Below are 57,671 nucleotides of genomic sequence, written 5' to 3'. Positions count from 1 at the left end.
TCCTGTAAAGACTGGCTTGATAATCCATCGCCGACGCAGCTCGACAGTGAAACGGTTTTCAAAGATCTGAACGCGGCTGACAAGGCCGTTTTGGGAGCATACGCATCCTCCTTCCACCAGGAACTGTTTTATAACCTGGCAGCAAATTCGGACGAGACGATCTCCACTGAGAACAATAACAGCAAAACACGGCTCGCGAATTTCGACTATGTTCCTATAGAGAGCCCTTCGGGCCTATATACCACTGCTTACCAAACCATCGAGTACGCAAACAACGTTCTGAAAAAGCTACCGTTGTACGAAGCAGCAAACGCAGCGGAGGAAAAGAAGAAAAATATGCTTCTCGGCGAATCTTATACGCTGCGGGCTATGAGCTACCTGAATGTGGTGCGCTTCTTTGGCGATATGCCCTATACGGATATCCCCTTAGAAGACGCCCAGTCATTTGCAGCAGGCCGCACGGACCGGGACGTTATCTACGACCATTGTATAAGCGACCTTCAGAAAGCTGTAGAATTGCTGCCCTGGTATGAAGAAGGAATGATCCCGACTCCTGAACGTATTTCGAAAAACGCCGCTTATGGGATCCTGGCCCGGACAGCACTGTATGCAGCGGGCTACTCCCTGCGCTGGGACCTGAATACCTATTCGGCTTCATCACTCAGGCTGGCTCAAAGAGCAGATCAGGCCCGTGTACGTGAATTGTATTCCATTGCTGCGGATGCATGTGCAGCTGTTGTAAACAGAGGATACAATCAATTGCTGCCAAAATATGAAGATGTTTTCCGTGACCTGGTCAACGGGCGGTATAACAAAGAGTCCATGCTGGAATTCGGCCAATGGGGCACCAATGTCAATTCGACAGGTATCGGATATTCCAACGGCATAGCCGTTTTGAGAGGAAATACCCTGTTCGGCAGATCGTTCCCTGTACAGGGCGCTATGCCGACTTTCTGGTTTGACTTCGATGTAAACGATACCCGCAGAGGGGTTACCATCGCCAACTACGGGCTAAACGAAAAAAGCGAACGTTTAATGAATCCTTATTCTATGCATGGTATCGGAAAGTTCCGCGTAGTGTGGAAAAACGACAAAGGTGTTGCCGATAATAAACGTAATATTAACTGGATTCAGCTAAGGTATTCGGACGTTCTGCTCATGTATGCAGAATCGCTGAATGAGTTGCATAACGGACCTACTGCTGATGCGGTCAAAGCAATCAGAGACGTCAGAAAGAGGGCTTTAGGCGGCAATGAAAGTAAGATCGGGACCATCCCGACAGATTACCAGGGATTCAAAGATGCCATCATTGAAGAACGCAAGTTAGAGCTGGCGTTTGAAGGCTGGCGCAAAACAGATTTGATCAGATGGGGAATCAGTTTCGAAAAGCTGACTGAAACCAAAGCAAATCTGATTGCACTGGCAAGACGGGAAGGTAAATATGCTAATGTACCGCGGTTTGCGGCTTACAAGATACAGGTAGCTACCTTCAGCGACCCGCTTGTTCAGATAGATCCCTCCTACACTTATATGACCGAACCTGATGCAACCGAAAAGGCCAGGTTAACAGCCGGAGGATACAAGCTGGTCAACATGGATGGGGATGTAGTGAATTCCGGAGCAACACGATTCGACTTCATTGACAGGAGCAACAATCAGCTTGCTGCCTGGGTAAGTAACCTGTTCAGCGGAATGCAAAAGAACAAATCAGAACTATTACCTTTAGGATCAGGAAAAATAGATCTGAATCCCGGATTCGCCGGGCAGGAACTACCTGGATATTAATATAGGCCACTTAAAAGAACATCCCTCAGTAGCTCAGGATGTTCTTTTTGAGCATCTATCGTTCTTAATAAGTTTACACCTTTCTATTACCAACAAATTGAAAAAACTAACGATTATATTCATCTCGCTGCTTTTGTTCGGCTGTAAAACCAGGCAAACCGGCAGGATTGACCGGCAGGCGCTGGTAGAAAGAAACAATCCTCATGTAACGAAATTCGACAACCTGAGTTCGCTTTCTGTGGGAAACGGGAATTTTGCTTTCACAGCAGACGCAACGGGCTTGCAGACTTTTCCCGAGCTTTATGCGAAGGGGGTTCCCCTGGGGACTCAATCACAATGGGGCTGGCATAGCTTTCCAAATCCCAACGGATATACACCGGAGGAAGCTTTGAAAGAATACGATTTCAGGGGTAAAAAGGAATTGTACTCCGTGCAGTTCAGCGAAAAAGGGCGGCAGCACGATGCCGCAAACTGGCTTCGTGCCAATCCTCACCGCCTGCATTTGGGAAACATCGGATTTGAACTCACTAAAAAAGATGGCTCCCTGGTTCAGCCTGGTGAAATTGAAGCGGTTGATCAGTATCTGGACCTGTGGACCGGGACGATAAGGAGCAGCTTTAAAGTGAATGGTGAACTGGTCACAGTCAGAACAGCCGTTCACCCGTCAAAAGACCGTGTTGCGGTGGATGTCTCATCCCCCCTTATTAAACAAGGACTGTTGAAGATCAACTTACGTTTCTCCTATCCTACCGGCAATCATACAGACGATGCCTGTGACAGGACAGTACCAGAGAAACACCGTACAGAGATCGTTTCACAAAACCAGAACGGATATGTGATCAAGCGAACCCTCGACGGGACTTCTTACTATGTCAGCCTGAAAGTAAGCGAAAAAGCAACATTGAATGAAAAAGATAAGCACTACCTGGTGCTGGCTCCGGAAAGCGATCATTTTTCTTTTACATGTGAATTTACTGACTCGGCTGCTGCCACTCTGAACGATAAGCCTGCAACCGCATTCGCCGAGTCGTCCGGCTACTGGCAAAACTTTTGGAAACGCGGCGGAGCAGCAGATTTTTCCAGGGCTACCGATCCCCGGGCGAAAGAACTTGAAAGAAGGGTGATCCTTTCACAATACCTGATGGCCATTCAGTCTTCAGGAATGTATCCTCCACAGGAAACCGGGCTTACTTACAATAGCTGGTTTGGGAAATTCCATCTCGAAATGCACTGGTGGCACGCTGTACACTTTGCACTATGGAACCGCATTGATCTGCTGGAACGCAGTATGGACTGGTACGCAAAAGCCTACCCTGTAGCAAAATCCATTGCCGGAAGACAAGGCTTCGATGGTGCCCGCTGGATGAAAATGACGGATCCTTCCGGAGCCGAAGCTCCTTCAAGCGTTGGATCTTTCCTCATCTGGCAGCAACCACACTTCATCTATATGGCCGAATTAATCTACAGGGATCACCCAACGGATGAAGTGATCAAAAAATATGGGTTCCTGGTAGAAGAAACAGCTAAATTTATGGCATCCTTTACGACTTATGATCAGCAAAAAGACCGGTATTCGTTAAAAGGCATCATTGCTGCCCAGGAAACACACCGCGCTTCGGAAACCATCAACCCGCCGTTCGAGATCTCCTACTGGCACTATGCCATGAGCATCGCCCAGAAATGGAGGGAAAGAGCGGGGCAAAAACGGAATGCGGAATGGGACCGGATTATCGCTAAACTTCCTCCTCTTGCATCAAAAGACGGACTTTACCTGGCTTCCGAAAATGCGACAGATACATACGAAGATATCCGGTTTACGTCTGATCACCCGGCCGTATTAGGTGCGGTGGGGATATTGCCGCAAAATAAACTCATCAGAAGTGACTACATGTCGAACACCCTCAACTGGATTGTTAAAAACTGGAACTGGGAAGAAACATGGGGCTGGGATTACCCGATGCTGGCGATGTGCGCGGCCCGTTTAAATGAACCGGCGAAAGCTGTCGATGGCCTGCTTATGGATAAACGAACCAACACCTATCTCCTGAACGGCCATAATTACCAGGACGCAAGATTAAGGGTTTATTTACCGGGAAATGGCGGCCTGCTGACAGCAGTTGCCATGATGTGCGCAGGCTGGGATGGAAATGAAGCTCAAACGCCGGGATTCCCAAAAGACGGAACATGGAACGTAGTCTGGGAAGATCTGAAACCAATGCCCTGATACTGATTGGAAAAGGATATCCAGAAATGATTACTTGAAACAATATAAAATGAAGAAAATAGTATTATTCCTGCTCGTTTGCATACACCTGGCTCTGGGACTTGAAGCTAAAGAGCTCTTCCCGGACGGCACGCCTGTCCCCGATTGGTTCCGCCAAAATAAAGCGGTTGATATTAAAACACTTGGCAAGGCCTACCGGATCACCGATTACGGCGTCGTAAACGACAGTACCATCCTCCAAACAGAAAAAATCCAGTCGATTATAGACCAGGCTTCGGCAGCCGGAGGAGGAGTGGTCCTTATTCCAAAGGGAACATTTTTGAGCGGTGCCCTCTTCTTCAAAGCTAAAACGCATCTATTTATCGAAAAAGATGCCGTATTGAAAGGAAGCGATGACATCAGCAATTTCCCAATCCTTCCAACCCGGATTGAGGGCCAGAGCATTAATTATTTTGCAGCGCTTGTCAACGCTGACAGCCTTGACGGGTTTACGGTTTCGGGAGAGGGAACGATTGACGGAAATGGTTTACGATATTGGAAATCATTCTGGCTTCGAAGGAAGGTAAACCCTAATTGCACTAATATAGAAGAACTTCGCCCCCGTTTGGTTTACATCTCCAACAGTAAGAATGTACAGCTCTCCGGGGTTAAACTGGTAAACTCGCCGTTCTGGACCACCCATTTGTATAAATGCGAAAATGTAAAAGTGTCGGATCTCTATATTTTTTCTCCCCATCAACCGGTTAAGGCGCCCAGTACCGATGCCATAGATATCGACGCCTGCACCAATGTGCATATCAGGAACTGCTACTTTTCTGTAAATGATGATGCCATTGCTCTAAAAGGAGGAAAAGGGCCTTCAGCCGACCAGGATAAAAATAATGGAGGAAACCGGAATATCATTATCGAAGACTGTACCTATGGCTTCTGTCACAGTGCACTGACCTGCGGCAGTGAGGCGATCCACAACCGTAACATTGTTCTGCGCCGCTGCACCCTGAATAATGCCAAACGACTGCTCTGGCTGAAAATGCGTCCTGACACTCCTCAGAACTACGAATACATTTTGGTAGAGGATATTAAAGGAGATGCGCAGAGTTTTCTGTATGTGAAACCATGGACCCAGTTTTTCGATATGAAAGGACAAACAAGAAAGGCTCCTTCCTCCTCCATGAATGTCACGATGCGGAACATCGCATTGAAATGCGATGTTTTTTTCGATGTCGTTCAATCAGACCAGTATCAGCTTTCCGACTTTACTTTTGAAAACCTGGATATCCAGGCGACAGCAGGCACAGAGATCCCTGCTGGTTATATATCAAACTTAACACTGAAAAAGGTGCAGGTAAACGGAAAGAAGCTGAAATAACTCTGACAGATACCGTTTTAAAACTCTTCAATCAGGAAACCCGGTTGATTTGCCGGGGAAGTACAGGACAGTATTTCCCCGGTTTTTTTTTATTCTTGAGCCCTGAGCAAAAATTATAGACTATTTATTTTTCTATAAGCAACCAGTTAACCAGGATACGTGAGGATGAAATACTTGTATAGAATATGGGTACTCTTAGTACTGTTACTGACTGGCTGGCAGACGGTTTCAGCTTCCTGGCCTGAACCCAAGTTTTCCCACTATTCTACCGAAGACGGACTCTCTCATGATGGTGTTCTATGTATTACCCAAGACCGGGAAGGATTTATCTGGTTGGGTACATGGGATGGGATCAACCGGTTTGACGGGAATAATTTTACCGCTTACAAATCCGAACCAGGCGACAGGTCGGTACTTAAAAATAATAAAGTCAAAGATATAACGGAAGATCCGGCGGGATATTTATGGGTGCTGACCTACGATAAAAAGGCCTACCGGTTCGACAAAAAGACAGAACAGTTCTCAGCCATCACCCATTCCGTATCGGGAGAAAACTTAAGCAACGTCACGATCGAAAGAATTATTCCTTTATCGAACGGAGATACCTGGATGATCACCTCAGAAAGGGATGCCCTGTGCATTTCAAACAGTCATGAAGACAAATTGCAGGTGATTCATTTCAACCAGGACAGGGATCTCAAAAAGATTAATTTTATTTATGAAGACCAGCAGCGAAGAGTTTGGCTGGGAACCGGGCAGGGACTCGTTTGCTTAGTTAAACGAAACGGAAAATATGTTTCGGGCTTATCCGGACATAAAAAATTATACTGTGCCGGTCTAAACATCACGTCGGTCTCGGAAAATTCAAGTGCTGTCATTTTCGGCAGTTCCGACGGCGTCCTGGTCGAATATCTATCCGAAAAAAAAACACTCATTTCCCACAAACTGGGAAATAATGAAATTCATGACATCTGCCTCTCGAGATCAGGCGATATCTATGTCACAGCCGGAAATCTGGGATTGGTTCTTTATAACAGGAAAAATGGTTCCTTTCACCAGGCTGGCAATGAAAAACGGCTTCACCTCTATTCTATTTTTGAGGACTCCAGGGGAAATGTCTGGCTGGAGGCCGAAAAAGAAGGAGTTTATAAATATTCACCGGATAAAGGGACTTTTAAATATTTCAATCACGCAAAGGAAGACGGATCGCCCTATGGGAGGCCTACCGACGGAACTTATAAGGTATTTGAAGATGTGAATGGTGTGGTTTGGATAAGTCTGAAAGGCGGAGGGTTTGGATACTATGACAGCGCACGCGATAATCTGGCGTATTTTTACAACAGACCCGGATCTCCTGACAAGTTATTCTCCAATAGTATCGTCTCTGCCTTTTCGGATAATAAGGGAGTTCTTTGGTTTAGCTCCCGGAACGGAGGACTCAACCGGGTCGTATTTCCTGCGGGAAACTTCAAACACCAGGTATTGGTGGAGGAATCGGACAATAAATTCGATAACGAAGTCCGCGCACTGTTGCAGGACCAGCATGGAAAAACCTGGATCACTACAAAAAAGGGGAAACTATACGTCTACCAGAACGGAAAGGAGATCAAAGATGTATTAACAGTACCCAATCAGAATTTAGGCAGTATCTATTGTATTACGGAAGGGCAAGACGGAACGATCTGGATAGGCACGAAAGGTCAGGGATTGATAAGACTAGACCCTGAAAACCAATCGCATACCCGTTATAGATTAACCCGGTACGTGAACAACCCCGCCGATCCGTCGAGTCTTAGCGGGAACAAGGTGTATTCAGTTCTGACAGATGATTCCGGACGGGTATGGATCGGAACTTTTGGCAGCGGCTTAAATCTCCTGGTTTCACAAGGAGGCAAAGTGAGCTTTAAAAACATTCATAATGATTTCAGGCATTATCCCAAACATACGTTCAATGTCATACGCCATATCATACAGGGGCCGGATAGGAATATATGGCTGGCAACAACCGATGGCCTGCTGCGTTTTGATCCTGACGAACATCCCGGCAAGCTTTCTTTCATGCAAACAACAAAAATCCCGGGAGATCCCTCCAGCCTGGGAAACAATGACCTGCTGTATCTTTACCCGGCCCGGAACGGCGATGTCTGGATCGGCACTTTTGGGGGCGGATTAAACAGGGTGTTATCGCACACTATACACAAAAAGAAGGCTCTAAAGTTCCAGGTATTTACAAAGGATCATGGCCTGCCGAATGATATTGTACTCAGTATGGTAGAGGACAATAAGGGAAATCTTTGGGTGGCTACTGAAAATGGGTTGTCTAAACTGGATATCAAACGGGAAAGCTTCAGGAATTATGACAGCTATGATGGACTGCCCGGAACGCGTTTTTCCGAGGCAGGGGCTTTCAGGGCTAAAAACGGGGAGATATTCTTCGGATGTGCCAATGGGTACATCTCTTTTTATCCTGACAAAATCAGGGACCAGAAATTTCGTTCGTCTCTGGTATTTACCGGCATTCAGCTTTACAATGAAGACATCAGGATCAAGAGTAAAGACTCTCCCCTACGGTATGCGATAAACTATACCCGCAACATGACGCTGAAGCACGATCAGAACGTGATCACTTTTGAATATGCTGTTTTAGATTTCCGGCTTTCGAAAAATATCTCTTACTCCTATATCCTCGAAGGCTACGACAAAGGATGGCATCATGTAAAAAACCTGAAAAAAGCGACCTATACAAAAATACCTCCGGGTGAATATACGTTTAGGGTAAAAACTACCGACAATTATCACTTTAACAACGTTCCCGAAAAGAGTATTTCTATTAAGATCCTTAAACCCTGGTGGCTGAGTAACGGAGCCATGTTCGCGTATTTTCTTGTGGCAGTTCTGGTTGCAGAAATGGTCAGAAGATTTGTTACCACCCTGATCGGGCTGAAAAACAAGGTCATCGTCGAGAAGAAGATGACGGAATTAAAGCTCCAGCTTTTTACAAATATTTCACATGAGCTAAGAACACCTTTAACCCTGATTGTGAATCCGTTGAACAAGATAAAAAACACGGAAGCATTGAGTGAAAATGGACGGGACTACCTGGATATTGCCGGTAAAAATGTTGACAGGATGATGCGCTTCGTCAATCAGCTTCTTGATTTCAGGAAGATTCAAAACCAGAGCCTGAAGTTAAACGTACAAAAGGTTGACCTGGGATCCCTGATGGAGCACACTGCTGCTTACTTTAAAGATATCTGTTTGGAAAAGAACATCAGGCTCAATATCCTGAAGCCAGGCAGCGAACCCCTGATATGGTGTGACGAGGAAAAAATTGAGATTGTATTCTTTAACCTCCTTTCAAACGCCATAAAGTTTACCCCCACGGGGAAAAGAATATCCATCAGCATTGAAAACAGCCATCGGGAGTATACAACAGTAAGCGTACGGGATGAAGGTGCCGGCTTACCGGAAAACAAACTGGAAGATATTTTCAGGCTTTATTACGAAGGAAATAACCAGCAGGACAAGGCCTTTAAGGGAACCGGCATCGGACTGGCTCTAAGCAGAGATATTGTCCGGCTTCATAAAGGGAAGATCTATGCACAGAGAAACGCAACGGAGGGACTCACCTTCCGGGTGGAACTCCTCAAAGGTCATACGCATTACGACAAAGCAGATCTGGAAAACGAAGAACCCGCTTCAGACATACAGGAACAAACCTTGCAGCCACAGACAGAACACAAGACTACGCGGCCAGACTTAAGTCTTGACGGCTGCCCTAAGCTTTTGATCGTGGAGGACAACAGGGATGTAAGAAAACTGATCGTGGATCAATTTGATCAGAACTACCAGGTACTCGAAGCTGAAAATGGATTGGATGGATATGAAAAAGCGGTCGGATTATTACCAGACGTCATCATCAGTGACGTTGTGATGCCGGTAATGGATGGCATACAAATGCTGGATAAGCTGAAAAACGAAATTACCACAAGCCACATTCCTGTAATCCTGTTAACAGCCAGATCTTCTGTAGAAGACCAGATAAAAGGTTTGTCCAGCGGTGCTGATTTTTATATTACCAAGCCCTTTCATTCCGAATACATCGAGCATTTAATACACAACCTGATTAATCAACGGCAAAGAATGGTTGCGAGTATTCTTGAACGGTCAAAACAAACAGACTCCCGGGTTCAGGATACTTACATGACCCCGCGTGACGGGAAATTCTTAAAAGATGTTGTACAGATTATAGAAGACGGGATGTCTGATGTGCATTTCAATATTGATGCCGTTGCTGTCGCTATCGGCATGGGCAGAACAACCTTCTATAAAAAGATCAAAAGCTTAACCGGTATGTCGCCGGTTGAGTTCGTCAGGGATATCCGTTTGAAAAAAGCCAGTGAGTTACTGGATGCCAGCGAGATGTCAATTTCTGAAGTAGCCTACATGGTAGGATTTAACAGTTCAGGATATTTTAGTACCTGCTTCAAAGAAAAATACAAAGTGTCGCCTTCTGACTATGTAAAGGACAGAAAAGAATGTAAACAAAGTGTATAGATCGTTCTAAAAAATCCTCATATTGGATGACTGATTTTTTGATTAGTTAATGGAAAAAATATTCGACTGGAACCGGATAATGTTTAATGATCTTCCTGCCGCATTTCTGCTGGAGGTTGTACTGCGATCGGTGGTCATGTTCATGGTCATCCTGATGACCTTACGGGCGTCGGGAAAGCGTGGGATCAGACAGTTATCCATATTTGAGCTGGTATTGATCATTGGTCTTGGTTCTGCCGCCGGTGACCCGATGTTTTATGAAGATGTAGGCATACTCCCGGCACTTACTGTTTTTCTGGTAATTATCCTCCTCTATATGGGCATTACGCGGCTGACCGACCGGTTCAGATGGTTCGAGCGTGTCATGGAAGGAGAACCTGTATACGTTGTTCAATCTGGAAAGATCCGGTTAGAAGAACTCAAACGTACGGGTCTGAGCCGTGAAGAACTCTTCTCTGAGCTGCGGCTGCAGAACGTTGAACATCTGGGACAAGTGCGGACGGTGCTGATTGAAACAACCGGAGAAGTAAGCGTTCTTTTCTTCCCGGACGAGGAAGTAAAACCGGGCCTTCCTATCTTTCCGGGCCAGCAAAAGAAAGTGCTGCCAACCGATCAGAACCGCTGTTGTGCCGAATGCGGAGAGCCCTACACAAATGCTGCATCCAACGGCTGCTGCACCTGTTGTGGCTGCGACGAATGGGTAGGTTCTATGACGACAAAAAGGATTGCCTGAGATCGGCCAGAAAAAATAATTATCTGAAAACCCGGCTTTCAGCCTGATAAAGCTGCCTGACCATACAGGCAGTTTTTATACTTAGCAGAGCACACTTCATATAATAAAGCTCACTTCCGGTACACCTGCCGGGAGCAATAATCCCCGAACTTCCTCCCCTTAACCTGCGGCAGTAGCTGCATAATAGCAACATAGTTATCATTTTTTTCAACGAGGTTGTTGTCTTCCTCAGGCTCATCCGTGATAAATTTGTTTCAGTAGCTATCCGTCATTTCCGTCAATCAACGATCAGTTTCGTTCCCGCAATGCGCTCAGGATTGCATTTCGCCCACCGATAGGCTGGATCTGCGATAACTATTAACAACCATAATTATTTATAAACCAATAACAAAAAATGATGAGTAAACTTAGATCTGGTTTAGCAGGTTTGATAAGGCATCTGATGTGTCTTATAACGGGCCTGTACTTACTTGCTGTGCAGGGATATGCACAGGAAAAGGTAAATGTATCAGGAAAGGTCCTCGATGAAAAGGGAGCAGCCATTATAGGCGCCACTATTATTGTCAAAGGATCGAAAGGAAATGGTGCCAGCACTGATGAAAGCGGCCGGTTCACACTGCCCGGTCTGGTCCCCGACGCCGTTCTGGTTGTCAGTTATCTTGGGTACCAAACCCGGGAGATCCCGCTTAAAGGGCGAAAATCACTTAGTATTTCCCTGGTAGAAGACTCGCGGCTACTGGAAGATGTGGTCATCATAGGATACGGCACTCAGAAAAAAGGGGATGTAACCAGTTCGGTGGCAAGTGTAAGGCCTGAAAATTTTGCACAGGGAGCGATCAAAGATGTCGGGCAGCTCATTCAGGGGAAAGTCGCCGGACTCGCTGTCAGCAATCCAAGCGGCGATCCTACATCAACAACCCAGTTCCGGCTAAGAGGCACCAACACCATTGGCGGAGCAAATACGGCTCCCCTGGTCCTTATTGACGGAGTTCCCGGAAGCATTAACACAGTTGCACCGGAAGATGTAGAAAGCGTTGATGTCTTGAAAGACGGTTCAGCTGCAGCTATCTATGGGACGAGAGGAACCAACGGAGTGATCTTCGTTACAACAAAAAAAAGCAAAGGAGGTGAGACCAACCAGGTAGATTATAATGGCTATATGAGCACCTCCCGCATACTTAAGAAGCCAGACCTGTTAAATGCAACGGAGTTCGCGGCGCTTTACCCGAATGAAGATCATGGAGCAAGCACCGAATGGCTGGATGAAATTATGCGAACGCCATTCACACAGGTACATAACTTATCTCTTCGCGGAGGAGCCTCATCCACAAACTACATTGTGAACCTCAACAGCAATTCATCGGAAGGAATTATGCTTAAATCCGCAAATGAGACATTTCAGGGCCGTACCGAGGTCACACACAAGATGTTCGACGATAAACTGCAGGTCAAGGTCGGTTTTCTGGGTAAAAAGAACAAGTTTGAATCAACGGCAAATTCAGGCAGCTTCAGTGGATATACTTACCGCCAGGCTTTATTGCGGAACCCTACAGACCCGGTAAAAAATGCCGATGGAAGCTGGTATGAGAACTTGAGCAAATTTGAGTATGAAAACCCCGTGGCAAGACTGGAGGAAAGCTATGGAGACGTAAAAAATACAGAAGTGCGGTTCAATGGCGGGCTCACGTTCAATCCAGTCAGGGATCTCACTCTTTCGGGCGTCATGTCGTATGTTGAACAAAAAAGGAACCACGGCTATTCAGAAACGCTCAACCACGCGTCTGCCAGAAGAGATGGTTTCGCCGGATGGTCATCGGTGGGGGCTTCAGCACGGTCAGAATCGCTGGTAGAACTCACAGCGCTCTATAACAAACAGATCAACCGGCATAAAATGAGCTTTCTTGGTGGATACAGCTATAATGGGGTCGATTTTGAGGACATGTATTTCTCAAATTTCGGGTTCCAGGATGATCAATTTGGAGGGTGGCACAATATCGGCATCGGATCGGCGCTGAAGGAAGGAAAAGCAGACGCAAATTCTCATAAGTGGACAACTAATCTGATCGGATTCTTCGGACGCGCCACCTACTCCTTCGACGACCGTTATTTGCTAATGGCGAGTTTACGTTACGAAGGAGCAAGTCAGCTTTGGGGCACAGACAATGAATGGGGAGCCTTCCCTGCTGTATCTCTGGGATGGAGGATTACACGGGAACCTTTCATGAAGGATCAGAACGTTCTTGATGATTTGAAACTACGCATTGGCTATGGTGTAACAGGCTCCCAGCCTGTCAATGGTTTTCTGGGTGTTGCCATGCTCAAGTATGACAAATTCGCCTATGTAAACGGTAAATGGGTGCAAACCATCGTACCCGCGTCTAACCCAAACCCTGATCTGAAATGGGAAGAAAAAAAGGAGACAAACATCGGGCTCGATTTCAGCCTTTTAAAAAACAGGCTATCCGGTTCAATCGACGCATACAACAGAAATGTTGACGGCCTTCTCTATGAGTACAGTGTCCCCGTACCTCCAAACCTGTATAATAAAACGTGGGCAAACGGAGGTACAATGCAAAACCGGGGGATTGAGGTACTTCTTTCAGGTGTTCCGGTAACGGCTAAAAACTTTGACTGGCATACCAACGTTACATTTTCAACCAATTCTAATAAACTGAAAAGTCTCGATGGAAGCGTATTCAAAACCCAGTTTGACTATTTCAACACCGGCTGGCTGGCCGAACCAGTGAAGACCGAATCACACCGGGTACAAGCTGGGGAAAGGATAGGAAACTTCTGGGGATTCAAGGTTGTCGACATCGATGAAAACGGAAAGTGGATCTATGAGGGAGCCGATGGAACGCGGATCGCATACAACGACTTCTCACGCGCACCCGAAGAAAAACAAATCATAGGAAACGGGCTTCCAAAGTGGTATGCCGGATGGAATAACAACTTCCGATATAAAAATTTCGACTTAGCCATTACCATGAGGGGGGCCTTTGGCTTTCAGATCATCAACGAAGCCAGGATGTATTATGAGAATGCCAAAAATAGCAGAATGGAGAATCGCTTAAAGTCGGTGAACGATCCTGTATTCGGAAAAACCACCCTGAGCAAAGATATTGACCCTGAGTTTAATAGCTATTATGTGGAAGATGGGGATTACTGGAAGGTAGATAATATCCTCCTTGGATACACCTTTAACAAGCTTGGGAAGCACATCAAATCACTGAGGCTCTATACTTCTGTACTCAATGCCCTCGTCATTACGGGTTACAAAGGCGTTGATCCCGAGGTAAATGCTGAAGCACTGAATCCCGGGTACGACAACAGAGACCAGTATCCCAGTATCCGCTCGTTCACATTTGGTGCAGGTATTAAGTTTTAACTTTTAATAAACCCGAGATGAAATCGAAAATAGTATACATATTCATTACGGTCATCACACTCGTTCTGGCTGCTTGCACAAAACTTAAAGACGATAGCTATGGCCAGGTAATCTCAGAGAAATATAATCCGAAGACTGAACAGGAGGTCAGTTATCTTGTCAATGCAGCCTATGTTCCCTGGAGAGAAACCATGTTGCTTTGGAATGGCGTAGTACGGGCTCAGGAACTATGTGCCGACCAGGATGTTCTGCCGGCCCGCCCGAATGGCTGGGTAGACGGCGGCATTTATAAACGATGGCACCTGCATACCTGGACCACTGATGATGATTCGGCACTTCAGCCCTGGGTGCGCACGTATACGGGAATAAATACCTGTAACAGACTGCTTTCACAAATCGAGGAAGGTATCATAATAGTAAACGGAGATATAAAGGAAGGTCTGGTGTCCGAACTCAAAGTTCTGCGGGCATCTTATTATTATATTCTTGTCGACCTGTATGGGAATGTCCCGATTGTCACTGACTTTAAAGATGTGTCGCTCCCCAAACAGTCGGCAAGGAAAGAAGTATTCGATTTCGTTGTAAGCGAGATCAGTCAGAATATAGATAAGCTTTCTGAAACAGCCAGGGGCTATTATTACGGCCGGATAAATAAATGGGGCGCTTATACCCTATTGGCTAAAATGTACCTGAACGCTGAAGTTTGGACAGGTACGCCCCGATGGACTGATTGCATCACGGCATGCGACAAGGTAATAGACTTCGCCGGTAAAACAGGCGAATACGCTTTGGAATCAAATCAGAAAGATGTATTCCGGACAGCCAATGAAAACTCCAAAGAGATAATTTTTGCCCTTCCTTTCGATGAAATCTACGTTACCGACTGGAATGCATTCGATTTCCATCTCTATACTCTTGCCTCCGAAAGCCAGCAGACATATAACTTTACAAACACTCCATGGGGCGGTGTATGCGTTATTCCTCAATTTATCGGATCATTTGATCCGGAGGATATCCGGCTGAAAGAAAACTTTATATCAGGACAACAATATAAAGCCTCCGGCGAAATACTCACCCGTGCCGATAATGGAAAACCATTTGCTTACTTAAAGGATGTACCCAGTATCGATAAATCTGATATAACTGATGGATACCGGTGGGGAAAATTTGAATATGCAACAGGGATCACCAACCGGCTAAGTAATGACTGGCCTATGTTCCGCTATGCGGACATTCTCATGATGAAAGCGGAAGCATTGCTGCGCTCCGGGCAGCCAGGCGCTGGTGCCCTGATCTCACAGGTACGCCAAAGGGCCTTTAAAAACAACCCCGGAAAAGCAACCGTAACAGACGATCAGCTGAAAGGCGGAAGCGTTTATGATTACGGCCGTCGTGACGAAAACAGGTCGACACAGGAAGGCGGCGGAGACATCACGTATGGCAGGTTGCTTGACGAGTTAGGCTGGGAATTTACACAAGAAGGCCGCAGGAGGCAGGACATGATACGGTTTGGCGTATTTAGCTCCAAATCCTGGTTTTCCCATGATGCAACAAAGAACAGAAACAGGGATCTGTATCCCATACCGAACTCAGCGAGGCTGACAAATTCAAATCTGCAGCAAAATCCGGGGTATTAATACCCGAAACGAACCCGGGGAGGTACAGGCCTTGACAAGGTCAGACCTGTACCTCCCTGAATTTCAGGCGTCCTGTACATTGGAAATAATTATTTACTTTTTGTAATTTATAACCCGGTTATTGATGTAATTAAGAACATTATAACAAGAGGACCAGCTAATGCCTATGCAACGTATCAAACTCCTGATTAAATATGCTTTTGTTTTTACAATTCTTTCCGTCTGCCTGTTCTACTGCCCTGAATTAAAGGCAAATGATGTGGTATACACACCGGTAAACGTATCACATGGGCTTAGTGACAATCAGATTCGTTACATTTCCCAACTGCGGGACGGCAGAATGGTATTTACAACGAGCGGAAATGTAAATGTCTACGATGGCGCAGGCTTTTCCTACATCCACCGGACATCTGAACATATTTATCATCTTGAAAAATACCTGGGATTTTACCGGGTCTACCAGGAAGGGGATTCCCTGTTGTGGATCAAAGATTATCAGAAACTGATGTGCATTGATCTTCGTAAATCAAAGTACATTTCCAATTTACAGGCTTATTTCAAGCACAGGGGAATAAAGAATTCCGTTGAAGACCTTTATATTGATAATCAATCCCGGATGTGGTTATTAAATGCAGACGGACTCCGCCTGTCAGACTCTGACAGAAAATTCGATCTCCCACGCAACAAAGGCGATTTACAGGACCTGGCCACAGAAAACAACCATCTATACTTATTCTACAGCTCCGGCCAGGTTGTATGTTATGAAATAAGAACCCGAAAACAGCTGTATAGCGCAGCTGCCTATCCGGGGAGCGAACAAAAACTCTATGAAAGGACATCCCTTGTGGTAAAAGGGAAAAAGGGCTTCTACCAATTGCGAAATGGAAAAATAGGGGGATTATTCTATTTCAATCCGGAAAACAGGAAATGGAGTCAATTGCTCAGGAAAGATTATACCCTGAATACCCTGATGATCACTCCGGAAGAAATAGCATATATAACCTGCCCGAAGGGAATCTGGACGATCAACCCGGCTAATCAGGAAAAACACTACATTCCGGTACTTAAAACCATCGATGGGCATCACCTTTCGACGGAAGTAAGCACCATCTTTCTCGACCGGCAGGGAGGTTACTGGCTCGGCACCCTCAACCGCGGTCTTCTTTATTACCACCCTGCGCGATATAAGTTCATCCGAATAGAAAGGCCTCTTTTTTTAAATTCACATGAGGATGTTATTGTTCAGTCGTTTGCCGAAGATGCCAAAGGCGATATATATCTGAGAAGTCAGTCGGGATACTATAAATATCAGCCTCATATAAAAAACACGAAAGTGCTGCATTCACAGGCTTTTTCATCACTGCCCAAAGACGTTCAGATAAAACTGGCACAGAAGGAACAGGATCATATATTTCAGAACAGAACTTACACCTGCCTCTGTAAAGATGCACATGGCTGGGTTTGGGGCGGCACACAGGATGGGTTGGAACTCTTCATTCCGGGAAGGAAGGCCAGCAGGAAATTTTATACCGGCAACGGCCTGTCTAATAATTTTGTTCATTCCATACTGGAAGACAAAAACAGAAACATCTGGATAACAACAAGCTATGGAATTTCAAAGATCCAGGTGGATTATAAAAAAGAAGAAGTACGTTTTTCCAACTTTAACCCGCATGACGGCACCCTGGATGGCGAGTATGCAGACGGTGCGGCTTTCGAAGCTTCAGATGGAACACTATACTTTGGAGGAATAGACGGATTTAACGTCTTACCGCCGCGGCAAATCTTTACCTCTCCTATCCCGCTCAAGCCAGTTTTTACGGAGCTGATGCTATATGGACAAGTGGTCCTCCCCGACAGCGCGTACGATAAACGGATCATACTTTCAAAAACTGCTCCGTACACGAACGAAATACAACTCTCCTATAATCAAAACTTTTTATCATTTGTATTTTCAGCCCTCAACTACCGGAACCAGGCGCAAACTGTTTATCGCTACCGGCTATCCGGGATTGACGACAGATGGCATGAAACTCCTTTGGACAGACCTGGTGAAAAAAACGGGGCAGACGGAATTTTAAGAATATCTTACACAAATTTGCCCCCGGGTAATTACATGCTCAAGGTGATGGCAACAGACAATAGCCGCCGGTGGTATGGCGCCCCGGCTACACTGAGCATTATCATTTATGCACCCTGGTGGAAAACTACAACTGCCTGCATCATCTATGCGGCACTCTCTATCCTGCTGCTTGTATCATCTGTCAAACTGTATTTATTTTCCGAACAGAAAAAGCTTGAACGCCGTCACAAAGAAGACATCCTTCTGCTGAGAATCCGGAACCTGGTAGATCAATGCAATCAATATGAAGAAAAGCAGAAGTTCACTGTCAGTAAAAGAGATGAACCAGAGACATATATGTCGCCGCCGGAAGCCAAACTTAGTACCGCCGATACTGAGTTTTTAACCAGGGCAATCGAACAGGTTGAGAAACATATTCACACTCCGGGTTATTCGGTTGAACAACTCAGCCGTGATCTCTGTATGGAAAGAACCGGACTCTACAGGAAACTCATTACCTTATTAGATCAGTCTCCAAGCCTTTTTATCCGGAACATTCGTTTACAGAGAGCGGCACAGCTTATTCTGAATGAGAACCTTTCGATTGCCGAAATTGCTGAAAAAGTTGGCTTCAGCAGCTCCAGCTATTTAAGCAAGTGTTTTCAGGAGGTATATGGATGCAGGCCATCAGAATATGCTGAAAAAGTAAAAGCATGAGAAGGCAATCAAGGAACACCTGCCGCCAACAGTTCCGAAGGGGCATACCCAAAGTGCTTTTTGAAAGCGAACGAAAAATGAGAAAGATTTTCGAAGCCTACCTCATAGCAGACTTCGATTGGCTTTCTTTTTTTTTCTGTGAATTGATAGTGAGCCAGTTCAAGACGCTTTTTTGTTAACCATCTTTGCGGAGTTGAGGAGAAAGCCTTCTTAAAGTCCCTTTTAAAGGTAGTGAGACTTCTCCCAGTAAGGTACCCGAACTTTTCCAGGGTCATATTGAACATGAAATTCTTCTCCATATAACCAGCGAGGTCTATCTTCCCTGGCTCTTCGAAACTGGCAAGTACCTGATCGATACCTGGATCTATAGAACGCAGTATGGTAACTGCCTCTGTGATTTTCAGATTAGCGATCCCCGGAGGTAAGTTATTCATTTCAAAATAAGGAACAAGTGATGCCAGGCAGCTTTCAAGTAAAGGATGCCCGGTATAATGGCGTATCCCTGGCACATCTGCCGCTGAAGGCGTTACAGGCAGGCCGTCATAAAAGTTCCTGAGCCAGGCTGTCGTCAGGTGCATGACGACTGTTTTATGAGGCAGCCCATCTTTTGGATAATTAATAATAGTCGCCAGCTGATTTCTCGGCACCAGGAAAATATCACCTTTCCCGAACATATAGGTTCCCTCAGGACGGACAATCTTCGTTTCACCGGAAATAAACCAGATCAGCATGTGATGATCAAACATAATATCTGATTTAAAGAACTTGTCGTCGTAGCAGGACAGCTTGATGTCTTCAGTGATATATTTTGCCTGGTATTCCATGTCAGAAGATCTTACGGGTTTACAAATTTAACACAATGGACGGTTATTTAACCTCAAAGCGAAGACCAGTCATTTGCTCTGTAAGCGTCCAGAGCAGCTTCGCACTGTTTTTGTCCAGCGAATACTCCTGTACTCCGCTTTGGTGAACTTTGGCGAGTGCAGCAGCCTCTGCAGCTGCGGGAATCAGCTCTGCGATATCGCCATCCTCACAATATACCCCTCCGATATTATTCAGGAGCGGACTGGTAGCAGCCCACACAGTTGTAGCAGCGCCTTGTGGTATGGTTTTCAACGCCGCCAGTACTTCCGGACACAGCTGCCCGTTTTCGTCGAGGAACCCCATCTTCCTAAAGAGTTCTATTGGAGCTTCCCTGGCCAGTTCAGTGCCTGCTATCGACCCGGGATGAAGGGAGTAAGCCCTCACATCATACGCTTTGGCCCTGTTATCCAGTTCCAGGGCGAACAGGTTACTCGCCGTTTTTGATTGTCCGTAGGCCTGCAACGTTTCATACTCCCGTTGTTCGAAGTTCGGATCTTCAAAGCTAAACGGCGACATATGATGTCCGAGAGAAGATACATTCACCACTCTTGCCCCTTTTGCCTGCTTAAGTGCAGGCCACAGTTTAGCCGTCAGGTGAAATTGACCGATATAATTGGTAGCCAGCTGCGACTCAATGCCGCGGCTGTCTCTCCTCAACGGCACCCACATAATTCCGGCATTGTTGATCAGCAGGTGCAGAGGCCTCCGCGATGAAAGGAATTTTTCCGCAAAGGCATCTATCGAAGCAGGAGTCATCATATCCATTGCTTCAATTTCGGCATTCGGGATGTCCTCCAGATTTTTCTTAGCCTTTTCCACGTCCCTGGCAGGCACAATCACAGTAGCGCCCGCCTCCGCAAGTGTTCTGACAGTTTCAAGTCCGATTCCTGCATTTCCTCCGGTCACCACAGCAATTTTACCACTGAGATCGATGCCTTTGATGACCTCTTCTGTTGTCGAACGGGTGTTAAAGCCTGTAACCAGCGGACGCTGAAGAACGCCCTGATAATTGTTCTGTTCCATTTTCATATCGTTTGATGATACAAAAATAAGCCGTCCTGACACAGGCAGTTTTGTTTAGAAGGCCGAATATGCTTTGTTTAAAAGGCCTGTTTTGTTATGATATTCCTGGAAATATTTCACACTAGCCCCCGGACTAAAATGTTAGATGCCGGTACAACCTGCAAAGGGAGCTTCTTATTAGAGCCCCCTCTGCAGGCATATACACAATGAATACCGCTCCCATTAAAATGACCGGGCAACCAGGTTTAAAGATATCACATTGTTCTCCGGTGTAATCCTGAATACAGTCCCGTCATGAGGCTTCGAGAATATCCCTTTAACCGCCTTCAGCGGATACCCCATTCCCTCAAACTCACATTTAACCGTTTTTTCCTCCACAGCGGTGAACGGCAGTTTAATCCCCTCCGCCACATTCAGATCCAGGTACCACCCGGTATCCGGGCGCCCTCTAAATTGGATTTTCATCGTCTTCTCGTCAAGAGTAATTTCCAGTATGCCGCTCCCGTTTTCAAGTGGCCATCTAACCAGCACTGTATTCTTTTTGTTAATAAAAACAGGCTGGCCTCCTTTTAATAAAACTTCTTTTCCATCAAAAATTGCTTTAAAACGCATACCCGCCAGGTTACCCGGTTTGCTCCAGATAAAACCATCGACTATGGGAAGAGTAAAGAAGGAACACTCATTAGATTTAGCTGTCTGGGTAGTATAAACATCCTGCAACGCTTCGTCGAACAAATGAAGATCCCTTATCCGTAATCCTCCGTTTTCCCACAAAAAGTTGGTACGGTAGAAGCGGCTGTTAAACCAGATGGTCTTCCTGTCGCTGTCTTCCAGATCCTTCGTTACGGTAAAAGAAGTGGCCGGAGTAACCTTGTAGTTCTTTTTAAACCACAAACCCGACTCAGCCATGGTTTCAACCCTGATCTTTCCTTCATCCCTTAGCCCCGCAATCAAAGGCATCTGAATTTCAAACCCCTTTTTCATGGCAGGCCAGGTAAACGAGTTCTCCTGCCCTGCCTGGGTATAGTTAAAGCCCAGAGACGGGTCTTCAGTAAAGGATCTGAAAAACCAGTTTACCCATGATTCACCGCCTCCGGCATCAGGATATACCGGTTCCAGGGTGATCACACCCTGCCTCGATGAACTTACTCCTGTATCATACTGCCTTACCGGATCGCTTCCCAACATCCTGAAAACAGGTACAGGGATTTGGTTCTCCGCATGCTGCGTCGGCATATACGAATTCACTTTGCTGGGGTAGTATGCCTGGTTCCAATAGCCACCCCACAAGGTATAGCCATCTGTCCCGTACTGATCCTTACAATTGGCCGAAGCTACTATATGATATTTATCGTACATGTACTTCAGCGAGTGCGCTTCAATGAACCAGGAAGCTACTGTAGAAGGATAATACCCAAATATCTCCTTAAAATCAGCCATATACACATCTATGATCTTTTCCCGCTCTGCCGGAGTATAGCCTACAGAAAAACCCACATCCGCATGCCAGTCCCACGAATAACGTCCACGCCATTTAAGTCCCGCCTTTTCGATAAGAGCCTGCGGCAGTTCCCACCATGCTCCTATTTCAAACGAATCCCGGGGCAGACTTTTAAGAAGTTCCTGGTAGCGGATATCGGTAAGTGCGTCGTACTGAAGGAGGAAGGTGCCCGGGAGGTGATATTTCTTCATAATATCCACCTGGTTCACGACTGTTTGATAAAGTACATCCTTCGTAATAGCGGCATCGCGTGGTTCGATACCTCTTACAAAATTAACAATGTTGACAATCTTTGGACTTTGCGCAGCAGCAAATGTAAAAAAGCCAAAAAGAGCAAAGCAGCTTAGAATAATTTTCTTCATTTGTTTTTATCTATTTTCCACTAATTAGGCAACAGCCATAAATACACGATGCAGATTAAAACAAATAGAACTCTGCAAGATGCACCATATTAGAGGAATAAGCTGTGTTGATCTGCAATTTCACATAGCGTCCCTGCACAGCATTCCGGAAGAATACCTTCTGGGTTGCACCGTCGTTTGCTAAAGATCCTGTATAAGCAAGCTGCCAGGTTGAGTTGTCTTCACTCAGAAAGACCTGGACATCTTTTGGCCTGCCACTATTTACTCCCTGCCGCGGTACAACAGCAGCTCCCGACACCCTCTTTGTCTCTCCCATATCTATAGTCAGATGGTGAGGAGGCCCTGGCTGAGCACCCTGCCACTGAGTATGCCAGAAGCTGTTGATATTCCCGTCCAGGGCAAATATCGCTTTGCCGTTATTAGGCCCTTCCCCATTGCTTTCCTGAGAGGAGAGATCGGTAATAGTCCACGAACTCCTGTTAAAGAATGTGGGAATAATGTTAACGATACAAAAATGAGTTCTCAGCTTCTCATTCACTTTGACAGAACTGCTTTTAATGGATATAGGAAGAAGATAAGTTTTAGAAAGATCAGGTGCATTCTCTCCAGACGTAGATATACGCACTTTAGAAGGCATTGCCGCCAGCTGACCTTTCTTGATGATCCCTTCCGGTTCTTCTTCGAATTTGTAGCTCTTCGCGGGCAAGAGTACATAATTAGAATTATTTGCAGCATTAAAGCTGTCGACTACCGCTTCATTCCCGGTTTTAAATGAGATCCGGATGTCCTCTTCCGGATAGCCAAAACCTCCGTAACATGCTCCGTAAATGATTCCGGGCAAGGTATCAGATGTTGTAAAATTATAAGAGACCGGGCCATTTGCTGCCTGAGGCATATATACACTGACATAGTTTGACAGCGGCTGATCTGGTAAATTTATGTCGTCTTTACATCCGGTAAACAGGAGGCAAAGAATAAACGATGTGGTGATTAATCTGATTATTAACATTGTCTTGAATTTAAAGATGAACACATTTACCATCCGGGATTCTGAATAAGATTCTTGTTCCGATCCAGTTCATATTGACTTACAGGCCACCAATAGTAAGAGGATCTGAATAAATGGGGCGTCATGGTCGGAACTCTCTTATAAAACTCATCTCCGTCTTTAGAGATATCCATGCCATGTAAAGTACCCATCACCTGTGGTGCAATCTTCCATCGTCTTATATCAAACCAACGGTGCCCTTCGTATGCAAGTTCAATCCTTCTTTCCGCCCTGATCATTTTTCTCATTTCGGCCTGATCAGCCGGCACCGGCAGAGCGTTAGTCCCGGCACCGTACTGCGGAATGCCTGCCCTTTCCCGGATGAGATTCAGATATTTCAAGATATCTGCATTTCCCGGCTCGTACTCATTGAGAGCTTCAGCATAGTTGAGGTATATTTCTGCCAGCCGGAACAGCGGTGCCGGCCGGTCCTGCCGCTGACCGTTCCCTCCCGATCCGACATTTGTAGTCGGACCGACGTTCTTCCTGACCAGATAGCCGGTTTTTGAAAAATCGGTAGCATGCCCGTTCCTTCCGTTCGGACCAGAAACAAAAAAGCTGATGGGTGCCGGGGAAGACATCGATCCGCCCTGCCAGATACTGTTATTATATGTGACATCCCGGTAAAAGCGCGGCTCCCTTTTCAGGTACATATTAAAGACCCTTTGGCCAGCAACATTCGTGAAGCCTTCTTCAGAATAAAGAGCCGATTCTGAGGGCAGCTTGCCGTCGGACATAAAATAAGCATCTACAGACTCCTGTGTGGGGCCGATCCCACACCAGCCACCCGCCTGCCTCGGCATACAGTGTACATCCCAGGCGGCCAGTCCATTGCTTTTCCTGGCAAAGATCTGCTCATCGTTCCAGCTCTGAAAAAAGACGCCCTCCAGGGATTTTACAGGATCTCCGGATGGGTCTTTATATAAAGAATAGATACCCAGATCGATTACTTCTTTTGCCGCATCAGCAGCTCTTTTCCATTTTTCGTTGTCCCTGGTTTGAGCAATCAGTACAGTGCCGTCGGGATTCCTGAACCCCGATACTTCAGTATTACCGTTGTATTGTGCACTGGCTGCATAGAGTAATAACCTTGATTTCACTGCCAGGGCCATTCCCTTAGTCGCCCTTCCCCACTCTGCATCATTTTGCTGACCATTTCTCTGGGGCGTTAAGGGCAATCCAGCCGCTGCTTTATCTAATTCGCTTACCACATAATTGACGCACTCATCGTAAGGACTACGGGGAAGCTGCATTTCAGACGCAGGTGCGTCGGGAGCAATCACCTCTTCTCCTGCCAGGATAACAGGTCCGTACTCCCGCATCAGGCAGAAATAATAGAAAGCACGCAGGAACCTCGCTTCCGCAATATACTGATCAATGAGTTGCTGACCGCTTAGATTCCTGATCTCATCATTTGCGTTAATGTGATTCATAAAATAAGTAGCAGCCCGTATTGCCCGGTAATACGGAGCCCAGAAGTCGGGAGTTGTATTCGTCGGACTTAGGTTTCCCACATTGATGCCGTAATTAAAATTGCCAGACCAGGTGAGGTCTGCCTCGTCGGAGGTCCCTACCCACGGAACAGCATGAATGGCCTCCCACTCGTCAGGAACGTAACTATACACATTGGCGAGAAACTGTTCGGAAGGTCCTTTTTTCCTGAAAACCTCTTCCATCGTAATCCTGTCATCCGGAACCTGTTCCAGGAACTTCTGACAAGAAGTAAAGCCTGCTAAAATCGCAAGCAGAAGACTTACTATCCTTATTTTATACCGTTGAAAATTCATGTCAATAATTTTTACTTTCAAACTCAATCTATCAGAAATTAGCCCGCATACCGAAATTGTAGGTTTTCAACAGGGGATATTGTGACCCTCTGCCATCCCCAAGTTCCACATCCCATAGTTTAAAGCCACTGAATGTTGCCAGGTTATAGCCAATAAAGTAGATATCCAGACTCGACATCCCAACTCGGTCCAGCCATTTCTTCCTCGCAAATTCATAGTTAAGCTGAAGGGTCTGCATTCTGAGGAAAGCACCGTTTTTCACCCACCATGAACTTCCTTCAAAATTCATATTATCGGCGCCATAGGTAATCCGGGGATAAAAGGGTTTGGGATTGGGATTATCCGGCGTCCACCGGTCGGAGATAGCTGCCAGCAAATTACCACGCTCCCCCCCATAAGTGAACGGACGGAAACCGTCGCCCGACAAGCTGATATCGACATTGCTGATCCCTTTGAACCAAGCTCCCAGCGACCAGTTTTTCCAGCCGAGCGTAGGGCCGAAGCCATACACGATTTCAGGTAAACTTCCATATCCTATAGGCGCCTGGTCGTAGGAGTCGATCCTTCCGTCGCCGTTAAGATCTTTATATTTAATATCTCCCGGCTTATTGGTACCTGCCTGAAAGGGACTGTTTGCAATTTCTTCATCTGACTGGAAAAGACCCAGCGCGATATAACCAAACCTTTGCCCAAGTTTACGGCCGATTTGCTGCTGCCACGGATAAGGCCATGGAACCTGAGCATTATCAATCACTTTTGCCCGGTTCCAGGTAACATTTCCTTTCAGTCCTACCCTGAAATCCTTCCCAATTGGTTTATTAAAATCAAGCGTTGCGTCTATCCCTTTGTTATTTACAGCTCCCAGATTGGCCCAGGGCAAATTTTCAATACCCGCAAACCAGGGCACATCGCCCCGCTTTCTGAATATCCCGGTCCGCTCTTCCCTGAAAAATTCAGTAACCAGCGAAACCGCATCCTTCCAGGTTCGCAACTCTACGCCCAAATTATATTTTTTAGCCCTCTCCCACGAGACATCTACGGCATATTCACCAAAGCTTAATCCTCCGATAGAGTTATTTTGATTATTGCGGCCATAATCATATCCGCCGCCACCTCCAACGGTTGGAATGTAGGCAAAACGTCTGCCCCCAATCTGACTATTTCCTACTTCCCCGTAAGTGAACCTGAATTTCAGAAAGGATACTGCATCTTCTATACCTTCGAAAAATTTCTCCTGGGAAGCTACCCATCCCACACCAAATGAAGGAAAAAATCCAAACCGGCGGCTGGGAGCAAAGGTTTCCGACCCATTATACCCGAAATTTGCTTCTGCAAGATATTTGTTGTCATACGCATAAGTAAGCCTGCCGGCCAGGCCCATATAACGGTATGGAATTGAGCTCATAAAATCACCGGCAAATGCATCAACCCTGTCGGTACGGTTAAATAAGATCAATCCAGAAACCTGGTGTTTATCAAATGCCCGGTTGTAATTAACTGCCGATTCCAGGTAAAACTGTCTGGATCCACCATTTTCCCGCTTATAATCGAGGTAATTTGACCCAATCGCAGAGCGCGTAAATTGTATCTCTCCCTGGGCATCCCGGCCTGTTGCCAGGTAAGAATCGACGGATTTACTTCTGCTGATATAATGGCCATTATTATTATCAAAAGAGAACATTCCCCTGATGGAAAGACCTTTCGTAATAATATCCAGATTTTGGTTCACCGAAATATTACTGAAAAGCTGACTGTCGAACCGGTTGGAATATCCCGACTGCGTCAGCATGGTATAGGGGTTGCCCATATCTCCCGTGCGGGGCTGAGAAAAATATCCGTTAGAATACTTGACGGGAATAGTAATAGGCGGCATCACATAAGCTGCGTTAAAAACGTTTCCAGTTGAACTGCCAGGGTAGTTCCCATTGCTGATCCAGCCGGAAGCACCAAAATCCACCTTCGTTGTTTTGGTCACATTCAGGGTAAGATTGGAAGTAAAATTGTACCGCTTAAACCTGATCTCAGAATTGTACTTCGCTAATTGATCGGTTTTAAACATACCAGTTTCATCATAGTACCCTACAGATAAATAATATAAGGCCTTATCAGATCCGCCGCTAGCATTTACCCGTGCCCGCCTGTTATTGCCGTATTTATTGAATATCACATCAAACCAGTCCACATTGGGTGCAAGGTCGGGGTCTGTTCCGTTAGCTGTAGCCTCTATACGTTCCTGTGAATATCTTGGAGTGAGTTCATTAGGATTACTGTTCCTGAAGGCTTCATTCGACACAGTCAGATAGGTAACACCGTCAGCGAACTGCGGAAGTTTTGTAAACTGGGTCACTCCTCCGTCCACCTGGGCAGTAATCTTGTTTTTTCCTGATCTGCCTTTCCTGGTTTCTATCAGAATAACCCCGTTAGCTCCTCTCACACCATATACAGCCGTTGCCGAGGCATCTTTTAATACAGTAAAGTTTGAAATATCTTCCGGATCAATATTACTGAAAGGCCTCTCGACTCCGTCGACCAGGACTAGAGGCGAGCTGCTCGTAAACGTCGAGATACCGCGTATATAGATCTCGGAGTTATCAAAGCCAGGTTCACCGCTTCGCTGCACACCAATAATGCCCGAAACCTTTCCCGCTATAAGGTTCGTTAGGTTTGCCACCGGTTGCTTCAGTTCCTCAACGTTAATCGAACTCTGAGCTCCAATGGTGGTGATCTTCTTTTGCATTCCGTAACCCACCACTACCACCTCGTTAAGAGCATCGTTTGTTCCTGCCTCGAAGGTTACACTGAAATTTCTCTTCTGTCCTACAAAGAGGGTTATAGGTTTATAACCGACAAAAGAAAACCGCAGGCTGTCCCGGTCCCCGGCAGTCTGAATCCTGAATAAACCATTTAAATCGGTCATTACCGCTTTTCCGGTCCCAAGCGATCTGACGGTTACTCCAGGAAGAGATTGCTTTTTTTCATCCAGTACCTGGCCTGATACAACAACATTCTGTTCTGGTTTTGTATTGGCTTCTTCGGCCTTTTTATCCAGTACGATCACCCTGTCCCTTCTGAATTCATATTTAATATTTAAATCCTTAAATATTACATCAAGCGCGTTCGCCAGATCAGTTTTAGTAAGATTCACAGTAACACGCCTGGAATCGTCAAGTAAATTGTTACTGTAAAAAACTGTAAATCCGGTCTGCTTCTTGATTGCCTGGAAGATCTGCGACAAGGAGTGCGTCCCCGACAGAGTAATCACCCGTTTTTCCGGACGGGTTTGTCCCATTAAAGGATCCATCTGCATACAAAAGGTGAAGAAAAAAAAGACAGGAAACAAACACAGGCGGGTAAGCCTGAATCGTCGTAAAATTTTTTCCATAATTAACTGGTTATATTGTTTGGTTATACTACACCGCAATAAACAGTTCGGGTGAAGGGCACCCGTATATTTATTTTACGAAGCTTACCGGAAGATTATTCCGAGAGATGAAGGGCATTCCCTTCCATGGAGGAACGGAGATGAGCAGACGTACGGAGATCTTTCAGGAAGTCATCCAAACGGTTCTTTTCAATAAGTCCTGATATGCGTTTTTCCGAAAGCCGGTCATTTTCCAGGACAAGGTCAGCGCCAAACCATCTTTTAATGACCGGACGAAGGTCAGACAAAGGGATGTCATGAAAATAATAGACGCCTTTCATCCATGAAAGAACATCCTCCGGATCAAAGCCTCTCGTGACAAAACCACGTCCGGAAGTAAATTCTGATTCTAATCCGGGAGTCAGTGTGACTTTATTTCCTTCATCAGCGATGACGCGGACAGATCCGCTGACGAGAGATGCTGTAACGGCTCCCTTCTTATAAGTGTTAAGATTAAAGCTGGTACCCAATACCTGTACGCTTGTCAGTTCTGTATGTACAATAAACGGTTTTTTCGCATCAGCAGCAACTGTAAAATAAGCCTCACCCTCCAGGTAGACCTCTCTCTTACCCCCACGAAATTCCGCAGGGAAACGCAGCCTGCTATCGGAATTAAGAGTTATAACTGAGCCATCATCCAGGGTAATAGAATAATCTTCTGATGGCGGAACAATGAGGGTGTTCAGGGCGGTGGCGTTTCCCCCCGTGATAGACCCGAGCGTTCCGGAAGAAGTGTGTACCTGCACCTTACCAGCAGTAAATATTCCCGAACTGTCAGCATGTCCAAGATTTACGGTGATTCCGTTATTCAGCAACAACCGGACTTTCGTATTCTCTTTTTCACCCTTGGCAGCCGCTTGATACCGCTGCTTTTTTTCGTTCCTCAGAAAAACAACTGCCATTGCAGAAATCACAATCAGAACAGCTGCCACCGAAGCCCATTTTGAAGGAAAAAAATTACGTTTAGGCGTTACGGTCCAATCCTTTACCTTTTTAAGCTCCGACTCTACGTTAATGCCCTCAAGCACAGTTGATGTTTCCATTAACCTGCTTTCTTCTGCCAGAGCAGCCCAGGCTTCCCTGCACTCTTCGTCTTCCCCGAGCATCTTCCGGAGTTTCAACTCGTCATCAGCCGATAATACACCCGATATCTTTTCGATGTACAATTGCTTTATATGTTCATATTTCGAATACATGCGAACTGGCTACTATATGTTTCCATTGATACTGCCCCTTCCCTTCAGTCGGTTCCGAAGGTTTCTCAAACCAATTTTCAGGTGTGTTTTCAACGAATTAATGCTGATTCCCATAACATCTGCTGCTTCCCTGTACTTTTTTTCATTTAAATAAACAAGCTGAATAGCCTCTCTTCTCTGAACGGGGAGCTCATATAAAGCTTCTTTTAAATTCAGTAAATAATCGTCTATCCCGTCTGCCATGTCCGGATGCTTCCCGGCATCCAGGTAGTAAACATCCTGGCGCTTTCGCTCCGTCTCTCTATTTCGTATTCTGTTAAGAGCTTTGTTCCTGATGGCTACGTAAAGATACCCCTTCATATCTTCATCCAGTTGCATGTATTTCTTTTTCTCCCAAAGATCAATAAAAAAGCCCTGCACCAGGTCCTCCGTCTCTTCCTCATCTTTTAAAATAAAAAAGGCTGTTGTAAAAACAAACTTATAAAAGTGCCTGAAAATCAAATCAAATTCTTCAGAACTATCTTCCTGTGATCCTTTTGGCGTATTATATGGGAGAATACTCATCTGTATAATAGGAATTATTGGTTGATCCAAATATACTAAATCGATTTAAAGATGCAAAAACAAAGAACACAATGGCTCCAAGTAACCAGGTTCAACGTACTCCTGAATGTCTGTTTGCAACAGATCCCTGTAAAAAGATGAGAAATATATAAAACCGGTAACTACAAAGCTTGTTGCTTAAAGACAATGTTAATCAGAACTGACAATTCCGGATATTAATTATGAGCAGAGCGTTTGTAAAAGAAGGCGAATATGATCAATTGAAAGATGTAGCACCGAATATGGCATCCCTGATGATTTATCTGAAACGCGAAAACGGAGCGCCTGTCCGTGAATTGTACACAAGGTTCAGCGACAAGTATCAAAAAGATGTGCATGAAATGAGCGACGGATTAGGCTATATGATCAATGACGACCATCAGTGGCAGGTTGTCCTGGATTGACCTCTCTTAAAAGAAAAACCGTTACAAAGGCTATTCCTTTTTCCATTTCATCTCAAACTCCTTTTCCTGTGTAGGCTGGTCTGTCGTTTCAGATGTAATCCTGAATCCTTCTGACTGGTAGAACCTCACACCTGTCGTATTCAGTTGTTTCCATAGCACTCACGTTTTTCTTCCAGTACTTTTCGGGGATAACATGATGCGCCTGAACAGATGCCCGCAGCCAAATATCTATAAGCGTTCCAATATCCTCACTACAACCCTTTCTGATCTTTATCATAGACAAATATGTCAATAAAGTTTCTTACAGAAGCATTCTAAACAGGATCTGGCAGCCTCTTATTGTCCGGCTGTTTGTACTAGCGTAGTAAGCTGGTCAATTTTGTCTGCCAGTGCTTTCTTTTCAATGACAGACTTCGTAAATCGCAGAGCCTGCTTATAATGCATTATTGCATAACCGGTATTCACCCCACTGTATAAAAACCCCATCAAGCCATGGTAATAACTGTTGCTGCTAAGGTTGAGCTTTTCGGCCTCTTTAATTGCACTTTCCTTTCCATATACTTTACCGAAAGCAAACAGGCGATTGATCGCGGTCACGGGTGAATACTCCAGTACAATAAGCCGGTTGTACAATTGCAGAATGTGGGGCCATTTTTCGTCCCTGGTGGTGGTATGCCAGCAGGCTATGGCCGCTTCAATATGATATTTTGATTCCTGTTTTTCAGAAAATGCCTTTAAAAGATAATAGTTGCCTTTCTCAATAAGAAAGCGGTTCCATAACCTTCTGTCCTGGTCCTCATACAATACCGCTTCTCCTGTATCGCTCGTACGGGCGTCCAGCCGTGAACTTTGAAAACACATCAGTGCAAGCAGGGCATTCACCTGCGGCATATTTGTCAGTTTGTTTTCTACAAGCAACAATGTGAGTCTCATGGCTTCAGAACATAAATCTTTACGGATAAACTGATTTTCGTTTTGCGAAAAGTAGCCTTCATTAAAAAGGAGATACAATGTCTTTAAGACGGTGTCCAGTCTTGTACTAATTTCGTCCTTTTGCAATTTCCTGAGCTGAAATCCGTCGTTCCGCAAGTTTGCCCTCGCTCGCTGAAGTCTTTTTTTAATGGTCTCCATATTTGAAAGAAAGGCATTTGCCATTTCCTCCACACTAAAGCCACAAAGTATTTGCAAAGCAAGGCAGACTTGTGCAGACTGGGAATTCACGGGATCACATACTACGAAAATCATGGCTAGCTGGCTGTCTGCAATGATCTCATCACTGAATTCAAATTCATGCCCGGATATCGCTTCAGCAGGCTTTAATGCATCCTTCACCCTCGTTTCGAAAAGCTGACCGCGCCTCAGGTGATCTTTCGCTTTATTTTTAGCAACCGTATAAAGCCATCCGGCCGGGTTTTCAGGAACACCATGTACCGGCCAGTATTCTGATGCCTTCAGGAACGTCTCACTGGCGATATCTTCAGCCAGTTCAATTTGCTCCAAACCAAAATAACGGCATAACACCGCCGTCATTTTGGAATATTCCTGACGGAAGAGATGTGGGATCAATTCTGCATTACTATTGCTCTGGGTCCCTTCCATTACACGTCTTTCTCTGCTTGTTTTAACTGTTATCGTCCGGAGACACGATCTTCCTCACTTCTACATTACCGCCAATTTTAAGGATCGGGCATTCGCTTGCAATAGAAACGGCTTCTTCAATAGTATCAGTCTTAACAATCATGTAACCATTAATAAACTCCTTTACTTCTGTATAAGGTCCATCCGTGACTATATCTCCGGGCTTAACGGTTTTCCCTTCCGACATCGAGAGCCGGTTGCCCTTATCGGCAAGTTTGTCCTGAGCCGCCACACTACCCATCCAGCTCATCCAGTCGGTCATCAGTTGCTGCATTTGCTCTGGCGAGGGCTTAAACCCCTCGGTTACGCTGTTTCTGAAGATTAAAACAAATTCTTTCATCTTTTATTTTTTTTGAAATTCATGTTAATAACGGTTGGTCTCTTTTTTAGGGGACAGATTTCCAGTAAAAATATTCAAAAAAACACTTTCCTTTCCAGGCTCGCACAAATCTTTTGAAAAACAGATTTTCTACAGAATCCGGGCTTATCATTGACGGACAAATAGCAACCATGTTTAAGTCTTTTTTCCGCGGCAGATATAGCATACTTTCCGTCATAATTGTATTTTTCATTTCAATTTCCTTTCTGCTCAGAACCGGATTACTGCTGAATTCTCTTTCGAAAACCGGATTCACATTTTGGGGAATATTGCATATCTATCTGCGGGGGGTTATATATGACTTTGCAGTCTCATTGTTCTTAACAGCACTTTATAATGTTTACCTGCTTTTTCTTCCGTCGAAATGGGGAAACACTCTTGTGAACAGACTGATAAGCTACCTGTATCTTTTTATCATATTATCTATAAGTTTCTTTTCGTTCTTTGCCGAAATAACTTTCTGGCAGGAATTTGAAAGCCGCTTCAATTTTATAGCGGTAGATTATCTTGTTTATACCTATGAGGTCATTCATAATATAAATGAGTCATACCCTCTCCCCCTTCTTCTGACAGCTCAATTTACCCTGGTACTAGCCGCTATCGTGCTTTTCCGCAAGACAGGTATATTTAAACAGGCGTTCCACTCCGATTTATCTTTTAAACGAAGAATTCTTGCCTCGGGTAGCTTGTTTATCCTGACGTTCGCTTTACCGCTCTTTTTAAGTAATTCGGATGCAGAAACCAGTGACAACCGTTATGAAAATGAACTTGCGAAAGCTGGTATCTATTCTTTTTTCGCTGCTTTTAAGAATAATGAACTTAGCTATACTGATTTTTACGCTTTGCTTCCTAAGCCGAGCGCCTATAAGATTATCCGGGACGACCTAAAGCCTGAAGACGGGTACTTCCTTTCAGATGATTATTCCATAAAACGGGTAATCCATAATTCTGGCCCTGTATTCAAACCTAACGTGATTATGATTACGATAGAAAGCATGAGTGCCGATTTTATGGAACACTTTGGAAACGGGCGGCATTTAACTCCCGTCCTTGATTCTCTCGCAGAAAATGGCATGTTGTTCAGCAACATGTATGCAACAGGCACCCGTACGGTGCGCGGCATGGAAGCACTTTCGCTGTCGGTTCCTCCAACTCCGGGGAGCAGTATTGTCAGACGTCAGGGAAATGAAAAGCTTAACACTACAGGACATATTTTCGAGGAGGCGGGATACGTCAGCAATTTCTATTATGGCGGTGACGGCTATTTCGATAATATGAATCAGTATTTTGGGAGCAACGGCTATACGATTACTGACCGGGGCAGAAATGTTAAACTTGGCGACAACTATCGTACAAGAAGAACACGTATTAGAGACAGCGAAGTCCATTTCGAAAATGCGTGGGGAATATGTGATGAAGATCTTTTTAACGCAGTTATACAGGGTTCAGACGCTGACAGTAAAAAAGGCAAGCCTTTTTACGATTTTGTGATGACCACATCCAATCATCGTCCCTTTACTTTTCCTCTGGGAAAAATACAAATGCAGCCTGGCACAAGGGATGCTGCGGTAAGATACACAGATTATGCCATAGGCAGTTTTCTGAAAAAAATAGAGAAAAAACCATGGTACAAAAATACGGTGATTATTATTGTTGCCGATCATTGCGCAAGCAGTGCGGGTAAAAACGAAATAGATATCAGCAAGTACCATATCCCTTGTATTATGTTAAACGTCCCCGGGGTTAACCAACAAGTCTTTAACAAAATATGTTCCCAGATAGACATTTATCCGACACTGTTCAGCTTGCTTCACTGGACCTACGAAAGCAGCTTCTATGGAAAAAATGTACTGGACAGTCGTTATGTCCCCCGTGCCTTTATGGGAACCTACCAGAAGTTATCTTACCTCCGGCAGGATAGCCTGGTCATTCTCAGCCCCCGGCAAAAGGTGGAAACATATTTGTATGACAGGCAAAACGATGGGCAAAAACCACACATATTACCAAAGTCCCTTACAGACATGGCGATCGCCAGCTATCAATCCGCTTACGATTTATTTAAAAGCGGAAAACTACACCAGAGCATACAATGTAAGAATTGTCGTCCGGACGCCGCCAAAAACAATTTCATCCTATACAAAGAAGAATAAAAAGCTAAAGGAACTTTCTGCGGCAAGCAGAAAGCCAATTTCTGTATTCATTATTTGAATTCGTCTGCTAAACTCTTCCTCAGGTCGTACATAAGCCATTCTTTATCCAGAACATTCCTCCTCTCCGCCCGTAACAACGAGATAAAGTCCTTTATCCCCAGGGGCTCATTGCCATTCCCATGAATCAAAACGATACTTCCATTGGTCGCTCTTTGTCCTTTTGCAAGCCATGCATCGCTGCCCACAGGTATTAAACCATAATTAGTTACCGTCTCTACTATTTTCCGGTCTGATATCAAGCCCGGAAATCTGAAGAAAACGGAAGGCATTAAACCCGCCCTAAGCATCTTCAGTTCTGTTTCAAGAATTTCAAAAGGGATATCCGTACCTGGCTTTAGCAGGAAATTGCTATCCAGCGGAACTGCTGGATTGAAGTAATGATTATAAGTATGATTGATCCATGTTAAAGAAAGATCACCGGACCTTTCCAGGTCTTTCAGCCATTCGATATCTCTTGAATGGGTCGCCAGGAATTTACCGGTCACTGACAAAGCGAGAGGCACCGGCCGTTCTGACTTCTTAAATTCAGCAATAAGAGCGGTAAATATTACCCGGTCGAGAGGTTTGTGAGAGGGACACAAGTCAATGGTTAGCGTCACCCCTTTTTCCCGGGGAAAGCCATGAGTAATTCCGGCATCCTGGATTTTTACAGATTGGTTCCGGGCATTAATAATGGCTTTAATATAGGGAGTACGTGCAAATTTGGATAACACATCTTTCCATCGTAAAGGAGTTAAAGCCACCCTGTCAGCGGGGAGAGTCACAGTTTCCAGAGAGTAAGGATTGACAGCGATATATCCTTTCCGCTTGTCAAAACTAAATTCCCTGGTGATAAGAAGCTCCTTTCCTCCGTAATATGTATCACCAAAGACAACAGTGTAGTTTTTTATTTCCTCCTGCGCATAAACAGGGGCAGACAAAATGAACAATGTTTGAAGAAGCAGTGCATAAATTATTGCGCGGCGCATATTGTAATCTTTCCGGGGATTATTACTCTGACTGGCATTACCGGAACAACAAAGCTGCGAAATTATTCAGACTCCTCCTCCATGTAAGCCATTCATGTGCAGTTTGGGGAGATTCATAATACACATACCTGATCCCCTGCTTGTTTAACATGTTTCTGAATGCTCCTACAGACCCTGGAAATGGCACCGGCTCTTTTGTCCCTAATCCAAGCCATAACAGACGGAGTTTCTTATTGATAGCTTCCCCATCCTTAAATTTCCCACTTAAAAATATGCCGGGGTCAATTTCATCAGCGTCAGGATAATTTGATGTACCACTGAAACCGCCATAGTAAGAAAATCGATCAAGATTGTTCATCAATATCCTCATCGTTTGATTGGCTCCCATCGAGAGGCCGGCGATCGCCCTGTGCTCACGATCTGCAATTGTACGAAACCGTCTGTCGATCATTGGAATCACTTCGTTCATCAGCACCTCCTCGAAGTTTGAGGCTCCCTGTGCGCTGCTCCCCTGTCCCTTGTTTTCATCCGGTTTAAACGCATAACCATTATCCATTACTATGATCATGGGTTTTGCTTTATTCTGAGCGATCAGATTGTCAAGGATCAGGTTCGCTTTACCCTGATTAGCCCATCCTGTTTCATCTTCAAAACTCCCGTGCTGCAGATACAGTACCGGAAAACGGGATGTATTGTCTTCATAATAAATTGCCGGCGTATACACGAAACATCTTCGCCATGTCCCCGTTAGCCTCGAATAATAGATATTTTCAGAGACGAGGCCGTGAGGGATGTCTTTCAAGGCATAAAAAACACGATCGTGAGCCGGTATCTCGATCCCGCTGCCTAGTCTTCCGGCTCCGTAAAAACAGAGGCTTCCCGGATCGGGAATCGCTGCACCATCTATAATAAGCTGATAATAATGGAAACCCTCGTCCTGCGGGAGGGACTCGCCTGTCCATATCCCTTTTTCGTCTTTTACCAAATCATAACGCTTGCCGCCGATATCCAGCTGTACACCCGAAGCCTGAGGAGCGGAAATGCTTACCCGCACTCTCCCTTCTGCATTTACCTGCGGAAACAGTTTTCCGCGCTGGTTCGTTTCCGCAGGTGTAAACTCCGTCATAGACAACGGCAGGCTCGTCTGAGCTAAACAGATCTGGGTCAGAACTACGGTTGACAGAGCAATAACGGCATTCCTGAAATTCATTTTGGTCAATTCATTTAGATATCACCACCGTTTAGATGGGCAAAAAACGGGAACAAGCGTGTTTGCATGTTCCTGTTTTTCTTAAGAAATTTAGTTAAATAACAGTGGAGCTAATTCCCGCAGGCTTCTCCGCCATGTCAAAAATTCGTGAGCTGTATTCTCCGAAACATAAGAAACTACATGATAACCTGCTTCTTTCAGGGTACTGACTGCATTTAATACACCTTCCGGGCGCTCTTTGCTACCACAGCTTAAGAAGATTAACCTCGGTTTGGCTTTGTCTTTCAGCTCCTCCGGTTTAAAAATTCCTCCGCTGAGGAGGGCGTAATAGCCAAACAGATCTGACTTATTAAGTGTTATGCTATGCGTCTCCATTCCTCCCATTGAAAGGCCGGCCATAGCGCGGTTCTCCCTGTTGGCAACTGTTAGAAAATTATTATCTATATACGGAATAAGCTCATCTGTAAGCACTGTCTGAAACTCATCGATCTTAAAACTCCTGATACTGCCCCACTTGACTTCATTGGTCATACCATAAGTCATAACAATAATAAACGGCTTAACCTTTCCTTCTGCGATCAGGTTATCCATAATCAGGTTTGCCCGGCCCTGGTTGCTCCAGGCAGTTTCATCCTCTCCCCATCCATGCTGTAAATACAATACAGGATATCGCCGGGAACTTTTCCCATAGCCGGGAGGAGTGTATACAAATGCCCTGCGCGACGTATTGGTGCTTTTTGAAGGAAAGAGAATTTGCTGTACATGACCATGGGGAACAGCTTTCAGCGCATAAAAGTCCTGGTCCTTTGCCGGAATCTCAATTCCGCTCTCCCAGCGTGTAGACCCATAGAAGTTTAGTGCTCCCGGATCATTGAACACTCCACCGTCAATTGTCAGATGATAATAGTGAAATCCTTCGTCCATTGGTCCGGCAGTGGTGCCGGTGAAAAAACCATCGGAACCTTTGCTCAGCCTGGTACCTCCCTGACCGCCAAGTCCAAGGCTCACCCGGATGCTGTCTGAATGTGGCGCGAAGATCCGGAAACGCGCATATCCCTGCGAATTTACCTGAGGGTATTCTTGTCCGGGTTGGTTCAGGGGGGACGGCCTGAAATCTTCATTAATACTGCCCGAACTGGTTTGGGCATGGCAGAATGTGCATGCAAATGCGACTGCCAGAATAATGGTCATACATTTTAGGTTCATTGCTATTTTTTCTTTTTAACAGGTTATCGTTTAATTTCAATGACCTAAAGATAGTAAGAGAGAAAGCCCGGGAATGCTTAATTTGTACAGTTTTATAGCATGAATGTCTAATATCTAAATGTGTCGATCAACAAACAGACATCCCTAAGCCAAATCGTTGCTATTTGATAATTTCCAATAAAGGAGCATTGATTTTTCAATATCGCAATTTTCGGATTTTTTAAGGAGTGCCTCTCTTCCATCTTTGCAAAAAAAGATTTAAAAACAACACCATGCAAAGATTTAAAGATCAATTCGCACTCATTACAGGTGGAACTAACGGAATGGGTTTTGCAACAGCACAAAAGTTCATCAGCGATGGCGGCCATGCGATCATTACAGGACGAAGTGAGGAAACCGTTCATAACGCGGTACAACTACTCGGCGAAAAAGCTTATGGATTTCCATCCAATGCCGGAAAAATGGAAGATATAAGGGATCTGCCTGAACAGGTTAGACAAATCACGCCAAACCTCGACCTGCTCTTTGTTAACGCTGGCTATGGAAGGTTTGCATCAGTGGAAAACACCAGTGAAGAGCATTTCGACGAACTGTTCGATATGCTGGTAAAAGGAACATTCTTTACCGTTCAGCAAATTCTCCCATTTATGCGGGAGGGCAGTTCCATTATTCTCAACACTTCATTTGTCACCACAACAGGAATGGCAAATTTCTCTGTATATACGGCTGCTAAAGCAGCAGTGCAGTCGTTTATTAAAACTTTTGCCTCCGAATTAACAGGAAAAGGTATCCGGGTGAATGGTGTCAGCCCGGGCCATATCAAAACTAATATCTTCAGTAATACCGGGCTGAGTACAGAACAGATCAGCAGTGCTATCCAAAGCATTATTCCATCTATACCATTTAAAAGATTGGGAGAGCCAATGGAAATCGCAAACGCAGTTTTGTTTCTGGCTTCACAGGAGGCCTCCTACATTCACGGAACAGAATTAACGGTAGATGCAGGTATATCGGTCATCTCTTGATCCTCAAACAATGCCCTGCTTAATACGAAATCAGCAGGGCATTCTAATGAGCGCTTTTACTTAACTCTCCTCTCGACCACAACTATAAACCTAAACATTTGTATCCGTAGTAAAAGATTTTTCTGCAGGGACAAATGTCCTTTCTAATGTGATGAATCTAATGAATTTTTGCTTCAGAAAATTTATAGTTAAAGCAATCCCCTTTTGTGGGTTCGATGTCCAGGTTTTATTTAAAATTATTTTGAATGAGTATGTTTAAGATCTTTAAAAGCGCTATCAACAATCACTACTATTTTTATCTGAAGGTTGCAGGCAATAAGGTTATTTTAAGTAGCGAAGGATACACATGTAAATACAGTTGTATGGAAGCAATAAACTCCATAAAAGCAGAAGCCTCTCTTGATCATCGTTATGAACGGCGCAATCAGAACTTCGATCATTATTCCTTTAACCTTAAAACATCCCGCAGCGAAATAATCTGCAGCAGCGAAAATTATAAAACAAGTGAAAGGCGCGAGTATGACATTGCGCTTGTAAAAACAGCAGCCCCCCAGGCCGCAGTTTTAGATTATACCGTTTAAGCCCGTCCTTTACCAGGTAGATTGGCACAGGCGGTCTACCTGGCGGCACCAACATCAGATACTGCCCCGCACTTCCTTCATTGCTCTGTTCAGACTTCTTATAGTAATCCCTAGATAAGCAGCCATGTCTTCCTTTGAAATATCGAGTTCCTGTCCGGACTGTAACTGCAATAATTTCGACAGCGAATATTCCGTTGTATAAAGCTGCTGATAAGATGCCCGGCTCGCAGTATTCACAATACGTTCGGCAAAAGCATTCAGCAACAACTTGTTCATTTCAAAATCACTTTTCAGTAAATCATGAAAATAGGGAACTGATATTGCATAGACGGTTACCTCGGTTATCGCTTCGACGCTGCATATACAGGGAATGTTGCGGATTAATTCTATCTCACCAACAATTTCTCCTTTTCCCAGAAATTCAAGAATATATTCTTTGTCGTTTTCTTCTGTAAAGAAACATTTCGTTATACCATCCTTAATCAGCATTATTTTAGATGGTTTCTCATTCTGTATCAGAAGCTTCTTCCCTGCCGGAAAAGATTTAACGATAATATTTTCCCTGCGTTGCTGCGCTTCATAGAGCTGCTCTATGTGCTTCAAAAATGATTGATTGGTACGTAACATATATCAGCCGGGACAAATGTCCTTTCCAGTTTTACTGATCATAATGAATTTTGTTACCGGAAATTTACAAAAGTTAACGCTAACAGAACAACACCTATCAGTTTACAAAGAGAAATTTTTAGTTTATGAGAACATTAATCGAAACAGAAACCTGGAACAGGAGAGAACATTTCCTATTTTTCTCACAGTTTGAAGAGCCTTTTTTTGGAGTTACCCTGACTATAGATTGCAGCAGGGCCTACCATCTTGCTAAAGAAAAGAACATACCGTTTTTTCTTTATTATCTCTACAAGGCACTGAAGGCCGCCAATGAAACTGAAAACTTCCGGTACAGGATTGTAGATAAACAAGTATATGTTTATGACCAAGTGAATGCCTCACCCACTATCGGCCGGTCGGACAATACCTTTGGTTTTGCCTACATGGATTACGAGGAGGATGAAAACACCTTTTATAGGAAAGCAAAAGAGGAAGTCAGGCAAGTCAGCACTTCCAGAGATTTGTTGCCCGCAACTTCAGGAGAAAATGTCATTCACTTTTCGGCTATTCCATGGCTGGATTTCACAGGTATCTCACATGCACGAAAATTTTCTTTCCCCGACAGTTGTCCGAAAATTTCTTTTGGTAAAGTAACGGAAGCGAACGGAATAAAAACGATGCCGCTGTCCATACACGTACACCATGGATTAGCGGATGCTTATCATATCGGACTTTTTGCAAGAAGATATCAGGAGCTGTTAAATGAATCATAAGATATCCCGGAGAGGAAATGAAAACTATCCTGATTGACCACCCGCTTATCTGGTACATTCCTATTATGGACACTATCCGGCAATGCAAGTTTCCTGATCTTTGACCGGGTTTGAAACGGCTGATTTTTTATTAAAAGAAAAGCCTGCGAATGCTCTTTAATAGTAATTTAGAATTTCAAATCCGATCAGATGAAAAGCAATCACACGAAAATTTACAAAATGTCATTTGCTGGCGTTTATCCTCATTATATACAAAAGGCAGAGAAAAAAGGACGTTCCAAAGCAGAGGTTGACGAAATCATATTCTGGCTGACGGGTTATGATGCGGTTTCCTTACAGGAACACATTGATAATAAAACCGACTTCGAAACATTCTTTGCGCAGGCCCCCCTGATCAATCCCAATGTTTCAAAAATCACAGGCACTATTTGTGGCTATCGTGTAGAAGATATTGAAGATGAACTCGTGCAAAAGGTACGCTATTTAGACAAGCTGATTGACGAATTGGCTAAGGGCAAAGCTATGGAAAAGATCCTGAGGCCGTAAACGTCCGGAAATTGCTCACGATACTGGTGAAGCAAGTGCCTTTTTCCGCTTCCTTATCCCCGCAAGGTAGTATACCGTCAAACAAAGCAGCAATGAAGCTATCAGATAACGGATCACCATATCATTCTGAGTAGAAATTTGCCCTACCGACGCGATTACAACACTGGCTGCAGACGTAATAAGGTACACCATGCCGCCCAGCAATCCTCCGGCAATGCCGGCATTGGAGGGATAGTAAAGCATTGTATCTGTGAAGAAAACATTATAAAGAAACCCGGAGCAGGTATGGATGAAGAATGCAAACAACACAAAGCAAACCAGGTTTTCCGACGCCATGCCCCAAAGCAGCAGCGCTCCTATCAAAACTAGCTGCAGCGATGAAGCCGCTACAGCTTTTCGCGTGAAATCAATATGGCTGAGACGCTTGCCCAGAATCCCGCCCAGCATCCAAGAAAGACCAAAGACAAGTGTACAATACCCGACCACTACAGAGTTGTAGCCAAAACTCTTCTCCACCACGAAAGGACCGGAGATGTTGAATACCAGCACGACTGCATAACTTAAACCAAGGATAATAATACCGAGGATGAACAATCGATTGCCTAGCATCATCCCATATTGGGCAGCAACCTTCCTTATATAAAAAGGCTTTTTTTCTGAAATAGTCTCTCCACTGTATATAAGCTCCAGGATGAGCAGAATTCCGGCATAGAAGGAAAGAAAATAAAAATTAGCCTGCCAGTGAAACAACTGCTGCAGATATCCGCCCAGGAACGGGGCCAGGATCGGCCCGCACGACCAAACAATAGTAAAATAACTCAGATAATACTTCCTTTCCTCCCCTTCGTAAAGATCAACAAAGAACGCACGCTTGGCAACTACAAGTAGCGCAGTGGCAACACCTTGTCCCACCCGCAAACTGCATATCATCACTGCTGAGCCGGAAATACTGATCAATATATTAGAAACCATCAGTATAGCAAGAGAAAAAAGAGCGACCCGGTATCTGCCTATACTGTCGAGCAGGCTGCCAACAAAAAGTTGGGATACGCCATAGCTGAGGAAGAAAAGGGTGAGAGTAAGCTGGATCTGGTTTTCAGGTACATTTAAGCTTCCCGCCATAGAAGGCATGGAAGGCAAATATATATCGGTAATAAAGCCTGAAAGCGGAATGGATGTGAAAGCCAGTATGGTGGCAATCTTTCTCCTCTCTGGAGAAGCTGATCTTAACATGATGGAATTATGATTACAGAAGCAAAAATATCTCCCCGCCGGTTAATAACATTTAACAATTCAAAGGAATAATTGCAAAAATCAAATGTTCGCAACTATTCTTTTCCGGTAACGGAGAGGTGTAACACTTGTATTTTTCTTGAAGAAATTATTAAAATGAGCGGGTTCCTCAAAACCAAGACAATAGCCTACCTGAGATATATCCCATTGAGTATTGAGCAGCAAGGCTTTCGCCTCATCCAGTATATGGTCGCGAATCACGGCAGACGTAGTCTTTCCAAAGGCATTCCTTATTACATAATTCAAATGATTTACATGAACATTAAGCTCACGTGCGAAGTCTGAAGGAGATTTCATCATCAATGGATTTGCAGGAGAATCCAGTGGAAACTGGCGTTTCAGCAACTCATGAAATCTAACAGCGAGTTCGGGTGCAGAGGACTGGTTTACAGTGTCAGTCTGTTTACCTTCCACACGCGACAGTACAGTATGCATAAGCAGACCGAGAAGATGCCTGATAATATCATTCTTATATACATAAGAAGAAACCGCAGCTTCCATCATCTGTTCGAAATAAGAAGAGATCAAAACCACTTGCTCTGTATCTAGAAAAAGGACGGGATTACTGTCCTCTCCAAAGAGCGATGCCGTTCTGATTATTTCGTAGTCCTGGTATCCCTTAAAGAACTGCTGATTAAAAAGACTGCAATAGCCCGTCTGATCGTCGGACAAACATGTCCATAAATAGGGCACCGACGGGCAGGGCATAAATAATGCAGGCTTGTCTATCAGAATCGTCTGATCCTGATAAACGATTTCTCCCTGACCCAGGATTAAGGTAAGTTTATAGAAGTCGCGCCGGTTATAAGGTGTTCTGAATCCGCAATGTTTTCTCGGGAAAATATTAAAGTGCGATCTGCCCTCCTCCACTCCTTCTGTACTCAAAGGAAATATTATATGGCGTCGCCCCCTATAAAAATCTGATAACGTTTCAATGCCGGAATTCATACAATGTGATACGGGACAAAAATAAAGTATTCAATTATCTCCGCGGCTCGCGGCTCCCTTATATACCATATTATTGCTTTAAAATGATCCAATGATACGTGGAAACTCTCAGGCATCAGGTGCTGCGGCTAAAAGCGGAAAACTGGTGAGGATTTGCCACAGGTCAGGGCAAAAAAAAGCCCCCGTGTGATGAGCACTGCGGAGGCACCTAAACCTTATCAATACAAAAGTAAGGAATATTTCTGAATTGCAAGTTACAACTTGTAATAAAAACAGCAGAATTTAAAAAACACGTATTTATACGTTTCGCTGACTTATAAACAGGATATATCAGCTTAAGAACAAGGGCACAATATGCCTCTCGTAAAGATTTTCAGTAACATTAGCTGCAACTATATCCCTGTATTTCTTCAGGGCAGCATAAAAACGTTCGCTCCTTTCTCCGGCGAGTTTGTAGGCCACATGAAGCAACTGACGGAAGTCGGCATTAAAATCCGGGTTATCCTGGATATGGCGAAGCGTGTTAGCAAACTTCCCTCCACTCCATTCATTTACCTCTTTTATAGAAGGAAGCCTGCTTTCATTTACATCAATTACCGCTGCATAAGGACCGCACAACTCATCAAAGCGCCCAAGTGCGCCCGCATAAATCTCCTTAGCCAGGTCCAGGGCTTCATTACCAGCTTCAGCCAACCCGATCATCTCTTCCAGCCAGGTAGTCCCGGCAGTCTTCAAATGGATTCCTGTATTGTGTTTTCGGATTAACTCACGGATCGGCTTGTACAAAGAAAACTTATCACTTCCCGAGTGCACACTCAACTTTAGATTTTCTGGCAGGCCAAATTCCTGAACAGCAAATCGGATGACCTGGATATCATCTTCAAACTGTTTAACAAACAGCTGAAGGTCACCCACATAATCAACTCCTTTATTAAACCGGCCGGTAAACTTTGGTGCTATAGTCTGTGCTTTAACGCCATAATCAGCCAGCGCACTTAAAATAAAGAAAAGTTCCACAGGGGTCTGCGGATCATTCACCTCATCCATAGACACCTCGGCGATAAAATTATCCTCACCTTTCACATCTGCTATATGCTTATAAAGCTTTCCAGCCTCAATAGCCGCCGACAAAAACTTTGCAGCTATCTCCTGAAGCATATCTTCCGGGATTGAATACACCTCATCAATACCCGGTATAGAAAATGTCCCGGTATACTTCTTTCGGCGTTCGATAAAAGCATTGATATCGTCATCAGACGCCGCCTTGCCAATGTAGTCAGCCACGTCGAGTGTAAAGAAATCCGAACTCTCCACAAAATCATCAACAGTAGCCATTGTAATATGATCTGCATCAACCCGGTAAGGCCCATTCCAGCCAAGTGCCTGCACGGCCGCATCTGCTTCTGCACGCAGTTCAGCCGGCTTGGTTTTAATTGTTTTATGCTCGCGGTTTGATTTATTCCAAACAGGAGTAATATCAACTCCCCGTTCCTTAGCTTTCATAATTGCTTTCAACTGAGCTTCGCCCTGATGCGCAAAACGATCGCCCATACCAAAGGAAAATTTTTCTAGTTTCATATTGCCCTCCGCTTTAATGTGTGATTTAGACATTACAAGCCTAATGACCAAATATAGCCAACGCCCTTTCCAATATTCGCCCGGCTCTGTCCGGCTGGAGTAAAAATTACTTCTATCAACAAGGTTTTTACCTCACCGTGATAGATACGATGCTATCTGGTGCTTGTAATTGCTCTGCCGGTAAGCAGTATATATAAAATTATTTTTCTCACTAATACCGCTTTACCGAAATCAGGCAATAAAAATTTGCAGAGTTAAGTCAAGTTTGTACTTTTGCCCCCGGAGAGTTGGCAGAGTGGTCGATTGCGGCAGTCTTGAAAACTGTTGAACTGTGAAAGGTTCCTGGGGTTCGAATCCCTAACTCTCCGCTGAAAAGGCATCCGGAAAACCGGGTGCCTTTTTTGATTTGGAAAGGGATGAGAACAGAAGCATGGGCCTGGGGTTCGAACTCTCTCATTGCGGCCATGAGTATGGGGTCTGCAGGTCGCAATAAATCCCTAACTCTCTGCTGAATGGGCTGAAAAGTTTTACTCTATAGATTGCAACTTTTTTTTATTTACAGCCAGATAGTTATGGTAAAACAGGGGATCAATCCGAAAACCTGGTATCTGATCAAAAAACTGTACACTAAGCATTTTCATGAATCGCTACATATAAAGAAGTCGATATTTCTGACGCCCCTGAACTGGCTTCTGAGTCCTTCAATACCCAAAAAACTCTTCAAACGAGCGCCGGAAGATGGGTGCAGATCTTGCCTGACGAAGACAACGGCCATACTCTACTTGAAAAGTTTTTGGATCTACGACGGCAGTACGCTTTCCCTTGAAGAACAAGATGAAACCGCAGGACAGATCCTGGGCTATCAACAGGAAATAAGTTGCTAAAGACGATCAGCTTCAGGGCTTGACTGTAAACCTGATTAAAAAAAAAGCTTGTTTTGATTTGATGAGTATTGGGCTAACGATCTTGTTTATTATTTCGAGGTCGATACAGTTTGCTTTCGGCTATTGTCTTCAAGCGCTTTCTTTCGAAGTTGAAAAATATCAAGGTGCCGCTCGCATAATTTTTTGATCACAGACAGTTTGTCCTTTTTGATCGCAGCGCTAAGTTCTTTTTTGACCTCGGAATTCGTTCGGGCCGTTCCCCATATCCCCAACTCTATAACGACCGGAATTAATCCCACACCTTTTTCTGTAAGACAGTAAGCGATCCTCGGCTTACCAGGCACCGGGTACTTTAAAAGAATGTCTTCAGCTAGCAACATCTTCAACCTATCGGTTAGAACATTGCTGGCTATCCCCTCTGCGGATTGAAGAAAGTCACCGAATGTATTTTTTTCATTCAAGACGATATCGCGAATGATCAGTAGCGTCCACTTATCGCCAACAAAATCCAGGCTGAAACTGATAGGACACTCAGAACGTTTTTTTATCTTTTTCATATGATCTGCATGCAGATTACCGCTTGTAATAAACAAGCACAAAATTAAGAAATATTCCCCATCAAAGATGAATTACTAGTTTTATTTCAATTTATCACTTGCAATTTAAAAGTGGAATAACTTATATTTGCACTTGCAATTTACAATTAAAAGTAAATAATTAGACTTAATTCTTCTGAAATGAATGATCTTTTAAAATTTACGATCCAAGCCCATGGCGGTCTGGAAAATTGGAACAAATACGATATAGTTTCCGCCAGATTGAAAGTTGGTGGCATAACCTGGGCGTTAAAGCAAGTGCCTGGCATTATGGATGACATACATGTAACATCTGGTACGAGATCCGAGTACACGTCATTCCATCCATTTTTAAAACAGGGATGGCGCAATTCTTTTGAACCAGGAAAAGTAGCTATCCTGGATGAACAAGACAAAATTGTAGATCAGTTATATCACCCGCGTCAAAGTTTTGGCGGATACGTCACAGAAACACCCTGGTCTAAGCTGCAATTAACTTATTTCACAGGTTATGCGATGTGGACCTATTTCAATGCACCATTCTGTTTTGCAGGACCGGATTACGCAGTAAAAGAGCTTGAACCCTGGACCGAGGATGGCGAAGAGCTTAGACGTCTGCATGTCACATTTCCGGATCAGATCGCCACACATAGCAAGGAACAAGTCTTTTATATCGACAAATCGGGATTGATCAGACGTCACGATTACAATGTAGAGATACTGAATAATGCCGCATCCGTACATTATCTAGCCGATTTTGTTGAAGTAGCAGGTATAAAATTCGCGACTAAGAGACATGTTTACAAAAGAATGGAGGACAATACAGCCCTGATTCCGGCTCCGCTTTTTATTTCAATAGAGTTAAGTGAAATATCGCTTTCCTAAAGCAGCATGTTATAGATCGGCCAGCGTTACGGTAATGCTGACCGGCATCACCATTTAATCCAGTCATTATGTTTACGAAACCCCATGAGGTCCACTTACGTTGGTCGGATCTGGATCCCAATTTCCACTTAAGACACAGCAGTTATTATGACCTGGCCTCACAGCATCGGATGGATATGCTGAATTCATACGGTCTAACCACAACCGTGATGCAAGAGCAATACTTTGCGCCTGTCCTGCTTCGTGAAGAATGCATTTTTCATAGGGAGATACGCGCTGACGACAAGATCCATATCCGATTAGGTTTAAAAGAAGTGATCAATGAAGGGACCAGATGGACACTTGTCCATCAATTTACAAACTTCAACAATAAACGGATGGCCGAACTGACGGTTGATATTTCCTGGCTGAATCTCAAAACAAGAAGGCTTGCCCGTCCTCTGCCGGAAATTGTAAAAGCGTTATATAATTCGATCATGAGCGAGATCGGATGATGCTTTAACAACGGCTCTATATTAACTAATTGAAATGATTATTACCGCTCATTCTTAAAAACAACTATTGAACAAACCGCTGCAATCAGGATACCAATACCATACAGCTGAAATGCCCTGTCCAGACCGATATTGACGATCAGGCTCAATACCAGGCTTCCCACGCCATACCCTACGAAAAGGGAAAAAGCAAAGAGCCCTGTAGCCGTGCCTTTTTTGGAACTGAATGTAGTGACAATAGCAGCAAACAACGGATGGGATAAGTCAAATCCTAAAGACAGTAATGCAACTAAAACATGGGACGCGGCAAGGCTTAAATTCTGACTTAGCAGCAGCACCGTAACTCCGCTTAGGGATAAGCCTACAGGTATTATCTTATTTCTTCCGTAGCGGTCGGCAAGCCTGCCCAGCAATGGTCCCAACAGAAGCCCCGGAATACCATAACCTAATAAGGCAAGACCGATCTGAAATTCGTTCAATCCATAATTCTTGTAGAAGAAATAACCCAGCCAGGCGAAAATACCACTATGGAACATTCCATTAAATAATACATAAAAATAGGTCCGCCTTGCCCTTCCGGCCGACAAAATATCGCGGATAGACAGCAGAATATTATCCTTTGTTTTTGCCACGGCCTCCGTTCTTGCAAAGATGTTTTTTTGCTGCATCAATATCAGGGCGAAAATAACCAATCCAATAGCTGCAACCCCGGCAAAAAGCCATTGCCAACCTATAAGAGAAGTGACTAATGCCCCTGTTGTAGCTCCAAATGCCGTACCACCCGCCATGGAGCCAAAGAAGATCCCCAGAGCATGCCCCCGCTTTTCATAGGGATAAGTATCACCGATCCAGCTAATGGTTGTAGGAGCAACACCGGCAGCACCGATCCCCGTCAATAATCTCAGGAAAATCATCTGGTTGACTCCGTTTACAAAAGCAGTAGACAACGTAAATACACAAAACATAACAAGGCTGAACGCAATGATCCGGGACCTGCCAAAACGGTCGCTGAGTGATGCATACACCAATGTGAACAACCCGTACCCGAGCAAGTAGGCAGGTTCGATAAAACTGACGTGACGGACAGTAGTTCCGAATTGTTTAGAAAGCATTGGTAGCAACGGCGCAACCATAAAGCCCTGAAAAAAGATAATGAAAGTACCCAGTGATAAAATATAGACCGGCAGCATGGATACATTTGCGGCCGTTCCGCCGCCCTTATTTAATTCGCTCATTCTTTTCGTTTTTTAATGGCCCAAATTTGGGGGAGGTGAAAAGAATACGGCTTACACCTATTCGGGTAATAATTGGACTTTTTATCGATTTGGTGTATCTAGTGGTCTCCGCATCAGCTGGAGGATATCATCCCGGTAAGCTGTCGGTGTTATTCCCGTCATTTTTTTAAAGAACCGGTTGAAATAAGCTGCTTCGTTGAACTGCAGCAGGTCTGCTATTTCTGAGACCTGCAAATCTGTATGTGTGAGCATGCTTTTTGCCTCCAGCAGGATCTGTTCATGGATATGGTACAATGCAGTGTGTCCGGTGTATTTTTTGATCAGGAAATTCAAATGACTGGGCGTAAGGTGTAATTCATCTGCGATATGTTTTACAGTTGGCTTTCGTTCTTTTCTTCTGCCGGGGGCATCGATAGAATAACTATCCAATACGTTTCTGAACCTGACCATAAGGGACGCCTGCTTTAACTGAAAATCTGTTTTTGCATCTTTATCTTTATAGTACAGACGCCGGATCTGAATAAGCAGCACCTTTAACAAGGCTTTTATCATCTCAAAATTATCTCCATGACCGGATTTCATTTCTGTGAGCAACGTTTCTGCTGTTTGTGCTATCGTATCCATATCTTTCTGCGACAACCGCAAAATTGAATTGGCCCCGTTCATGAAGAAGGGAAAGTCTTTTTCAAACGTGGGTTTTAGTGGGTCGATTCCGGCAAATTCTGGCGTAAAACAAACAAGGTAGCCGTATATGGTTTCCACTCGCTGCCAGCTTTCTATTTTACCAGGATAGGCAAAATAGATAGAGTTTGAGGATGTACTGACGGTTTCGTCAGGCAAGAGGAACCGAAGCCCGGGTGTTTTGCAAATTACCAGCCGGAAAAAATTCCCCCGAAAGAGCGGCATAAACAACAGCTTGCCTTTTGCATGGTCTTCCATCCGCATAGTGGTAAAAAAATCATTCTCCGCCTTCCCTATCCGGAAAGTATTGTAGAAGTCGCTGATTTTATCGAGCCATGGAATAAAGACTTGGGTATCTCTTTTTGACATATATTCAGAAAACTTTCCAAAGTTAAAGGAAGATCACTGCTTTTGTTCTTTTTGTTCCTTCAAAACCACACTGCTTCTCTTCCAACATATCTCAAAAAGCCCGGTAAGGCTATACGCCGGATTTAATATATGACATGTAACTAAAGTTTAAATTGATATTCTTCCCCGGGGAAAGATGTAAAAAACAATCGGGACATTAATTATCTTGTGCGGCAAATCTCAATGATGGAGAATATAAATATAAGAGAGGCAGAGCAATCTGACAATGAGGCATTGGCCAGGCTAATTAGAGATATTTTTGTAGAATATGACGCCCCCCGCGAGGGCACAGTATACTCTGACCCTACTACTTCAGACCTGTATGAACTTTTTAAAACAGAGGGCTCAGTACTGTGGATAGCTGAAATCGAAGGAAATATTGCCGGGTGCTGTGGCATATATCCAACACAGGGACTTCCGGAAGGATGTGCAGAATTGGTGAAGTTCTATCTTATGCCAACTGCACGCGGAAAGAATTTAGGTCAGGCACTTTTCAACCAAAGTATAAACAGTGCCAGGGAAATGGGATATAGTAAATTATATCTCGAAAGTCTTCCCGAGTTTTCCAGGGCTGTGAGCATGTATAAGAAAATGGGGTTTAAATCATTGAACGAACCCCTTGGAAATTCCGGACATAGCTCCTGTAATATATGGATGCTACGGGATCTGTAAAAGAAGATCAATTTACCCGCCAACGCAGATTGTGCCGAAAGGAAATGATAGCCAGCTTATACATATAACCGGGTATCGGTATTATGACACCCGGTTATATTATAACAGGTTTTTAGTATTCTGATACACTTACCTCTCCCAAAACGATATATTGTTGTGGTCCCTGCAAACCTGTCACCCTGAAATAACGGGACGGAGAAAGTAGCCTCATGTCAAATATTTGTTCGGCATCATTAAACCTGTCAAAGCTGAAGGTGCCCTGGTCCACCCAGGTTAATTTATCCTCACTCGTCGAAATCTGAATTTTGTCCGGAGCTCTGTCATCTCCTTTCATTCTCCAAAGGCTCAGTCTCTTAATTGTCCGGTTTGTTCCCATGTCAACCGTGAAGAAATGGGGATAATTTCCAGCTCCTACCTGCCCATGCCATCTGGTACCCGGATCTCCATCAATGATATTTACTACCCTGTTCTCATCACCCGGATGTTCACTGTCAAAAGCTACTACCGACCAATCTCTCTTATCTATAAAATACGGGGCGGTTTGAGCAGCTGTATAAAAAGTATCAATAGAGAGAGAATCCGGCAAATAAACGGTCCTGTATTTAATCGTTGAACTTGTACGCCCAAAATCATATATCTTCGACACTTGCTCCTTTGTAGGGAAACGCCTGGTAACCAAACTTCCCTGGACGTTTACGTATTCAACTTCGGTAGCATAAGCACCGCCCGTCGTATCCGCTGAAGCCCAGCTGAGATTAAGCTCATTATCCTTATTCAGCAAAACTGAGTTCAATGGTCGGGCCAGCATAGTGCTCTTGTATTTATCTCCATATACATTTCCTGAAACTTCAAGAATAATAGAGCTGTTTCCCATCGCGTCGTATGTACGCACTGAATATGAATAGAACGCTTCGGGAAGATCAACAAAGGTGTATTCAACTGTATTCTTACCCTTCATATCTACCTCTACTGAATCCGAAAAATTATTCCAGAAAATTCTTGCCTTTACCGCATTAGCATCACTGCCCCGTAAGAAGGAAATCTTAGCCCTGTTCAGTCCCCCGTGAAACTTCAAAGAAACGGGAGCTCCCGGATATTGCCGCCCTCCTTTTACAACGAAATTCTCATATGTGCTATCCATTTTTTTGCAGGATACACTCATGCAAACAACTACGGTAATTAACACGATACTATAAAATCTTAATTTCATACTATTCATTTAAAAATTACTTTTTTTCGCCAAAGAAACTTAACTCTGTAATCCATACCTGTATATCTCCTCCCCATGTATCCATGACTTTTATCCTGACATATCTGTACGGTGGCGGCGTCTCGGTTAATTCAAAATCTTCGCCCTGGGTGAAGGCATAATCAACATCTTCCGTTGTTGCACCAGAAGGTTTCCTGGAAGGCTTGGTAGAGTCAAATGTTCCTAATAACTGCCAGTTAGACCAACCGCCGTCAATGTCAGGACTATTCGATCCATACAATTCGAATCTTTTTACATTTCCGCCTGTGTACGTATAGGGCGAACCCCGCTGATGCATCTTCATTCGGCTAAGGGTATAGGTCGATTTTAAATCAATAGTAAACCACACAGGCAGCGGTTTGGTCCGTTTCGACGCAAAAATCCATATATCTACAAGACCATCCCACATCCGGCTCATAGGATAAGAGTCCGCAGTCGGTTCCCAGCTATCTGTAGGTAATTTTACCATGTCATATGGCTTGGCAACAGGTTGCTCAAAATAAGGAGTTAAGGTCTTTTCAAGAGTATCGGACTTGTTATTCCACCGGTCCCTTAAATAGACGTAAAACTTCTTTTCAGTTGCCGAAAGGCCCCGCACAGCATAAGACGCTTCAGGCGAATTCGTGTAAAAAGTCCGTAGCGGGAACTTAATACCATTTCCAAGCGTGTCTGCCTCTATTACTATTGCCAGGTTTGCTTTATAAGCATTTTTTAACTTCACTTTTATCCCCCCGAATCCGGGTTCAATGGTTAGATCATTAAATGCAGAATATACAGGAGGCGTAAGAGGCTGTACCATAACTGTAGCCGGCTCCGATCCTTTCTCATTTCTTCCTACCCCATATACTTTTACCTCATATTGCTTTGTATCTCCAAATCCTTCCAATCTTAAGGTATCTGTGTAGACGGATGATTTCGCTTCTTTAAAAACTCCGGGTTGTATCTCATATACAGCACGGACATAAGAAAGATTGGGGTCTGCAGGTATATCGTAGGTAAGAATAGCTCCGCCGGGCGTGCTGGTTACCTTAATATTGTCAACATTTCGTGGTGCAGGAGCATCAGCGTCGAAATGATCCAGCCTCTCTTCCTTTTTACAACCATAAAGAATCGCCAAAAGAAAGCATATAATCGTCGTGAATTTACTTACTTGTTTCATTTTACCAACCGATGTTTTGAACTAATTTTGGGTTGACTACCAGGTTATAATCAGATATAGGCCAGAAATAATCTCTTAGCATAAATCGTTGCTGGAAGATCATTTTAGGCCTGTAGTAGAATTGAGGACTCGACTGATCTATGTCCCATCCCTGTACGGGGCGACGGTTAAACTCTTCCAAAGCGCGTTTCCATCTCCTCAGGTCCCAGAAGCGGTGACCTTCAAAAGCTAGCTCGATCAGCTCCTCTGTTTGAATGATATCCCTCATACCCTCTTTCGTGGTGTACTTACCCGGGTTATTAGAATAATTGGTCCAGGAGGTCCTTACCGGTTGAAGGCCGGCCCGTGCCCTGACAAGATCAATATACTGATGAACTTCCTCAACCGGGCCTTGCGATTCGTTTAATGCCTCTGCGTAAAGCAAATAGAGCTGCGCCAGACGCATAACAGGCCACGGATACTCTCTCACACTGTAATCGGATGACCCGCTGCCCTGAACATTCTCATAATGCACATATTTCTTAACATAGTACCCGGTCACCGGGCCATAATCCTCTTCAACTTTTCCGTTGGGCTGCCCTTTTCTGTTTGAAACATAGAAGAAGTTTCCGGGGTTGTTATCATAAGCCCTGCCATTATCACCTTCTGCGTACCAAACACCTCCGTCAAATCCCAGCCAGGCATAAAATCTTGGTTCCCTGTTAAAATTATTCGCCGATGTGACATAATCCCTTCTGATATAGAGTTCATCGCCGGAAGTACCTGTTTTCGTCTGCAGGTTGCTCTGATTCCAGCTATTATCCTCATTTATGGGAATGCCTTTGTCTGTATAGAACATGTCGGCAATCTTAAGCGGCGGAGCGAGTTCCGACATGATCCGTGCATTTTCAAGGCGGCTGTGATCTATTTTTACAGCAGCCACCTTCTGTATCAGATTCGCAATACTCTGCGTATTACCCCAGATAATCTCGCTGTTCCACCTCTCATTGAAGGCATTTCGCAGACTCATCTGCGTTCTTATCTGCTGCGTCGTCTGTTTATCTGTAGGAGTAAACTTAAAAAGACTGTTTCCTGCCTGATGACAGATATCTATTGCCGCTTTACAGGCTGCCGCTGCAGAATCCCATTTAGCAGGGGAATAGGTCGTATTAAACAATGGCGTTCCATCTGTATTTTTTAAAGATGTCTGATCAGTATTGCCATTGAACAAGGGACTGGCGGCTGTTACCAAAACTTTAGCTTTGAGCGAATAGGCTATAGGCCTGGTAATACGGCCGAGCATACTCATAGGATCCGAAACCTGCATTGGCAGTTTATCCTTTGCTTCATTCAATAAAGTGTTAATATAGCTGAAGCAGGAGTCTGCAGGAGACCTCGCTACCTTAAACTGGCTGATATCAGCATCTACGGGGATACTTTCCTTCATAAGCGGCACCGCGCCGTACATCCGAAGCAGGTAAAAATGATAATACGCCTTAAGAAATTTAACCTCTGCAATCCATGCTGACCTCTCCTCGGCCGTCAGGTCGGGTACACGGTTTATATTCTCAAGGAAGATATTGCAGTCCCTTATTCCCTTGTAAAGTTCATCCCAGTGAAACTGACCTATAGGATTAATACTATTCTGCAATCCCCTGGCAAGATTGAAAAGCCGGTGATCAAATTCTGGTCTTCCGGTATTATACAGAGCCCAGATCTCATCTCCCCCTAAAATTGCCGGATCCAGTGTGAGATCACCGTCTTTGGGCATATAGGAGTAACAGGCATATAAATATTTAATGGCCTCAGACCGCATAGCAAAGGCATTGTCAATGGTAGCCACATTATCAGGAATAACATCAAGATAATTCTTGCAGGAGGCGAAAAACGACAGAATTAAAACCGTTGCTACTCCGGCAGCGGTACATCTTCCTTTTCTTATATTTTTTAGAAAATTCATCATAATTAATTGAAGGTTAGATTTATTCCCGCATTAAAAACTTTTTGAAGAGGATATCCGAGCCCATCCCCGGCCATTTCAGAGTCCCACATTTTAAACTTGCTAAGCATTAGAAGATTGCTCCCGCTCAAATAGATCCTCAGATTGGAAACCTCTATCCGCTCAAGCAATTTCCTGGGCAAAGTATAGCCAACTTCCACCTGCTTAAGCCTCAGAAATGATGCATTGCGCATCCACCATGTACTGAAATTATTATTATTAGCATTTAAGGTAGGGCTAAGCCTCGGCCAGACAGCATAGAGATTACGGTTTTCTTCTGACCAATGGCTGTCTGCGTAAGCTTTGAGCAATTGTGTTTGGTTATTAAATGGCGAGGTAGCTCCCTGATCAATCCAAAAGGACTGGTTGGCAGCCCCTTGAGCAAAGGCTGAAAAGTCAAAGTCTTTATATTTAAGGGAAAATCCAAAGCCGTACACCACTTCAGGAGTTGTTGGATTTCCTATCGGCACCCGGTCTGCATCATCAATCTTTCCGTCGTTGTTTACATCCAGGTATTTAATGTCGCCACCTCCATAATCACCGAATTGTCTGGGAGAATTTGCAGCCTCCTGATCATCAACAAATAGTCTCTCTGCAATGAAACCGAACTGCTGGGAAAGAGAATACCCTACCCTCGAACGCCAGTATTCTTTATATTCAGGTTCTTCATAAAACTGATATCTGCTCTTTGCGTACGTTAAGTTACCCCTCACCGAAAGCCAAAGGTTTTTACTCCAGGACTGGCTATAATCCATGGAAATATCAAGTCCCTTACCACTAGCTTTTCCAACATTTGCCCGTGGAGTATTACTTAAGCCAACAACACTGGGAATTGATGCCCGCGACATTAATATATTATCCCGGTCTTCAGTAAAGTACTCGGCAATAATATTCGACTTCCCGAACAGACCGAGCTCCATGGCTATATTTTGCTTAGTCGATTTCTCCCAGCTTATATTGGGATTTGCATACCGGTCTATAAATACCCCATTCCGAACCTCCCCGAAATCACGGCCGAAGCGGGCGCTCCGTCCTGATGCATCCATATTGACATTAGACATATAAAAGAACCGGTCGTTGATGTCACCAATCTGGTCGTTACCCACAAGTCCGTAAGTATATCTTAACCGGAGATTTGAGACCACCGGAACAAGCGGCTCAAAGAACTTTTCATTTGATACGCTCCAGGCTAAACCTGCCGATGGGAAAAACCCGAATCTGTTGGATTCTGAGAAGCGTTCCGACCCGTTATAACCAAAATTAAATTCTGCAAAATACTTCCTCTTAAAAGAATAAGTAGCTCTTCCTGAGAGCCCGAGGTTCCGTGAAGGAAGCGATTGTATCAGGCTCCCTGCATTGGCGTTCAGACTTTCTCTTGTTATAAAAACCAATAATCCCCCAACATCATGGTTCTTAGCGAAAGTCCGGTTGTAATTTAAGGCTGATTCCGAGTAGAAGGTCGAGGTAACAGTCTTATAGTCCTCATGAAAGTCAAGGTACTCCCGCCCATTCGTGTTAATCTGCGAAATATTATATTGATTTGTTAAGATATCGTATCCGGCAAGCTGATAGTAGAACGGCGCATATTGACGCAGGTAACCAAATGTATTAAGCCTTGTAAGGTTTAGCATTGTTCTGAAAGACAAGCCTTTTGTCAAACCATTTAAACCTTGTTTCAATTCAAACTGTGCCAGCATTTGCGACCTGGAATTATCTTTATAACCTTTCACCATGTCGGCATAAGGGTTAAGATAGGGCGCCCCTTCTCCGGAATTCCCAAACATGATGTGTTTGACATAGCTGTGCTGA

General features: G+C 44.4%; 42 protein-coding genes and 1 tRNA gene (2 of these 43 cut by a window edge). 18 read left to right on the top strand and 25 right to left on the bottom strand.

Annotated elements, in window-relative coordinates; genetic code table 11:
* The 8 genes from DDR33_RS11215 to DDR33_RS11175 all read left to right on the top strand — a co-directional run.
* Nucleotides 1-1,785, top strand: partial view of a RagB/SusD family nutrient uptake outer membrane protein gene (locus DDR33_RS11215; RefSeq protein WP_109415881.1) — the 3' portion only. It extends 54 nt beyond the left edge of the window; the window shows 1,785 of its 1,839 coding nt (coding positions 55-1,839); its start codon lies off the left edge, out of view; it ends in the stop codon at nt 1,783-1,785.
* A gap of 97 nt (nt 1,786-1,882) precedes the next feature.
* The gene (locus tag DDR33_RS11210) at nt 1,883-4,009 is read left to right on the top strand and encodes a hypothetical protein (protein ID WP_109415880.1); all 2,127 of its coding nucleotides are present in this window, start codon (nt 1,883-1,885) and stop codon (nt 4,007-4,009) included.
* Nucleotides 4,010-4,058: 49 nt separating this feature from the next.
* A complete protein-coding gene (locus tag DDR33_RS11205) occupies nt 4,059-5,378 on the top strand; it encodes a rhamnogalacturonidase (protein WP_109415879.1) in 1,320 nt (439 codons plus the stop codon).
* Nucleotides 5,379-5,543: 165 nt separating this feature from the next.
* Complete coding sequence (locus tag DDR33_RS11200) at nt 5,544-9,935, top strand: hybrid sensor histidine kinase/response regulator transcription factor (RefSeq protein WP_109415878.1); 4,392 nt, start codon at nt 5,544-5,546, stop codon at nt 9,933-9,935.
* Between the two features lie 49 nt (nt 9,936-9,984).
* Nucleotides 9,985-10,668 (top strand): DUF421 domain-containing protein, encoded by a 684-nt coding sequence (locus DDR33_RS11195; protein WP_109415877.1) that lies wholly within the window; start codon nt 9,985-9,987, stop codon nt 10,666-10,668.
* A gap of 394 nt (nt 10,669-11,062) precedes the next feature.
* Complete coding sequence (locus DDR33_RS11185) at nt 11,063-14,056, top strand: SusC/RagA family TonB-linked outer membrane protein (RefSeq protein ID WP_202913719.1); 2,994 nt, start codon at nt 11,063-11,065, stop codon at nt 14,054-14,056.
* A gap of 17 nt (nt 14,057-14,073) precedes the next feature.
* Nucleotides 14,074-15,693: a RagB/SusD family nutrient uptake outer membrane protein gene (locus DDR33_RS11180; protein ID WP_109415875.1), complete on the top strand. Its 1,620-nt coding sequence runs from the start codon at nt 14,074-14,076 to the stop codon at nt 15,691-15,693.
* Between the two features lie 166 nt (nt 15,694-15,859).
* Nucleotides 15,860-18,472, top strand: a complete 2,613-nt coding sequence (locus DDR33_RS11175) for a helix-turn-helix domain-containing protein (protein ID WP_202913718.1) — start codon at nt 15,860-15,862, stop codon at nt 18,470-18,472.
* Nucleotides 18,473-18,480: 8 nt separating this feature from the next.
* On the opposite strand, the gene DDR33_RS11170 is transcribed toward DDR33_RS11175, so the two are convergent.
* The 8 genes from DDR33_RS11170 to DDR33_RS11135 all read right to left on the bottom strand — a co-directional run bounded on the left by DDR33_RS11170 (nt 18,481) and on the right by DDR33_RS11135 (nt 30,238).
* A complete protein-coding gene (locus DDR33_RS11170; protein WP_109415873.1) occupies nt 18,481-19,296 on the bottom strand; it encodes a helix-turn-helix domain-containing protein in 816 nt (271 codons plus the stop codon).
* Between the two features lie 43 nt (nt 19,297-19,339).
* Nucleotides 19,340-20,359, bottom strand: coding sequence for an SDR family NAD(P)-dependent oxidoreductase (locus DDR33_RS11165; RefSeq protein WP_109415972.1), 1,020 nt, complete (start codon nt 20,357-20,359; stop codon nt 19,340-19,342).
* 222 nt (nt 20,360-20,581) lie between these two features.
* Nucleotides 20,582-22,222, bottom strand: coding sequence for a hypothetical protein (locus DDR33_RS11160; RefSeq protein ID WP_109415872.1), 1,641 nt, complete (start codon nt 22,220-22,222; stop codon nt 20,582-20,584).
* A gap of 55 nt (nt 22,223-22,277) precedes the next feature.
* Nucleotides 22,278-23,231, bottom strand: a complete 954-nt coding sequence (locus DDR33_RS11155; protein ID WP_158280710.1) for a discoidin domain-containing protein — start codon at nt 23,229-23,231, stop codon at nt 22,278-22,280.
* Nucleotides 23,232-23,257: 26 nt separating this feature from the next.
* Complete coding sequence (locus DDR33_RS11150; protein ID WP_109415870.1) at nt 23,258-25,057, bottom strand: RagB/SusD family nutrient uptake outer membrane protein; 1,800 nt, start codon at nt 25,055-25,057, stop codon at nt 23,258-23,260.
* Nucleotides 25,058-25,088: 31 nt separating this feature from the next.
* Nucleotides 25,089-28,439 carry a TonB-dependent receptor gene (locus DDR33_RS11145; protein WP_109415869.1) on the bottom strand — a complete coding sequence of 1,117 codons (3,351 nt, stop codon included), beginning with the start codon at nt 28,437-28,439 and terminating at the stop codon, nt 25,089-25,091.
* Between the two features lie 95 nt (nt 28,440-28,534).
* Nucleotides 28,535-29,674, bottom strand: a complete 1,140-nt coding sequence (locus DDR33_RS11140) for a FecR family protein (RefSeq protein WP_109415868.1) — start codon at nt 29,672-29,674, stop codon at nt 28,535-28,537.
* A 12-nt stretch (nt 29,675-29,686) separates the two neighbouring features.
* Nucleotides 29,687-30,238, bottom strand: coding sequence for an RNA polymerase sigma factor (locus tag DDR33_RS11135; RefSeq protein WP_109415867.1), 552 nt, complete (start codon nt 30,236-30,238; stop codon nt 29,687-29,689).
* A gap of 221 nt (nt 30,239-30,459) precedes the next feature.
* Between DDR33_RS11135 and DDR33_RS11130 the strand changes: the two genes are divergently transcribed.
* On the top strand, nt 30,460-30,681 hold the full coding sequence (locus tag DDR33_RS11130) for a hypothetical protein (protein WP_109415866.1): 222 nt from the start codon (nt 30,460-30,462) through the stop codon (nt 30,679-30,681).
* A 30-nt stretch (nt 30,682-30,711) separates the two neighbouring features.
* On the opposite strand, the gene DDR33_RS26865 is transcribed toward DDR33_RS11130, so the two are convergent.
* The 3 genes from DDR33_RS26865 to DDR33_RS11115 all read right to left on the bottom strand — a co-directional run bounded on the left by DDR33_RS26865 (nt 30,712) and on the right by DDR33_RS11115 (nt 32,659).
* Entirely contained in the window at nt 30,712-30,840 is a 129-nt protein-coding gene (locus DDR33_RS26865) for a GNAT family protein (protein ID WP_262509936.1), read from the bottom strand.
* Nucleotides 30,841-31,017: 177 nt separating this feature from the next.
* Nucleotides 31,018-32,280, bottom strand: coding sequence for an RNA polymerase sigma factor (locus DDR33_RS11120; RefSeq protein ID WP_109415865.1), 1,263 nt, complete (start codon nt 32,278-32,280; stop codon nt 31,018-31,020).
* Between the two features lie 22 nt (nt 32,281-32,302).
* Nucleotides 32,303-32,659, bottom strand: coding sequence for a YciI family protein (locus DDR33_RS11115; protein WP_109415864.1), 357 nt, complete (start codon nt 32,657-32,659; stop codon nt 32,303-32,305).
* Nucleotides 32,660-33,078: 419 nt separating this feature from the next.
* Between DDR33_RS11115 and DDR33_RS11110 the strand changes: the two genes are divergently transcribed.
* Entirely contained in the window at nt 33,079-34,848 is a 1,770-nt protein-coding gene (locus DDR33_RS11110; RefSeq protein WP_238387762.1) for an LTA synthase family protein, read from the top strand.
* Nucleotides 34,849-34,898: 50 nt separating this feature from the next.
* Here the strand turns inward: DDR33_RS11110 and DDR33_RS11105 are convergent, their stop codons facing one another.
* From DDR33_RS11105 to DDR33_RS11095, 3 genes are all read right to left on the bottom strand, one after another.
* A complete protein-coding gene (locus DDR33_RS11105; protein WP_109415862.1) occupies nt 34,899-35,876 on the bottom strand; it encodes a polysaccharide deacetylase family protein in 978 nt (325 codons plus the stop codon).
* Between the two features lie 37 nt (nt 35,877-35,913).
* Nucleotides 35,914-37,086: an alpha/beta hydrolase-fold protein gene (locus DDR33_RS11100; protein ID WP_109415861.1), complete on the bottom strand. Its 1,173-nt coding sequence runs from the start codon at nt 37,084-37,086 to the stop codon at nt 35,914-35,916.
* 90 nt (nt 37,087-37,176) lie between these two features.
* The gene (locus tag DDR33_RS11095; RefSeq protein WP_109415860.1) at nt 37,177-38,292 is read right to left on the bottom strand and encodes an alpha/beta hydrolase-fold protein; all 1,116 of its coding nucleotides are present in this window, start codon (nt 38,290-38,292) and stop codon (nt 37,177-37,179) included.
* Nucleotides 38,293-38,564: 272 nt separating this feature from the next.
* On the opposite strand from DDR33_RS11095, the gene DDR33_RS11090 reads away from it, so the two are divergent.
* A complete protein-coding gene (locus DDR33_RS11090; RefSeq protein ID WP_109415859.1) occupies nt 38,565-39,317 on the top strand; it encodes an SDR family oxidoreductase in 753 nt (250 codons plus the stop codon).
* Between the two features lie 245 nt (nt 39,318-39,562).
* A complete protein-coding gene (locus tag DDR33_RS11085; protein ID WP_109415858.1) occupies nt 39,563-39,898 on the top strand; it encodes a YegP family protein in 336 nt (111 codons plus the stop codon).
* A gap of 54 nt (nt 39,899-39,952) precedes the next feature.
* On the opposite strand, the gene DDR33_RS11080 is transcribed toward DDR33_RS11085, so the two are convergent.
* Entirely contained in the window at nt 39,953-40,525 is a 573-nt protein-coding gene (locus DDR33_RS11080; protein ID WP_109415857.1) for a Crp/Fnr family transcriptional regulator, read from the bottom strand.
* Nucleotides 40,526-40,650: 125 nt separating this feature from the next.
* Here DDR33_RS11080 and DDR33_RS11075 point away from each other — a divergent pair, with 125 nt between their 5' ends.
* A complete protein-coding gene (locus tag DDR33_RS11075) occupies nt 40,651-41,277 on the top strand; it encodes a chloramphenicol acetyltransferase (protein ID WP_109415856.1) in 627 nt (208 codons plus the stop codon).
* Nucleotides 41,278-41,466: 189 nt separating this feature from the next.
* Nucleotides 41,467-41,823: a DUF2200 domain-containing protein gene (locus DDR33_RS11070; RefSeq protein WP_109415855.1), complete on the top strand. Its 357-nt coding sequence runs from the start codon at nt 41,467-41,469 to the stop codon at nt 41,821-41,823.
* 15 nt (nt 41,824-41,838) lie between these two features.
* On the opposite strand, the gene DDR33_RS11065 is transcribed toward DDR33_RS11070, so the two are convergent.
* From DDR33_RS11065 to DDR33_RS11055, 3 genes are all read right to left on the bottom strand, one after another.
* The gene (locus tag DDR33_RS11065) at nt 41,839-43,056 is read right to left on the bottom strand and encodes an MFS transporter (protein ID WP_109415854.1); all 1,218 of its coding nucleotides are present in this window, start codon (nt 43,054-43,056) and stop codon (nt 41,839-41,841) included.
* Nucleotides 43,057-43,137: 81 nt separating this feature from the next.
* Nucleotides 43,138-44,001, bottom strand: a complete 864-nt coding sequence (locus tag DDR33_RS11060; protein ID WP_202913717.1) for a helix-turn-helix domain-containing protein — start codon at nt 43,999-44,001, stop codon at nt 43,138-43,140.
* A gap of 393 nt (nt 44,002-44,394) precedes the next feature.
* The gene (locus DDR33_RS11055) at nt 44,395-45,642 is read right to left on the bottom strand and encodes a tagaturonate epimerase family protein (protein ID WP_109415971.1); all 1,248 of its coding nucleotides are present in this window, start codon (nt 45,640-45,642) and stop codon (nt 44,395-44,397) included.
* Between the two features lie 281 nt (nt 45,643-45,923).
* Here DDR33_RS11055 and DDR33_RS11050 point away from each other — a divergent pair.
* Nucleotides 45,924-46,010 (top strand) — tRNA-Ser (locus DDR33_RS11050).
* A 605-nt stretch (nt 46,011-46,615) separates the two neighbouring features.
* On the opposite strand, the gene DDR33_RS11040 is transcribed toward DDR33_RS11050, so the two are convergent.
* Complete coding sequence (locus tag DDR33_RS11040; protein ID WP_109415970.1) at nt 46,616-47,083, bottom strand: winged helix-turn-helix transcriptional regulator; 468 nt, start codon at nt 47,081-47,083, stop codon at nt 46,616-46,618.
* A 180-nt stretch (nt 47,084-47,263) separates the two neighbouring features.
* Between DDR33_RS11040 and DDR33_RS11035 the strand changes: the two genes are divergently transcribed.
* Together DDR33_RS11035 and DDR33_RS11030 are read left to right on the top strand one after the other, a co-directional pair.
* Complete coding sequence (locus DDR33_RS11035) at nt 47,264-47,986, top strand: hypothetical protein (protein WP_109415851.1); 723 nt, start codon at nt 47,264-47,266, stop codon at nt 47,984-47,986.
* A 68-nt stretch (nt 47,987-48,054) separates the two neighbouring features.
* Nucleotides 48,055-48,480, top strand: a complete 426-nt coding sequence (locus DDR33_RS11030) for an acyl-CoA thioesterase (protein WP_109415850.1) — start codon at nt 48,055-48,057, stop codon at nt 48,478-48,480.
* 41 nt (nt 48,481-48,521) lie between these two features.
* Here DDR33_RS11030 and DDR33_RS11025 read toward each other — a convergent pair whose 3' ends face one another.
* Together DDR33_RS11025 and DDR33_RS11020 are read right to left on the bottom strand one after the other, a co-directional pair.
* Nucleotides 48,522-49,715, bottom strand: coding sequence for an MFS transporter (locus DDR33_RS11025; RefSeq protein ID WP_109415849.1), 1,194 nt, complete (start codon nt 49,713-49,715; stop codon nt 48,522-48,524).
* An 81-nt stretch (nt 49,716-49,796) separates the two neighbouring features.
* On the bottom strand, nt 49,797-50,765 hold the full coding sequence (locus DDR33_RS11020) for a helix-turn-helix domain-containing protein (RefSeq protein ID WP_109415848.1): 969 nt from the start codon (nt 50,763-50,765) through the stop codon (nt 49,797-49,799).
* A gap of 222 nt (nt 50,766-50,987) precedes the next feature.
* Here DDR33_RS11020 and DDR33_RS11015 point away from each other — a divergent pair, with 222 nt between their 5' ends.
* Nucleotides 50,988-51,476 carry a GNAT family N-acetyltransferase gene (locus DDR33_RS11015; RefSeq protein WP_109415847.1) on the top strand — a complete coding sequence of 163 codons (489 nt, stop codon included), beginning with the start codon at nt 50,988-50,990 and terminating at the stop codon, nt 51,474-51,476.
* 112 nt (nt 51,477-51,588) lie between these two features.
* On the opposite strand, the gene DDR33_RS11010 is transcribed toward DDR33_RS11015, so the two are convergent.
* The 4 genes in view from DDR33_RS11010 to DDR33_RS10995 are tightly spaced (at most 16 nt apart) and all read right to left on the bottom strand, a layout consistent with a single transcriptional unit that may run on beyond the window.
* On the bottom strand, nt 51,589-52,686 hold the full coding sequence (locus tag DDR33_RS11010; RefSeq protein ID WP_158280709.1) for a DUF4998 domain-containing protein: 1,098 nt from the start codon (nt 52,684-52,686) through the stop codon (nt 51,589-51,591).
* Nucleotides 52,687-52,702: 16 nt separating this feature from the next.
* Nucleotides 52,703-53,884 (bottom strand): DUF5000 domain-containing lipoprotein, encoded by a 1,182-nt coding sequence (locus DDR33_RS11005; protein ID WP_109415845.1) that lies wholly within the window; start codon nt 53,882-53,884, stop codon nt 52,703-52,705.
* A gap of 1 nt (nt 53,885) precedes the next feature.
* A complete protein-coding gene (locus DDR33_RS11000) occupies nt 53,886-55,826 on the bottom strand; it encodes a RagB/SusD family nutrient uptake outer membrane protein (protein ID WP_238387761.1) in 1,941 nt (646 codons plus the stop codon).
* Between the two features lie 2 nt (nt 55,827-55,828).
* Nucleotides 55,829-57,671, bottom strand: partial view of a TonB-dependent receptor gene (locus DDR33_RS10995; protein WP_238387760.1) — the 3' portion only. Its footprint extends 1,511 nt past the window's final position; only the last 1,843 of its 3,354 coding nucleotides appear in the window; its start codon lies off the right edge, out of view — the gene reads right to left on this strand; it ends in the stop codon at nt 55,829-55,831.

The sequence above is a fragment of the Pararcticibacter amylolyticus genome (assembly GCF_003130405.1).
Classification (GTDB): Bacteria; Bacteroidota; Bacteroidia; order Sphingobacteriales; family Sphingobacteriaceae; genus Arcticibacter; species Arcticibacter amylolyticus.
This window is presented reverse-complemented; position numbering and strand designations above follow the sequence as displayed.

Excerpts from the sequence above, each read along its gene's own strand:
- DDR33_RS11150 (WP_109415870.1), bottom strand. The coding sequence starts at position 25,057 with ATGAATTTTCAACGGTATAAAATAAGGATAGTAAGTCTTCTGCTTGCG.
- DDR33_RS11015 (WP_109415847.1), top strand. The coding sequence starts at position 50,988 with ATGATGGAGAATATAAATATAAGAGAGGCAGAGCAATCTGACAATGAG.
- DDR33_RS11075 (WP_109415856.1), top strand. The coding sequence starts at position 40,651 with ATGAGAACATTAATCGAAACAGAAACCTGGAACAGGAGAGAACATTTC.
- DDR33_RS11020 (WP_109415848.1), bottom strand. The coding sequence starts at position 50,765 with ATGTCAAAAAGAGATACCCAAGTCTTTATTCCATGGCTCGATAAAATC.
- DDR33_RS11195 (WP_109415877.1), top strand. The coding sequence starts at position 9,985 with ATGGAAAAAATATTCGACTGGAACCGGATAATGTTTAATGATCTTCCT.
- DDR33_RS11070 (WP_109415855.1), top strand. The coding sequence starts at position 41,467 with ATGAAAAGCAATCACACGAAAATTTACAAAATGTCATTTGCTGGCGTT.
- DDR33_RS11090 (WP_109415859.1), top strand. The coding sequence starts at position 38,565 with ATGCAAAGATTTAAAGATCAATTCGCACTCATTACAGGTGGAACTAAC.
- DDR33_RS11005 (WP_109415845.1), bottom strand. The coding sequence starts at position 53,884 with ATGAAACAAGTAAGTAAATTCACGACGATTATATGCTTTCTTTTGGCG.
- DDR33_RS11205 (WP_109415879.1), top strand. The coding sequence starts at position 4,059 with ATGAAGAAAATAGTATTATTCCTGCTCGTTTGCATACACCTGGCTCTG.
- DDR33_RS11065 (WP_109415854.1), bottom strand. The coding sequence starts at position 43,056 with ATGTTAAGATCAGCTTCTCCAGAGAGGAGAAAGATTGCCACCATACTG.
- DDR33_RS11105 (WP_109415862.1), bottom strand. The coding sequence starts at position 35,876 with ATGCGCCGCGCAATAATTTATGCACTGCTTCTTCAAACATTGTTCATT.
- DDR33_RS11170 (WP_109415873.1), bottom strand. The coding sequence starts at position 19,296 with ATGGAATACCAGGCAAAATATATCACTGAAGACATCAAGCTGTCCTGC.
- DDR33_RS11145 (WP_109415869.1), bottom strand. The coding sequence starts at position 28,439 with ATGGAAAAAATTTTACGACGATTCAGGCTTACCCGCCTGTGTTTGTTT.
- DDR33_RS11160 (WP_109415872.1), bottom strand. The coding sequence starts at position 22,222 with ATGAAGAAAATTATTCTAAGCTGCTTTGCTCTTTTTGGCTTTTTTACA.
- DDR33_RS11100 (WP_109415861.1), bottom strand. The coding sequence starts at position 37,086 with ATGAATTTCAGGAATGCCGTTATTGCTCTGTCAACCGTAGTTCTGACC.
- DDR33_RS11055 (WP_109415971.1), bottom strand. The coding sequence starts at position 45,642 with ATGAAACTAGAAAAATTTTCCTTTGGTATGGGCGATCGTTTTGCGCAT.
- DDR33_RS11175 (WP_202913718.1), top strand. The coding sequence starts at position 15,860 with ATGCAACGTATCAAACTCCTGATTAAATATGCTTTTGTTTTTACAATT.
- DDR33_RS11200 (WP_109415878.1), top strand. The coding sequence starts at position 5,544 with ATGAAATACTTGTATAGAATATGGGTACTCTTAGTACTGTTACTGACT.
- DDR33_RS11025 (WP_109415849.1), bottom strand. The coding sequence starts at position 49,715 with ATGAGCGAATTAAATAAGGGCGGCGGAACGGCCGCAAATGTATCCATG.
- DDR33_RS11040 (WP_109415970.1), bottom strand. The coding sequence starts at position 47,083 with ATGAAAAAGATAAAAAAACGTTCTGAGTGTCCTATCAGTTTCAGCCTG.
- DDR33_RS11135 (WP_109415867.1), bottom strand. The coding sequence starts at position 30,238 with ATGAGTATTCTCCCATATAATACGCCAAAAGGATCACAGGAAGATAGT.
- DDR33_RS11155 (WP_158280710.1), bottom strand. The coding sequence starts at position 23,231 with ATGTTAATAATCAGATTAATCACCACATCGTTTATTCTTTGCCTCCTG.
- DDR33_RS11085 (WP_109415858.1), top strand. The coding sequence starts at position 39,563 with ATGAGTATGTTTAAGATCTTTAAAAGCGCTATCAACAATCACTACTAT.
- DDR33_RS11000 (WP_238387761.1), bottom strand. The coding sequence starts at position 55,826 with ATGATGAATTTTCTAAAAAATATAAGAAAAGGAAGATGTACCGCTGCC.
- DDR33_RS11185 (WP_202913719.1), top strand. The coding sequence starts at position 11,063 with ATGATGAGTAAACTTAGATCTGGTTTAGCAGGTTTGATAAGGCATCTG.
- DDR33_RS11080 (WP_109415857.1), bottom strand. The coding sequence starts at position 40,525 with ATGTTACGTACCAATCAATCATTTTTGAAGCACATAGAGCAGCTCTAT.
- DDR33_RS11180 (WP_109415875.1), top strand. The coding sequence starts at position 14,074 with ATGAAATCGAAAATAGTATACATATTCATTACGGTCATCACACTCGTT.
- DDR33_RS11095 (WP_109415860.1), bottom strand. The coding sequence starts at position 38,292 with ATGAACCTAAAATGTATGACCATTATTCTGGCAGTCGCATTTGCATGC.
- DDR33_RS11115 (WP_109415864.1), bottom strand. The coding sequence starts at position 32,659 with ATGAAAGAATTTGTTTTAATCTTCAGAAACAGCGTAACCGAGGGGTTT.
- DDR33_RS11010 (WP_158280709.1), bottom strand. The coding sequence starts at position 52,686 with ATGAAATTAAGATTTTATAGTATCGTGTTAATTACCGTAGTTGTTTGC.
- DDR33_RS11035 (WP_109415851.1), top strand. The coding sequence starts at position 47,264 with ATGAATGATCTTTTAAAATTTACGATCCAAGCCCATGGCGGTCTGGAA.
- DDR33_RS11030 (WP_109415850.1), top strand. The coding sequence starts at position 48,055 with ATGTTTACGAAACCCCATGAGGTCCACTTACGTTGGTCGGATCTGGAT.
- DDR33_RS11130 (WP_109415866.1), top strand. The coding sequence starts at position 30,460 with ATGAGCAGAGCGTTTGTAAAAGAAGGCGAATATGATCAATTGAAAGAT.
- DDR33_RS11120 (WP_109415865.1), bottom strand. The coding sequence starts at position 32,280 with ATGGAAGGGACCCAGAGCAATAGTAATGCAGAATTGATCCCACATCTC.
- DDR33_RS11165 (WP_109415972.1), bottom strand. The coding sequence starts at position 20,359 with ATGGAACAGAACAATTATCAGGGCGTTCTTCAGCGTCCGCTGGTTACA.
- DDR33_RS11140 (WP_109415868.1), bottom strand. The coding sequence starts at position 29,674 with ATGTATTCGAAATATGAACATATAAAGCAATTGTACATCGAAAAGATA.